The sequence below is a fragment of the Pantoea sp. GM01 genome, assembly GCF_000282675.1.
In the GTDB taxonomy this organism is placed as follows: Bacteria; Pseudomonadota; Gammaproteobacteria; order Enterobacterales; family Enterobacteriaceae; genus Pantoea; species Pantoea nemavictus.
Genome location: NZ_AKIU01000079.1, coordinates 57,672 through 98,389, shown reverse-complemented (window position 1 = coordinate 98,389; position 40,718 = coordinate 57,672). Strand labels below are relative to the sequence as shown.

General features: G+C 55.2%; 41 protein-coding genes (1 of these 41 only partly in view). 13 read left to right on the top strand and 28 right to left on the bottom strand.

Features of this window, described 5'->3' with window-relative positions; translation table 11 throughout:
- Positions 1 to 120 precede the first annotated feature (120 nt).
- The 11 genes from PMI17_RS20190 to pmbA all read right to left on the bottom strand — a co-directional run bounded on the left by PMI17_RS20190 (position 121) and on the right by pmbA (position 9,736).
- Positions 121 to 2,031, bottom strand: a complete 1,911-nt coding sequence (locus PMI17_RS20190) for a transcription antiterminator (RefSeq protein ID WP_007892195.1) — start codon at positions 2,029 to 2,031, stop codon at positions 121 to 123.
- A 23-nt stretch (positions 2,032 to 2,054) separates the two neighbouring features.
- Complete coding sequence (locus PMI17_RS20185; protein WP_007892194.1) at positions 2,055 to 2,792, bottom strand: KDGP aldolase family protein; 738 nt, start codon at positions 2,790 to 2,792, stop codon at positions 2,055 to 2,057.
- Positions 2,789 to 3,910, bottom strand: a complete 1,122-nt coding sequence (locus PMI17_RS20180) for a DgaE family pyridoxal phosphate-dependent ammonia lyase (protein ID WP_007892193.1) — start codon at positions 3,908 to 3,910, stop codon at positions 2,789 to 2,791. Before PMI17_RS20180 ends, PMI17_RS20185 begins: the two co-directional genes overlap by 4 nt.
- Positions 3,894 to 5,027: an amidohydrolase/deacetylase family metallohydrolase gene (locus tag PMI17_RS20175; protein WP_007892192.1), complete on the bottom strand. Its 1,134-nt coding sequence runs from the start codon at positions 5,025 to 5,027 to the stop codon at positions 3,894 to 3,896. The genes PMI17_RS20180 and PMI17_RS20175 overlap by 17 nt, the downstream gene beginning before the upstream one ends.
- A gap of 98 nt (positions 5,028 to 5,125) precedes the next feature.
- On the bottom strand, positions 5,126 to 5,773 hold the full coding sequence (locus PMI17_RS20170; RefSeq protein WP_007892191.1) for a DUF4310 family protein: 648 nt from the start codon (positions 5,771 to 5,773) through the stop codon (positions 5,126 to 5,128).
- 12 nt (positions 5,774 to 5,785) lie between these two features.
- Positions 5,786 to 6,562, bottom strand: coding sequence for a DUF4311 domain-containing protein (locus PMI17_RS20165; RefSeq protein ID WP_007892190.1), 777 nt, complete (start codon positions 6,560 to 6,562; stop codon positions 5,786 to 5,788).
- A gap of 56 nt (positions 6,563 to 6,618) precedes the next feature.
- Positions 6,619 to 6,915: a DUF4312 family protein gene (locus PMI17_RS20160; protein ID WP_007892189.1), complete on the bottom strand. Its 297-nt coding sequence runs from the start codon at positions 6,913 to 6,915 to the stop codon at positions 6,619 to 6,621.
- A gap of 2 nt (positions 6,916 to 6,917) precedes the next feature.
- Entirely contained in the window at positions 6,918 to 7,280 is a 363-nt protein-coding gene (locus PMI17_RS20155) for an SFCGS family glycine-rich protein (protein WP_085982498.1), read from the bottom strand.
- 51 nt (positions 7,281 to 7,331) lie between these two features.
- Positions 7,332 to 7,670 carry a glycine dehydrogenase gene (locus PMI17_RS20150; RefSeq protein ID WP_007892186.1) on the bottom strand — a complete coding sequence of 113 codons (339 nt, stop codon included), beginning with the start codon at positions 7,668 to 7,670 and terminating at the stop codon, positions 7,332 to 7,334.
- A gap of 263 nt (positions 7,671 to 7,933) precedes the next feature.
- Positions 7,934 to 8,323, bottom strand: coding sequence for a cytochrome b562 (gene cybC / locus PMI17_RS20145; protein WP_007892184.1), 390 nt, complete (start codon positions 8,321 to 8,323; stop codon positions 7,934 to 7,936).
- A gap of 72 nt (positions 8,324 to 8,395) precedes the next feature.
- A complete protein-coding gene (gene pmbA, locus PMI17_RS20140; protein ID WP_007892182.1) occupies positions 8,396 to 9,736 on the bottom strand; it encodes a metalloprotease PmbA in 1,341 nt (446 codons plus the stop codon).
- 116 nt (positions 9,737 to 9,852) lie between these two features.
- Here pmbA and yjgA point away from each other — a divergent pair, with 116 nt between their 5' ends.
- Positions 9,853 to 10,395, top strand: coding sequence for a ribosome biogenesis factor YjgA (yjgA, locus tag PMI17_RS20135; RefSeq protein WP_007892180.1), 543 nt, complete (start codon positions 9,853 to 9,855; stop codon positions 10,393 to 10,395).
- 146 nt (positions 10,396 to 10,541) lie between these two features.
- Here the strand turns inward: yjgA and mpl are convergent, their stop codons facing one another.
- A complete protein-coding gene (gene mpl / locus PMI17_RS20130; protein ID WP_007892179.1) occupies positions 10,542 to 11,897 on the bottom strand; it encodes a UDP-N-acetylmuramate:L-alanyl-gamma-D-glutamyl-meso-diaminopimelate ligase in 1,356 nt (451 codons plus the stop codon).
- Between the two features lie 166 nt (positions 11,898 to 12,063).
- Here mpl and fbp point away from each other — a divergent pair, with 166 nt between their 5' ends.
- Positions 12,064 to 13,071, top strand: coding sequence for a class 1 fructose-bisphosphatase (gene fbp / locus PMI17_RS20125; RefSeq protein ID WP_007892178.1), 1,008 nt, complete (start codon positions 12,064 to 12,066; stop codon positions 13,069 to 13,071).
- A 28-nt stretch (positions 13,072 to 13,099) separates the two neighbouring features.
- On the opposite strand, the gene PMI17_RS20120 is transcribed toward fbp, so the two are convergent.
- Positions 13,100 to 13,378, bottom strand: a complete 279-nt coding sequence (locus PMI17_RS20120) for a helix-turn-helix transcriptional regulator (protein WP_007892176.1) — start codon at positions 13,376 to 13,378, stop codon at positions 13,100 to 13,102.
- A 91-nt stretch (positions 13,379 to 13,469) separates the two neighbouring features.
- Here PMI17_RS20120 and PMI17_RS20115 point away from each other — a divergent pair, with 91 nt between their 5' ends.
- Positions 13,470 to 13,745 (top strand): helix-turn-helix domain-containing protein, encoded by a 276-nt coding sequence (locus tag PMI17_RS20115; RefSeq protein WP_007892175.1) that lies wholly within the window; start codon positions 13,470 to 13,472, stop codon positions 13,743 to 13,745.
- A gap of 83 nt (positions 13,746 to 13,828) precedes the next feature.
- Here the strand turns inward: PMI17_RS20115 and PMI17_RS20110 are convergent, their stop codons facing one another.
- Complete coding sequence (locus tag PMI17_RS20110; protein ID WP_036621948.1) at positions 13,829 to 15,388, bottom strand: methyl-accepting chemotaxis protein; 1,560 nt, start codon at positions 15,386 to 15,388, stop codon at positions 13,829 to 13,831.
- A gap of 172 nt (positions 15,389 to 15,560) precedes the next feature.
- Between PMI17_RS20110 and PMI17_RS20105 the strand changes: the two genes are divergently transcribed.
- The 3 genes from PMI17_RS20105 (at position 15,561) to ppa (ending at position 17,130) form a co-directional block, all read left to right on the top strand.
- Complete coding sequence (locus PMI17_RS20105) at positions 15,561 to 15,977, top strand: lysozyme inhibitor LprI family protein (protein WP_007892170.1); 417 nt, start codon at positions 15,561 to 15,563, stop codon at positions 15,975 to 15,977.
- 72 nt (positions 15,978 to 16,049) lie between these two features.
- Positions 16,050 to 16,499 carry a DUF441 domain-containing protein gene (locus tag PMI17_RS20100; protein WP_007892168.1) on the top strand — a complete coding sequence of 150 codons (450 nt, stop codon included), beginning with the start codon at positions 16,050 to 16,052 and terminating at the stop codon, positions 16,497 to 16,499.
- A gap of 100 nt (positions 16,500 to 16,599) precedes the next feature.
- On the top strand, positions 16,600 to 17,130 hold the full coding sequence (ppa, locus tag PMI17_RS20095) for an inorganic diphosphatase (RefSeq protein ID WP_007892166.1): 531 nt from the start codon (positions 16,600 to 16,602) through the stop codon (positions 17,128 to 17,130).
- 55 nt (positions 17,131 to 17,185) lie between these two features.
- Here ppa and PMI17_RS20090 read toward each other — a convergent pair whose 3' ends face one another.
- The 3 genes from PMI17_RS20090 to PMI17_RS20080 are packed head-to-tail and all read right to left on the bottom strand — an operon-like array spanning position 17,186 to position 23,042.
- Positions 17,186 to 17,533 carry a gamma-glutamylcyclotransferase gene (locus PMI17_RS20090; protein ID WP_007892163.1) on the bottom strand — a complete coding sequence of 116 codons (348 nt, stop codon included), beginning with the start codon at positions 17,531 to 17,533 and terminating at the stop codon, positions 17,186 to 17,188.
- Positions 17,534 to 17,535: 2 nt separating this feature from the next.
- Positions 17,536 to 21,306, bottom strand: coding sequence for a translocation/assembly module TamB domain-containing protein (locus PMI17_RS20085; protein WP_007892155.1), 3,771 nt, complete (start codon positions 21,304 to 21,306; stop codon positions 17,536 to 17,538).
- On the bottom strand, positions 21,303 to 23,042 hold the full coding sequence (locus tag PMI17_RS20080; RefSeq protein WP_007892153.1) for an autotransporter assembly complex family protein: 1,740 nt from the start codon (positions 23,040 to 23,042) through the stop codon (positions 21,303 to 21,305). Before PMI17_RS20080 ends, PMI17_RS20085 begins: the two co-directional genes overlap by 4 nt.
- Positions 23,043 to 23,494: 452 nt before the next feature.
- Here PMI17_RS20080 and PMI17_RS20075 point away from each other — a divergent pair, with 452 nt between their 5' ends.
- Positions 23,495 to 24,832, top strand: a complete 1,338-nt coding sequence (locus tag PMI17_RS20075) for a hemolysin family protein (protein ID WP_007892151.1) — start codon at positions 23,495 to 23,497, stop codon at positions 24,830 to 24,832.
- Positions 24,833 to 24,908: 76 nt separating this feature from the next.
- Here PMI17_RS20075 and PMI17_RS20070 read toward each other — a convergent pair whose 3' ends face one another.
- Positions 24,909 to 25,115, bottom strand: coding sequence for a DUF1107 domain-containing protein (locus PMI17_RS20070; protein ID WP_007892150.1), 207 nt, complete (start codon positions 25,113 to 25,115; stop codon positions 24,909 to 24,911).
- 313 nt (positions 25,116 to 25,428) lie between these two features.
- Here PMI17_RS20070 and PMI17_RS20065 point away from each other — a divergent pair, with 313 nt between their 5' ends.
- A complete protein-coding gene (locus PMI17_RS20065) occupies positions 25,429 to 25,989 on the top strand; it encodes a YtfJ family protein (RefSeq protein WP_007892148.1) in 561 nt (186 codons plus the stop codon).
- Positions 25,990 to 26,072: 83 nt separating this feature from the next.
- Here the strand turns inward: PMI17_RS20065 and cysQ are convergent, their stop codons facing one another.
- Positions 26,073 to 26,819, bottom strand: coding sequence for a 3'(2'),5'-bisphosphate nucleotidase CysQ (gene cysQ / locus PMI17_RS20060; RefSeq protein ID WP_007892146.1), 747 nt, complete (start codon positions 26,817 to 26,819; stop codon positions 26,073 to 26,075).
- Between the two features lie 293 nt (positions 26,820 to 27,112).
- On the opposite strand from cysQ, the gene PMI17_RS20055 reads away from it, so the two are divergent.
- Positions 27,113 to 29,059: a bifunctional 2',3'-cyclic-nucleotide 2'-phosphodiesterase/3'-nucleotidase gene (locus PMI17_RS20055; RefSeq protein ID WP_007892145.1), complete on the top strand. Its 1,947-nt coding sequence runs from the start codon at positions 27,113 to 27,115 to the stop codon at positions 29,057 to 29,059.
- A gap of 33 nt (positions 29,060 to 29,092) precedes the next feature.
- Here PMI17_RS20055 and fklB read toward each other — a convergent pair whose 3' ends face one another.
- Positions 29,093 to 29,713: an FKBP-type peptidyl-prolyl cis-trans isomerase gene (gene fklB / locus PMI17_RS20050; RefSeq protein WP_007892143.1), complete on the bottom strand. Its 621-nt coding sequence runs from the start codon at positions 29,711 to 29,713 to the stop codon at positions 29,093 to 29,095.
- A gap of 216 nt (positions 29,714 to 29,929) precedes the next feature.
- Between fklB and PMI17_RS20045 the strand changes: the two genes are divergently transcribed.
- Positions 29,930 to 30,583, top strand: coding sequence for a LysM-like peptidoglycan-binding domain-containing protein (locus PMI17_RS20045; protein ID WP_157178895.1), 654 nt, complete (start codon positions 29,930 to 29,932; stop codon positions 30,581 to 30,583).
- Positions 30,584 to 30,762: 179 nt separating this feature from the next.
- Here PMI17_RS20045 and rplI read toward each other — a convergent pair whose 3' ends face one another.
- From rplI to rpsF, 4 genes are read right to left on the bottom strand one after another with little or no spacing between them, the layout of a single operon-like run.
- A complete protein-coding gene (gene rplI / locus PMI17_RS20040; RefSeq protein WP_007892139.1) occupies positions 30,763 to 31,212 on the bottom strand; it encodes a 50S ribosomal protein L9 in 450 nt (149 codons plus the stop codon).
- Between the two features lie 39 nt (positions 31,213 to 31,251).
- The gene (gene rpsR / locus PMI17_RS20035) at positions 31,252 to 31,479 is read right to left on the bottom strand and encodes a 30S ribosomal protein S18 (RefSeq protein ID WP_002210155.1); all 228 of its coding nucleotides are present in this window, start codon (positions 31,477 to 31,479) and stop codon (positions 31,252 to 31,254) included.
- 4 nt (positions 31,480 to 31,483) lie between these two features.
- Positions 31,484 to 31,801, bottom strand: a complete 318-nt coding sequence (gene priB, locus PMI17_RS20030) for a primosomal replication protein N (RefSeq protein WP_007892027.1) — start codon at positions 31,799 to 31,801, stop codon at positions 31,484 to 31,486.
- 6 nt (positions 31,802 to 31,807) lie between these two features.
- Positions 31,808 to 32,203 carry a 30S ribosomal protein S6 gene (gene rpsF / locus PMI17_RS20025; protein WP_007892026.1) on the bottom strand — a complete coding sequence of 132 codons (396 nt, stop codon included), beginning with the start codon at positions 32,201 to 32,203 and terminating at the stop codon, positions 31,808 to 31,810.
- Between the two features lie 386 nt (positions 32,204 to 32,589).
- On the opposite strand from rpsF, the gene PMI17_RS20020 reads away from it, so the two are divergent.
- Complete coding sequence (locus PMI17_RS20020; RefSeq protein WP_007892025.1) at positions 32,590 to 32,799, top strand: hypothetical protein; 210 nt, start codon at positions 32,590 to 32,592, stop codon at positions 32,797 to 32,799.
- 42 nt (positions 32,800 to 32,841) lie between these two features.
- On the opposite strand, the gene yjfP is transcribed toward PMI17_RS20020, so the two are convergent.
- Positions 32,842 to 33,591, bottom strand: coding sequence for an esterase (gene yjfP, locus PMI17_RS20015; protein ID WP_007892024.1), 750 nt, complete (start codon positions 33,589 to 33,591; stop codon positions 32,842 to 32,844).
- Between the two features lie 158 nt (positions 33,592 to 33,749).
- On the opposite strand from yjfP, the gene PMI17_RS20010 reads away from it, so the two are divergent.
- Positions 33,750 to 35,681 (top strand): methyl-accepting chemotaxis protein, encoded by a 1,932-nt coding sequence (locus PMI17_RS20010; protein WP_007892023.1) that lies wholly within the window; start codon positions 33,750 to 33,752, stop codon positions 35,679 to 35,681.
- Between the two features lie 54 nt (positions 35,682 to 35,735).
- Positions 35,736 to 36,062, top strand: a complete 327-nt coding sequence (bsmA, locus tag PMI17_RS20005) for a biofilm peroxide resistance protein BsmA (RefSeq protein ID WP_007892022.1) — start codon at positions 35,736 to 35,738, stop codon at positions 36,060 to 36,062.
- Here the strand turns inward: bsmA and PMI17_RS20000 are convergent.
- From PMI17_RS20000 to rnr, 3 genes are all read right to left on the bottom strand, one after another.
- Positions 36,036 to 37,664, bottom strand: coding sequence for an isovaleryl-CoA dehydrogenase (locus tag PMI17_RS20000; protein WP_007892021.1), 1,629 nt, complete (start codon positions 37,662 to 37,664; stop codon positions 36,036 to 36,038). The genes bsmA and PMI17_RS20000 overlap by 27 nt on opposite strands.
- Before the next feature lie 83 nt (positions 37,665 to 37,747).
- Positions 37,748 to 38,482 (bottom strand): 23S rRNA (guanosine(2251)-2'-O)-methyltransferase RlmB, encoded by a 735-nt coding sequence (gene rlmB / locus PMI17_RS19995; protein WP_007892019.1) that lies wholly within the window; start codon positions 38,480 to 38,482, stop codon positions 37,748 to 37,750.
- 123 nt (positions 38,483 to 38,605) lie between these two features.
- A protein-coding gene (gene rnr / locus PMI17_RS19990; protein ID WP_007892017.1) for a ribonuclease R crosses the window boundary here: on the bottom strand, positions 38,606 to 40,718 show its 3' portion. 338 nt of this gene lie beyond the right edge of the window; only the last 2,113 of its 2,451 coding nucleotides appear in the window; its start codon lies beyond the right edge, outside the window; the stop codon is at positions 38,606 to 38,608.

The following is a 40,718-nucleotide window of genomic DNA, read 5'->3' as shown; positions in this document are numbered from 1 at the left end:
CTCCCCCATAAATGGGGGAGGAAGATGCTGCCATATGTCAGTGCTGAAGCTGCATGTGGCAGCGTCGCCTTCCCCCGCTTGCGGGGGAAGGCCGGGATGGGGGACGGCGGGCACAATCCCTCACAACCGGCTCAAACAATCGATCGCCACCGCTTTAAAACTGACAAAATCGGCGCAATCACGCAGACGCGCCATCGCCCTTTCGCGCAGGAAGGTGACGAACAGATCGTAAATCGCCATCGCCTCTTCATATTCGCTCTTGCTGATCGCCAGCAGGAAAATCACCGATGCCGTCTCCTCGCCCCAGCTTACGCCGTGCGGGGCCAGTACCGTATACACCACGGTTTTCTGCGCCAGTAAACCCAACGAGTGCGGCAGCGCAATGCCTTCGCCCAGCAGGGTACTGACGATCGCTTCACGCTCCTCAACCGACGGAAAGAAATCCGCATCGACATAGCCTTCAGCTTGCAGCTGATCGCACAGCAGACGGAACAGATCCGACTGCGCCATCGGCTTATCCAGCACCATAAAGTGCTGCGCGTCGAAGTACTTCTCCAGCATGTAAGGACGCGTACGATCCACCAATACCAGCTTGCCAAGCTGCTCAAGCTGGAATTCAGTGGGGAATGGCGACATCACGGCAATCGGCTTGTTCTTCTCCGTCAGCCGCGCGGTAGAGATCACAAAGTCTTCATCGATATGCTGGCGCAGCTCATAGTCGCGCTGTGATAGCCGCGCTGTCACTACCAGCTGCGGATACTTACGCAACAGTAGCGCTTCAATCATACGCAGCGTCGAGTTGCCGCTGTCGCACACCAGCAGCACCTGCGGATGGCGCTGATAGCCGACGTCATAATGCCGCTCCAGCCCGACGCCGATATGCAGCACCAGGAAACCGATCTCGTTCTCACTGATGGTGTAAGGCGTGTATTTTCCCCAGCTGGTCACTGCTGCCAGCGTCACATCGTAGGCCATCGGATAGTGCTGTTTAATGTTGCTCAGCAGCGGATTGGGAATATGAATCTGATAACGCACCCGGGTGATCATGGTTTTGATATGAGTGAGCAGATCGGCGCGTAGCTGCTCATCGTGCTGCAGCCGATAGTTGTAATGGGTGTTGATGTAATTCAGCAGGTAATCGACCAGCGCATCAGCATCATCGGCGTTGATGGTGCTGGGTGCCAGCGCCTGAATCTGACGCGCGGCGATGTTGACTCGCAGCCAGTTCTCTTCCGCCTGTGAAATCGGCTTGCCGACCAACGGACGCATCAGATTGATCAGATCCTGCGCCGCTTCGCGCACTTCGTCGCCCACATCTTCCGCGCCCGGATCGTTGAGGGGAAATCCTTCGCTGATGCGTCGCACCGCCACCGCGCAGTAGATTTGCAGATAGCGATCGCCCTCATCACTGAGGCGAATGGCATGTTGGGCAAAGCACTGCTGCAGCAACGGCTCAAGCTGGGCCAGAATGCCGCTTTGCAGCGCTTCCACCGTCAGCAACGGACTGTCTGGCGTCTCCTGGTCGATTTGCCACAGCAAATCAGTTAAGCAGGTGCGGATTGCCGCCTCGCTACCAAACAGCTTCATGCCGTAATGCGGTTTAGTTTCAATATTGAGGTGATAGCGGCCCAGCCATTCGCGTACTTCCGCCATGTCGCTTTGCAGCGTGGCGCGGCTGACAAACCACTCTTCCGACAGATCTTCCAGCTTGATGGAATAAGCGGCGGTGAGAAAGCGTGTCAGCAGATAGCGCACCCGCTCCTGTGAAGTGCGCGGCACCCGCAGCGGCGTGGCGCTCTCTTCCTGCAGCCGGCCAAAACGCGCCGCATCGTCAATTTTGAGCTGATATCCCGCGCCGCGCGCCAGCACAAACTGGGCGCCATGCTGCTCCAGCAGCGCGTTTAGCGCGGTGATATCGGTGCGCACCGTGCGCGTTGAAACGGAAAAGCGGCGTGCCAGCTCATCCTGCGGCAGCGTTTCATTTTGCAGCGCAGCGAAAAGCTGGGTCAGACGCTGATTGGGAAATCTCACGGAGCTCACCTGTTACTCATTTGTTACAGCAGTTTCTTGCACGTTGCCAGAAGCTGACGCACATCGTCAATGCGCGTGTCGCCCGTTGCGCTATCGATAATCGAACTGTAGACGTGCGGGATCACTTTGCTGACGCCCGCGTCGAGCGCGATACGCACAATCTCTTCGAAATTAGCGAGGTCGATGCCGCCGGTTGGCTCCAGCCAGAAGTCGTGACGCGCACAGGCTTCCGCCACCGCGCGATACTCATTCACCGCTTTCAGGCCGCCCATCGGGAAGTACTTCACCGAGCTGCCGCCCATGTCCTGCAGCATGGCGATGGCGCTATCAATCGGCACAATCGCGTCGGTGCCCTGCGAGCTGCGCGGACCGGTGGAGATTTTTACCAAGCCCGGCGTGCCGGTAGGTGAAATCAAGCCATTCACCACGGTTTGGCTCTGGCCGAGCAGCGCACGGCTGGTCGCCACGCCGGTGAACACCTGATTAACGTGCTGCGGCTGCAAAACTGCCGAGATTTCACTCACCATCGCCGACTGATTCGGATCGCCCGCGCCTAAGCCCACTGACAGCGCATTGTCGATCAGCGCCGCGTACTCGCGCATGTCGGCAATCGCTTCTTCATTGCTGGCGTAGTTTTTTGACAGCACGCCAACCAACACATGGCCTTCGGCAGCCTGCCAGATTTCATGCGCATTTTGTTTCGAACCGGCCAGCACGTTAAGGCACAGGCGGCCCTGATAGAAATTTGGGTTGAGACTCATGCGCGCGCTCCTCCGTTGATCAACGCCTGGATAGCGCTAAAGATGATGTGTAGCTGATCGGCGCTGACGCTGCGCACATCGGCTTCGATAATGCCTTCATTGGCTTTGTAGCCACGGAAATAGATGGCGATGTCGCCGGTTTTCAGCGCCTGCACCAGTTCGCCGGTTGGCCAACCGGTGACCGCTTCATCGAACTTAATTTCGGCACGCGCGATATCGCGTCCCGCCGCATCCCACACCACGCGTGCGCTTACGCCGTTCAGGGTGTTGAGGTTATCGATAAAGGGCGTCATGTTAGCCACCATCTCGGCACCGGTGGTTTTCGGCTGCACCAGATAGTTTTCAATTGCTTGTGTCAGACCGAGAATGCCCTCTTTGCCGACTTTCATCGCGCGGCCAATGCCGTTGCTTTGACGCTTCACCCACTCAACGTATTGCGTGCGGCCAATCACCAAACCGCTGGTTGGCCCTTCAATCGCCTTGGCACCGCTGTAAATCACCAAGTCAGCGCCCATTTGGTAGTAGCACTGCAAATCTTCCTCAGCTGCCGCATCGACGATCAATGGGATGCCATGTTGGCGCGCCACGACCGCCGCCTGCTCCACGCTGAGATGGCTTTTCTGCACACAGTGGTGCGATTTGATATACATCAGCGCCGCCGTGGTCGGCGTGATCGCTGCCGCCAGTTGCTCTGGCGAACATTCGTTGCTGTAACCGGCTTCGATCAGGCGACCGCCGCCCAGGGCCACCATGGTGCCAACCGGTGCGCCAAAGTTCACGTTGTGCCCTTTTGGCACCACGATATCGTGCGGTACGCTGAGCGGCGCGGCGTGCAGATTTTCCAGCAGCCAGTCGTTGTCCTTAACGATCACCGCCGCCACGCTCTGCGCGATGCCCGCTGAGGCGCACGATACCACCACCGCGTTTTCCACCTCCAGCAGTTTGGCGATGTAAGCGCCGGTCTTGTTGACCAGATCTTTCATCTCAAAGTAGTGATTCAAGCCATAGCTAACGGTATCAACCACATCAGCAGATGGCGTGGAAACGCCGAGAATCGTCATACGGCCAGACGCATTGATGACCTGTTTCAGGTCATATTTTTCATAAATCGAAGACATGATTGGCTTTCCCTTCATCAGTCAAATGCCAGTGACCCGCGATAACCACGGCCAGTGGCAGCACATGTTGCTCACCCAAAACCTGTTCGCCTTCAGCATCGACGAACGGGCGGGTTTCCTCTTTGACGGTAAAAATGGTCAGGTCGGCGTCATAACCTGCGGTTAAGCGCCCTTTGCCCGCCAGGCGCAGGCCCGCGGCAGCATTCGCGGTAACGCACGCGATAATTTGCGGCAGCGTCATGCCAATGCTGAAGAATTTCGACATCACGTGCGCCAGGCTATGCACCGGGCCGTTAATGCGGTTGCGGCAGTAAATGTCGGAGCTGATGGTGTCGGGCAGAATGCCCTGCGCGATCGCCTGACGCGCGACGTCGAAACTGAAGCTGGCTCCGCCGTGGCCGATATCCAGCTTCACGCCGCGCGCCATCGCGTTTTTCACCGCTGCTTTCAGCTCACCCTGCGGTGATAAGATGCGGTTTGGTTTGCCGTTGAAGCAGTGGGTAATGATGTCGCCAGACGTCAGCAGATCGGCGATCTCCTCCAGCACCGGCGGATTGTTGCCGATGTGCACCATCAACGGCAGATTACCTGCCGCCTGCTGAATGGCTTTGGCGCGCACCAGCGGCTGAATACCGTTTTCGCCTACCACGCTACTGCTCATACGCGCTTTCAGGCCGACGATAAAGTCGGGGCGACGTTTCACCGCCTGTACCACCGCATCGCCATCGATCTGCGCCATATCGGCCAGCTCGTTTTGCGTCACAATGCCGGTGCGGGAAATGTTGATCAGCGCGCGTACTTGGGTGGTCGCCGAACGCGTGAGCTGGTAAAAGTCGTCGATGTCATCGGCGCCGGTGCTGCCGGCGTCGACTACGGTGGTAACGCCTTGCGCTACGCCAATGGTATCGGCATCGTCGTGATAAATCGGGGATTTGGGATAACAGTGCACGTGGCTGTCAATCCAGCCAGCGCTGACGTAGTAGCGTCCCGCGAGATCGCGCTCCTGCTGTGCCGCGCCGCTCACTTCGCCGACGGCGGCAATTTTGCCGTGCTGAATGGCGATATCCACCAGCTGTTCGTCGCACAGTCGTGCGCGGCGCAGAATCAGATCAAACATGCTCACTCCTCTCATACAAACGCTCATATCGTAGCGGCGCGATTTATCGCGCAATAAATTGCGCCGCTACAGATGTGTGGGTCGTTAGAATTACGGCATTACAACGAAATCGGGAACATCGCACCCAGCGCCATCGCGCCAAGAATCGCGCCGCCGGTAATTGGCTTATTCCACAAGTAGAACAACAGCGCACCCACCAGCGAACCGAGACCGATGGGGATCGACGCGGCCATTGCGGAGAGGATAATCAATGGCCCAAGGAAGCGACCTGACGCGTTACCCGCGCCCATCATTACGTCCGCGCCGTAGGTTGAATCGCTCTGGTTGATGGTGAACTTACGCGCCAGGATGATCAGATAACCAATCGCTAAACCCACCACCAAACCGGTTGCCAGTGAGGCGGCAAAGTTCGCTACCGGAAACACGATACCGGCACCGAGCAGCAGCGCCGGCACGCCAAGGCCGACGCCGGTCTGGATCGCGCCGCCAATATCGAGAATCCCCACCAGCGAACCTTCGATAATGCGCGCGAACAGGAAGCTGGCGCCAAACGCCGCGACCGCGCCATACACGCCGGTTTCCATACCGGAACGCAGCATCGACACAAACGCCACTTCGTTAAACGCACCGATGCCGTACAGGTAATACATATGCGTACCGGCAAACACACCGGATGAGAGCAGGCCAACAAAAATCGGGAAAGACCAGTCGGCGTACCAGAACCCTTTGTTTTCGTTCTCGTTCATGCTGATGGCTCCTTATTTGCCGCTGACGCTGTTGTGGATCATATCCAGCCAGCCCGGAATACCCAGCTGGAAGGATTGCAGCAGTTTCATGTCGAAACCGCGGAAGAAGCCGCTCAAAGCAAACAGCAGCACGATGGCGAACATCATTACTTTGGTGACTTTGTTCCAGCCGCTCTCTTCCACGCCTTTACCAATCAGGATGCCGAGCACCAAACCTGGCACTGCGTTACCCATGATCAGCTGCGCCAGACCACCAAAAATGGTCGCCCAGAAGCCTGATTTCTTACCGGCATCAATGGCCGCCAGCCAGAAGATGACCGGCATCACGGTGTTCACCAGCAGGTTAGCCGCGGGCACCAGCACTTTGACTGCCGTAACCTGTAGCGCCGCCGGAACCGCTGATGCGGTGCTATTCAGGAAGGCCACCACAATCATGCCGATGATGCCGCAGGCGATTGCCATGCGTTTCGGGTTGTGCAGGGTTTCTGCCACGTTGCGATTTTTCACCATCAATGCCGCCGCGCCCCAGTTCGGCAGAATGCGGTGATCGACGTCCTGCGTGAAGGAGCCTGCTGCTACAGATGATGCCCAGGCGTTAAAGAAGAAGCCGAGACCAAAGGAGAAGTGCGATGCCGGATCGCCTTCACAGGAATTGAGTTCACCCAGGGTACGGAATGCGCCCATACCTTGGGTGGTCGGTGCGTGGAACATGCGCGCTGCGCCCGCTCCTACTCCGACGCCAACCAATCCACCAATGATTAACGACTTAAACAAAATGATTAAAAACATATTGTTGACCCTTTGTTGTCGTTTTTACCCTACACATGCGATGTCGGGCGGTTCTTTTAGGTCGCCGTAAATTCAACCTTCTCGGTGTCGATCACGGTGACGCTAACGGTAATCTCCAGCTCAACGCTGTAATTCCGTCGCTCGCGCGCGAGGAAGAAGAACAGAAACTTCTCCTTTCGCACGCTCTCCTGCGCGCGCAGCACCCGCACATCCATGGGTTCAATGCGCAACAGAATCTTTTGGCTGGTGCGCAGCACCTGCTGCTGCACCTTACTCAGCGCATCGGCAAAGGCTTTTGCTTTACTGTCGCCTTTGCCCTGCACCGTTACCTGGGTCTCGTATTGCTGTTTCATACTTAGCTGCCGTATTTTTTGTTCCAGGCCAGCACCAGACGCTCACCCAGCTCTTCTTTATCCATAAAGCCGAAGCCCAGCACGGTGGCACCTTCGTTGATGGCGGTGACGCCTTCGTCAATCGAACGCATACCGTGTTTGGCTTTGTAGCCATATTTGTTCTGCGCGGTAATCGCACCGGCACCGCCGCTGCCGCAAAAGGAGATGCCGAAATCGGCGTTTTCGGCTTTCATCACGTCACCCAGCTTCATGTCGGCTGCCACGCCTGGGACGACTACCGCACGACCACCGGCTTTTTCGATACCCGCCGCTACTTTCTGACCTTTACCCAGACGATCGCCAATCACTACAGTTACCATGTTCAATTCCTCTCGATTCACGCTTCATTCGCGCGGTAAGCGCGTCATTCGCTTAAATTATGCTTCGTTGGATTTCGCCACTTCGATATGGACCGATAACAGCCAGGCTTCCTCTTTTGGCAGATTGCCAAACAGATCAACGACCTGCTGCGCCAGCGCCATGGTTTCCGGCGAGATATCTTCAAACAGTTCAGCTTCCACCTCTGGCAGCGCTTCTCCCGTCAGGGAGCGCGATGCCATCGCACGGACATGTGAAGCCAGCATCTGCTGTTGTACGGCGTTGGCTTCGATATGGTGCGCGGCGTAGATTGCTGCAATTTGGCTTAACACCTTATCCGCCAGCGCCTGAATCGCTTCCGGCGTGCTCTGTTTCAGCGGGACAGCTTCACTCCTCACCTTGTTACTCCTGTTTACAGCGGACAATTACAGATAATTCGCGTTGAAAAGAAATTACGCTTTCCACTACAGGCTGTTGAGACGCATCTTTTCCACCTCAAAGTGGAAATCCCACGGGCGAGTGTGCGCCAGATCTCAGGACGCACAGAGTGTGCGAGATCGGTCACAAAATGCGGGAAGTGAGGGATTTATAGCGACTAAAGCGGTGAAACGGACAGGGACGGTGGGAAGAAATAAGGCCAGCCACTGGGCTGGCCGGGTTATCAGCGGAATTTCTTATGGTTGGCGTTGCGAATATCTTCCAGTTTCTTCGCTTCGGTTTTGGCTTCATCCAGCTTGTTAGCTTGCGCCAGCTGATCGACCACATCGATCTGTGCAATCAGCGAATCCAGGCCGGCATGATAATCCTTGATCTCCGCGCTATCGGCAGCCTTTCCTTCCAGTTTCTCTGGCGTAGACTGTTTTGCATCCGTTGCCGCCTGGCGCATTTTGCCCAGCGCGGTATGCATCTCCTGCGCGTCAGAGGTTTTCTTTACCACGCTCAGACCATCCTTAAGCGCGTCCATATCTTTTTCTAAATCGGCCGCAAACACGCTAGCCGAGGAGAACAACAGCGACAAAGACAACATTGCAATCACATGCTTATTACGCATTGGTATTTCCTTTTATTATTGTCGGGCCAAAAAAAAGCAGCCTCATGGGCTGCTTTCAGGAAGCGATGACTCTTATTGTCCGGCGATTTTCATCTCCGGCAGCAGCACCGAACCGCATTGTATATTGCTGCGGGTTTCAATGTCGTTACCGACAGTTACCATATTGAGCCACATATCCCTGAGGTTACCGGCGATTGTGATCTCGCTCACAGGGTATTGAATCTCACCGTTTTCGACCCAGAAGCCTGACGCGCCGCGTGAATAGTCACCGGTCATGCCGTTGATGCTGGAACCCATCATCTCGGTGACCACTAAACCGGTACCCATCTGCTTCAGCATGTCGTCAAAGCTGTGGCCCTGACCGGCAATGCGCCAGTTGTGGATGCCGCCGGCATGACCGGTGCTCTGCAAGCCCAGCTTACGCGCCGAGTAGCTGGTCAGTAGCCAGTTTTGCAGCACGCCATCTTTAATGATGTCACGCGATTGGGTGCGCACACCTTCGCTGTCGAACGGCGTGGAAGCCAATCCTTTCAGCAGATGTGGATGCTCTTCAATCGTCAGCCACTCTGGCAGAATCTGCTTACCGAGTGAATCGAGCAGGAAGGTGGATTTACGATAGACGCTGCTGCCGCTGATCATGCCAACCAGATGGCCAAACAGACCGGTCGCTACTTCCGGCGCGAAAATCACCGGCGCCTTCATGGTGGAGAGCTTGCGCGGTGCCAGACGTGCCAGCACACGACGGGCGCACTCTGCACCGACCCAATCTGCGCTTTTCAGATCGTCAAACGAGCGGCCAATGGTGTACGCGTAATCGCGCTCCATATTGCCGTCCTGCTCAGCAATGACGCAGCTGGAGAGCGAATGGCGGCTCGAGCAGTAGCTCTGCAGCATGCCGTGGCTGTTACCAAAGACTTTGATACCGACGTGGCTGTTGAAGCTGCCGCCTTCGGTATTGGTGATGCGCTTGTCAGCCTGCAGTGAAGCTTGCTCCGCCTGAGCCGCCAGTTCGATCGCGCGATCGGCATCGATCTCCCACGGGTGGTAGAGATCAAGATCCGGCGCGTCAAATGCAAGCAGATCCGGATCGGCCGGTGCGCCGAACGGATCCACCGAGGTGTAGCGCGCAATATCGATCGCCGCCTGCACGGTGCGTTTGATGGCATCCGGGCTGAGGTCGGTTGAGGAGGCGCTGCCTTTACGATTTTGATGGTAGACGGTGATGCCAAGCGCACCATCGCTGTTGAATTCGACGTTTTCCACTTCGCCATAGCGGGTACTGACGCCGATGCCGGTGGTTTTCGTGACCGCCACTTCAGCGCCATCGGTGCTGGCTTTTGCCAATTCCAACGCCTGCGCGACAGCCTGTTCCAACACTTTACGTTGTTCTGCAACCTGAGTAGATACGTTCATCGACCTGCCGTCTAATCTTAAGTATGAATGAATTGAGTCTATCAGACTCAGAGAACAATTTCGCAGTCGCCCGATAAACTGGTAGGATTAGCCTCTTTTTTTTAGGGAGCCATGAGATGACCAAGCAGCCCGAAGACTGGCTCGACGATGTGCCGGATAATAATGACGAAGAAGATGAAGAGATTATCTGGGTCAGCAAAAGCGAAATTAAACGCGATGCCGAAGAGCTAAAACGCCTTGGCGCCGAGCTCGTTGACCTGGGGAAAAACTCGCTCGACAAAATCCCGCTCGACGAACAGCTGCGCGACGCGATTGAACTGGCGCAGCGTATTAAGAAAGAAGGCCGTCGCCGTCAGCTGCAGCTGATCGGTAAGATGCTGCGCTCCCGCGATGAAGATCCAATTCGTCAGGCGCTGGATAAGCTGAAGAACCGTCACAACCAACAGGTTGCGCTGTTCCACAAACTTGAGATATTGCGCGATCGTTTAATCGAGAAGGGTGATGATGCCGTAGCTGAGGTGTTTAACCTCTATCCGCATGCCGATCGTCAGCAGCTGCGCAGCATGATCCGCAACGCGCAGAAAGAGAAAGCCACCAATAAGCCGCCAAAATCCGCCCGCCTGATTTTCCAGTATCTGCGCGAGCTGGCAGAAGCTTAAGTTCTCTGCGCTTTACCCCTCACCCTAACCCTCTCCCGCAAGCGGGCGAGGGAATGTTTAGGTGGAGCTTCATTGTCACATCGGAGCTCGATCGGCCCCTTCTCCCGCAGGCGGGAGAAGGTTGGGATGAGGGGAAACCCGCACAATTACCGCCCTAAACGCTCCAGCAGTTTCTGGTGAATACCACCAAACCCGCCGTTACTCATCACCAGAATCGAATCGCCTGGCTGGGCTTTTTTCGCCACCATCTCGACCAGCGTATCGATATCCGCACTCCACTGCGCCGGTTGGATGCATGCTTCTGCCACATCGGAAACCTGCCACGGAATATGGTGCGGCTGGAACAGGAACACTTCATCTGCACGGCCCAGCGAAGGCGCTAGCTCATTCTTGCTCACACCCATCTTCATGGTATTGGAGCGCGGTTCGAGTACCGCCAGAATGCGCGCCGTGCCGCCCACTTTACTGCGCAGCGCCGCCAGCGTGGCGAGAATCGCGGTTGGATGGTGAGCAAAATCGTCATACACCTTGATGGCATTCACTTCACCACGCAGCTCAAGACGACGCCGGGCATTAATAAAGCTGCTCAGCGCTTCACCGGCATCCACTGGTTTCACACCGACATGACGTGCGGCCGCAATCGCCATCAGCCCGTTATGCATGTTGTGTTCGCCCACCAGCGCCCAGTTCACTTCGCCGACTTTCTCGCCGTCGAGCCAGATTTCCCAATGTGAGGAGTCGGGCGTCAGCTTTTTCGCCTGCCAGTGACCGTTATCGCCAACGGTTTCCTGCTCGCTCCAGCAGCCCATCGCCATCACTTGCTTGAGGTTGTTATCGTGTTCCGGCAGCAGGATTTTTCCCTGGCCCGGCACGATGCGGATCAGGTGATGGAACTGCTTCTGGATCGCACGCAGATCGTCAAAAATATCCGCGTGATCGAATTCGAGGTTGTTGAGGATCAGCGTGCGCGGGCAGTAATGCACAAACTTGGAACGCTTATCAAAGAACGCGCTGTCGTACTCATCCGCTTCGATGACGAAGAATGGACTTTTTCCTAATTTTGCCGAAACGTCGAAGTTTCCTGGCACCCCACCGATGATGAAGCCGGGTTCAAGGCCGCAAGCCTCGAGAATCCACGCTGCCATGCCGGCTGTGGTGGTTTTACCGTGCGTTCCGGCTACCGCCAGCACCCAACGATCGCGCAAGACGAAATCGTGCAGCCACTGCGGGCCAGAGAGGTAAGGAATGTTGCGCTCCAGCACCGCTTCGACACAGGGATTGCCGCGCGTCATCGCGTTACCAATGATCACCAGATCCGGTTGATGGTCAAGCTGGCTGGCATCGTAACCTTCTGTCAATTCAATGCCTTGCTGCTCCAGCAACGTGCTCATCGGCGGATAGACATTGGCGTCTGAGCCGGTCACTTCGTGTCCCAGCGAGCGTGCCAGCATCGCCAGTCCGCCCATGAAAGTGCCACAAATCCCGAGGATGTGAATACGCATAAAGAGATCCATTACTCAAAAGTTCGGCGCACAGTGTAACGCCGAGTTGAAAGGGAAGAAACGGATTAGGACTATGGTTTTTAAAGTTCAATCGGCTAAACTGCGCTCATACGTTGGTAGCTTGTTACAGCTGCTGCCACTCCATCGTAGATGCAGGGAATGTGTTATGAAAACGTTAGGCGAATTTATCGTCGAGAAGCAACACGACTTTCCACACGCCACAGGTGAACTGACGGCGCTGATTTCTTCCATTAAGCTTGGCGCTAAAATTATCCACCGCGACATCAATAAAGCGGGTCTGGTGGATATTCTGGGTGCCAGCGGCGTGGAAAACGTGCAGGGCGAGCAGCAGATGAAGCTCGACCTGTTCGCTAACGAAAAGCTGAAAGCCGCTTTGAAAGCGCGCGGAGTGGTGGCCGGTATCGCGTCTGAAGAAGAAGACGAGTTCGTCATCTTCGAAGGCTCAGAGAATGGCAAATACGTGGTGTTGATGGATCCACTTGATGGCTCTTCGAACATCGACGTTAACGTTTCCGTCGGGACCATTTTCTCCATCTATCACCGTATCAGTGAGCCAGGCACGCCAATCACCGAAGCCGATTTCATGCAGCCAGGCAACAAACAAGTTGCTGCGGGTTACGTGGTTTACGGTTCTTCAACCATGATGGTGTATACCACCGGCGTGGGCGTGCATGCGTTTACCTACGATCCGTCGCTCGGTGTGTTCTGCCTGAGCCACGAGCGTATGACCTTCCCGGAGAAGGGTTACACCTACTCCATCAACGAAGGTAACTACATTCGCTTCCCGCAGGGAGTGAAGAAATACCTGAAGTTCTGTCAGGAAGAAGATATCGCTACTAAGCGCCCATATACCTCGCGCTACATTGGTTCACTGGTGGCCGATTTCCACCGTAACCTGCTGAAAGGCGGCATCTATCTTTACCCAAGCACTGCCAGCCATCCGCAAGGTAAGCTGCGCCTGCTGTATGAATGCAACCCAATGGCATTCCTGGCAGAGCAAGCGGGCGGTAAAGCCAGCGATGGCGCCAATCGCATTCTGGATATTCAGCCAGAAACCCTGCACCAGCGCTGCCCGTTCTTCTGCGGCAACGACTCAATGGTCGGTGACGTTGAACGTTTCATCCGTGAATACCCGGACGATCATTCAGCGTAAGTCATCGTCACGCTGTGCAAAGCCCGCCTTAGTGCGGGCTTTTTGTTTTCATATTTCTGATCTTCGCCTGCCGATTAATAAGCGCGCCGTCCTCCGCATAATATCGACTTGGCCAGATTTCGGCGGGCGGAATACCAATCGCTTCGGCAATTAATAATTCCCCTTTGGGCCACGGCCGCACTAATGCATTGGCAAGTGTGGTGGAGCATAAACCGGATTGTCGTGATACTGCCGCCATTGAAGTTCCTTTCTTTCGCAGGGCAGCAATAATATCGGCGGGGTGCCAGTCTTGTTTTGAATTATTCACGTCACTCTCCTTAGTCCGCTTATCTGTTCAATTAACGATACTACGTTACTCGTAGTATCTGACAAGCAGTAAATCTACGATTCTCGTAGTCATGAAATCGACCTGCCCTCTCAATCAAACCTTCCAGAAACGCCTGAAACAAGCGCGTCTGGCTAAAGGCTTGTCGCAGAAAAGATTGGGGATTGCCGCAGGAATTGATGAGTTTGTTGCCAGTACGCGAATTAATCGTTACGAGAAAGGAATTCATCAGGCTGATTTGGATACAGCGCAGCGATTGGCAGAGGTGCTTGACGTCTCACCCTCCTATTTTTATGAAGAAGATGATGAGCTAGCGGAAAAGATTCGCACGCATCAAAAGAATAAATAAAGGCTTATTAATGTGCCGCGTATTAATATGCGCGGCAATAAGTTGATTATTAGGTCGCTATTTCTAGCGACCTTATTGTTTTATTACGCCGCAACCACACGGAATTGTGCCATTGATTCCTGCAACTGCTGCGACTGCGCTTCCAGTGATTGTGTAGCAGCGCTGGCTTCTTCAACTAACGCGGCGTTCTGCTGCGCAGCCTCATCCATCTGCGTTACCGCCTGATTCACCTGTTCGATGCCACGACTCTGCTCTTCCGACGCGATGGAGATCTCTTTCATCAGCGTGGTGACGCGCATCACTTCACTGGAGATCTCATCCATGGTTTCACCGGCGCGCGTGGCCATGTCGCTGCCCTCTTTCACTCGCGTTTGTGATTCCGCAATCAGCTCACGGATCTCTTTAGCCGCGGTCGCGCTTCGGCCCGCCAGCGTGCGCACTTCATTGGCGACCACGGCAAAACCGCGCCCTTGCTCGCCCGCTCGCGCCGCTTCAACCGAGGCGTTCAGCGCAAGAATATTGGTCTGGAAGGCAATACCGTCAATCACGCTGAGGATGTCACCGATGCGGTTAGAGCTTTGGGTAATCTCCTGCATCTTCTCCATCACGTAGCCGACGACTTCGGCACCGCGATCGGCGCTGTCGGAAACATTGCTGGCGAGTTGATTGGCCTCTTTGGCATTGCTGGCGTTGAGGCGCACGGTGGCGGTCAGTTGCTCCATGCTGGCGGCGGTTTGCTCCAGCGAGGCGGCCGACTCTTCGGTACGCTGTGAAAGATGCACGGTGCCCGCCGCCAGTTCGCGGCTGCCGACATCAATTTGCAAGCTGGCTTCGCGCACCTGGCTCACTGAACTGCTCAGTGCCAGCTGCATGTTGGCCAGCGCCTGATTGAGACGGCCCAACTCGTTCTTTCCGGCGGCAGGCAGCGGCTGCGACAAATCACCCGCGGCAATTTGCTCCAGATGCAGAATCGCGCTATCGAGAGGACGCAGCAGCAGACGACGCAGCAGCTGCCAGGCCAGCGCAATCAGCAGCAATGTCAACGCCACTGAAACACCAATCAGGATCTTCAGCTGCAGTTCATTGTGTGCCGCCTGCGCCAGACGCGCTGCAGAGACTTCATTGGCATAAACGCTGAAATCATTGACGGTTTTAGAGTAGGTGGCTGCCAGCGCCGATTGTTTGCCTTCCAGCACTTGATAGTATTCGTCGGTGTACTGCTTCTTCAGGGCATCAATCATTGGCGTGATGCCCTCTTTCTCATACGCGCCATAGGTTGTGACCACCGCATCGGCCAGCGTTTTTCCATGTGCCGTCACCGTTCCGGCATCGACAAACGCTTTTAAATACTGGTGTGAACTCTCTACCGCCGCCTGAGTTTGTTTGGTGACGACATCACCCTCATCCAGTAAACCAATTTCAATTTTACGCACCGCCAGCGCGGCGTTGGCGCGAGCGCGCATCAGCTCCGAACGGCTTTGATACAAACTGTTGAGCTCAACCCCTTGAATGCGGTTGAGTGCATCCAGTGATTGATTGCCTGAGTTAATCGCAGAGATGCCCATAGCGCTCACCGCCAGCAGCAGCAGCGTCATAAATGCCAGGAGCGTGAGTAATGCAGTACGAATTGATAGCTGTTTAATCATGATTATCCCCGTTTGCAAGAAAAGGCAGAAATCCGCTGGCCCTAAAACGGAGAGATTATCGGCAGTTGATCGCAGAAACTTTATCCATTGTTGATGGTCAATCTGCTGACGATCACTTACGCTTCATTTTTACTGAAGTCCGCTGCCACAAAATTTAAGGATTGAAACGATGAAAACATGGCTTCCGATCGCGTGTTTACTGGTCAGTGGTTTTGCCACGGCACAACAAACCTCCCCCATCGACCAGCAGCTAGACCAGTGTATGAACCGGGAATCCACCACGCTCGCCATGTCGCAATGCTATGACACGGCCAATAAAGCGTGGGATAAGGAGATGAACGCGCAGTACACCCAAGTGATGAAAAAATTAACTGGTGAACCAAAAGACAAATTGCGTAGCGCCCAGCGTGCATGGCTGGCTTATCGCGATAGCTGGCTGGATGCCAGCCGCAGCTATTTCCTCAGCAGCCAGGGCACCATGGCGGCACTTTCCGTCGGCGCGCAGGGCGTCAGCCTTGTACGCAATCAAGCGCTGATGTTGCAATCAATTAACAAAGGCAGTTGCGCCAACCCCGACGATTGTTGATTAATGGGGGCGTTAAAAAAACGCTGAGCGCTGGCACTTGTCAGCGCGCCCATCGATCTTCAGGGAGAAACCATGGCTGCCTATGCCTCCACCATCATTCTTGTTTGCCTCGCCGTCCTCAGCTATTTCGTGCATAACAGCGCCGTTACCATTTCGATACTGATCCTGCTGGCGATCAAGCTCACGCCGTTATCGCAGTTCTTCCCCTATGTGGAGAAGCAGGGCATTCAGATCGGCATTATTATCCTTACCGTCGCCGTGATGGCACCGCTGGCCAGCGGCACGCTGCCGGCCTCTTCGCTGCTGAAATCGTTCGCCAACTGGCAATCCATCGTGGCGATTGTGGTGGGCATTTTTGTTGCCTGGCTGGGCGGTCGCGGTGTGAACTTTATGAGCGTGCAGCCGTCGGTGATTGGTGGACTGCTGATTGGTACGGTGATTGGCGTCGCCTTCTTCCGTGGCGTGCCGGTTGGACCGCTGATTGCTGCCGGCATCGTCTCGCTGTTTGTCACCGCGAAGTAGCGGGTTGGAGCATTCCGAAACGCCAAAAAGGGGGCATACTTTCAGAGTCAGTTGGCTATAATAGCCGTCACTCAACATATGACTAATGAAGGAAAGCCAGATGAGTTTGAACCAGGTGCCTGCAGGTAAAGAGTTGCCAGAAGATATCTACGTTGTCATTGAGATCCCGGCTAACGCCGATCCGATCAAATATGAAGTCGACAAAGAGTCTGGTGCCCTGTTTGTAGACCGTTTCATGTCTACCGCCATGTTCTACCCGTGCAACTACGGCTACATCAACCACACCCTGTCTCTGGACGGTGACCCGGTTGACGTGCTGGTGCCAACCCCGTATCCGCTGGTGCCGGGCTCAGTGATCCGCTGCCGTCCCGTTGGCGTGCTGAAAATGACCGACGAGTCTGGCGAAGATGCCAAACTGGTTGCGGTTCCGCACACCAAGCTGAGCAAAGAGTACGATCACATCAAAGATGTGAACGACCTGCCAGAACTGCTGAAAGCGCAGATCACCCACTTCTTCGAGCACTACAAAGATCTGGAAAAAGGCAAATGGGTGAAAGTTGACGGCTGGGACAATGCAGAAGCGGCAAAAGCTGAAATCATTGCTTCCTACGAGCGCGCCCAGAAGAAATAAGCTTTTTTATGCGTGACAGAAAAAAACACCGTCCTATGGACGGTGTTTTTATTTGTTAACTATCGCCATCGCGCCTCAGCCAGTCGCCGCTCGCGATACGCGTGCGCCCGGTTATCGAACGCTGATAGACATACAGCCAGGCACTGCCGTAAGGCGTCTGAATAAGCTGACGTTTGTATTCGCCATTCTTGGTACGCAGGGCATCAAGCTCGCCGAGCGTGCTGGCGTCAATGCGGTACACCTCGCAATAGACGCTGCCTTCTCCTTCCACCACACCCGGATAGTGACCGAGATTGTAGAGATCAAACCCTACAATCTGGTGGTCGCCGAGCCACTGCGCATTCGTCATCCAATGACTGTTTCCCTGTTTGCGCCGTAAACTGCCATAGACAATTATTCGCATTGCTAAAACTCAAACTGATAGAGCAGATCCAGTGCCTGGTCGAGACCCGACACGGCTTCTAAATAGAGTTTGGGCATCAGGCGATAACGCAAGGTTAACGTCGCCAGTGAATCAAATATGCCAACACCGTATTTTACTTGTAGACCCGGCAACACGTAACCACTCACCTGCACCTGCTGACTATCACCTACGCCAGCGGTATCAACCGCGAGGTTACTGACACCGAATGTCTCGCCGATTTTACCCACAACCTGACCACTTTGCGCAACCCCCAATCCCACAAGCGCGGAAGTTAATGCGTTGCTGTCACCATCGCTGTTGAGTCCCTGACCGCGTAACAGGTAAGAAAGCGCTTCCTGTTGCGACATGGCCGGGTCGGAGAACACTTCCACTTTCGGCTCATCCGCCAATCCGGTGACACGCAATCCGGCGGTAACATCGTCTTCGGTTGCCTCCGGATTACGGATGGCTTCAAGGTTGACGTAAGGCTGATCCGGCGGACCGGCAAATTGCAGCTCACCTTTGCGCACCACCAGATCCTGACCATAAGCGTGGAAACGGCCAGATGGAATGTTGATTTGGCCATTTAGGCCGAGACCATTTTTATCCTGCGCTAGTTTGAGATCGCCATTCAGCTTGGCTTTCAGGCCAAATGCCGAGAGGCGCACGTCGTTGCCGACGTGAATCACCAGATTGCTATTGATCGGGATCGCCGCAGTTTTCGGCGCAATCGGCTTGAGATTTTGATCCAGCATCACTTCATCAGACGAGACGCCGGTCGCGCTTTCCGGCACTTCCTGTACGGTGATGCGCGCCCACGGAATATCCACTTTGCCGTCGAGGTTGAACGCGGCTGGCGTGGCTTCGAACACCAGATCCGGCGAGACATCCATGCGCACCATCGGCGGCACGGTGACGCGTATACGGCTGCCCTGGGCGGCGACGCGCGCACGCCAGTTGTCCAGCTGGCTCCAGTCGGCGTTACCGCTCAGGTTAAGATTGCCTTGCGCCGTTTGAATCATGCCGTTGAGCGTTGAGCTCATGCCATTGAACACCATGTTGAGATTGGCGGCGGTGAGATCGACCGGCATAAAGCTGCCGTCGACATCCACATCGCTCAGCCCCAGCTGGCCAAATACCTGCGGCTGCTGCAGCGAACCGGCCAGACGCAGATTGCTGTTGAGGTTGCCTTTGATCTTCTCACCCTGCATCAGCGCCGGATTGAGCATCGCCAGCGAGATATTGCTGATTCCGATGTTACCCGACAGCTGACGACGGTTCTCAGGATCGGCAATTTGCACGTTGCCGCTGAGCTGGCCGTTGTTAACGATGTGGATCAGCCAATTCAGTTGGGCACGCCCATTTTGCAGCGCCGCATTCAGATTCAGCGTGTCGAAGGCGATTGGCAAGGTGTTGCCCTGCACATCCTGCTCCACTTTTACGCCGTTGCCTTTCAGCGCCACAGTGCCGGTCGGCAGCGCGCCGTCAGCGGTCCAGTTAACGCGTGCATCACCGCTGAACACGCCGTTCAGTTTGGTGGCATCGGTGAGGAACGGTTTGAGCATCGCCAGATCGAAACGATTGAGCACCACATGCGCATGTCCGCTGGCGCCCGCTTCAATCGGTTCCGGCACGCATAGCTGCGCGTTCGGATTCTGCCAGCAGTGCGGTCCAATGGTCGCGGTTTGCTTGCTGTTGAGGTAATCAATCGCCATCGCGCGCGTCAGGCGCCATTCACCCACCGGCGTATCAAAACGGGTATTGTTGAGATTACCCTGCCAGCGCTCGGTTTTGCGATCGAAGCTGCCATTCAGCGCCAGCTGGCCAGAAACCGGTTCACCCTGCACGTCGAGCTTCAGCTGATGCTGCTTTTCGTTGCCGTCAGCGTTCAGCGTCAGCAGGTTCACTTTCAGCGCATCCTGCTGCAGCTGTTCCACCCGCAGTTGTAGCTTACCGGCGATTTGATCGCTGGATTTCACATCGCCCTGCAGCGCCACACGGCGAATTTGCAGCTGCTGCCAGCGTAAACCGGTTGCCGTAAGATCGGCCAGCAGCTGCGGTGCCTGCAAGGTTCCGCGCGCTTTGATGGTTCCTTTGGCGACGCCGCCCAGGCCCGGCAGCGCGTTATCCAGATTGGGGGCATCAATCGTCGCGTCAAGATTGAGCGTATCGCCCAGCTCGCCTTTTACATCCAGATGGTTACGGCCCAGCGCAATGTTGAGGCCGGGAACTTTCCACTGGTTGTAGCTGTTGCCAGTCAACGTGCCCTTCGCGCTCACCGCATTCTGTTTGACGTTACCTTTCAGCTCCAGCTGCGGCACGCTGAGCTGCCAGCTGCCGCCGTACAGGCTGCCGCGCGTGGCGATTTTACCGTCCAGCTTCGCTGGCCAATCCGGATACTGTTTGGCGGTGTTGATGCCCGACAGCGTCAGCTCGCTGCGCCAGCTAATGGCCTTGCTCCAGTCCACCAGCGCCGTGAGATCGATATTGCCCTGCAGCGCCGCGACGCGCAGCTTGTCGAGATTGAACTGCTGCTCGTTGCCTTTGCCGTCCAGCGCAATCGTCGCCGGCGGCACACCTTCGCCTTTTACAGCGGTGCGCAGCGACATCACGTAATCGGTGGCTTTGCCTTTGAACTGGTAATCGAGATTATCCGCCTGATACTGCACCGCTCCGCTAAGCGGCCAGCGCAGCTGTGGGCTGGTCAGCTGCAGCGCCAGCGGTAAGCCGGCAACGGCGGGCTGCGCGGTGGCATCCAGCTGCGCACGTACCGGGCCGGAGAGATTCAGCCCCAGCTTCAGCTCGTCACGCATCGCGCCGCCGAGGTTCATTTTGATTTTCTCGCCCTTGATGGGATCAACATTGAGCGTGCCGTTCAGCGCAAAATTCACCGGCCAGTTATCGGCTAAGGTCGCTTCTCCGCTGGCGTTGAGCTGCCCTTGCGGCGAATCAACATCGAAGGTTTCCAACTGCAGATGGCGATCGGCGGTTTTGGCTTTCAGCAGCAGACGCGTAATCGACACATCGGTATCGCCGGTAATGCGCAGCTGCTCTCCCAGCAACTCCTGCACGGTGATATCCAGCGGTAGCTGGAAGTCTGGCAGTGCCGGAAGCAGCGGCTGGGCGAACATCGCCTGCAGCGTTTCGCCCAGCGGCTTTTCTGCCGGCTGCGGCTGCTGCACTTTGGGCTGCACCACTTGCTCATCAACCACTTTCGCCGCTTTCGGCAGCGCGATCAGCAAGCTTTGGATATGGGTCGGTGTCAGCGTTAGCGCGCGATCTTGCCACTGTAGACCGGTGGTGAAATCCAGCAGGGAAATTGCCGTATCATCCACTTTTACGTTGATGTTATGCAGACCCACTTTACTCAGCGTGATCGGATACGGCGTGCTGAGATTGGTGCTGCCGCTCTCCTCTTCTGGCGGCGGTGCGCTGGCGGGCGCCATTTTTTTGCTATCCACCACCACGCTAACGTCCTGCAGCGCAATGTCGTTAACGCATACCGACGAGTGCAGCAGGCAATTCAGATTCAGCGCCAGATGGAAGCGTCCTGCATCCACGCTTACGCCTGGCATCTCATACTTCACGCCGCTAAGCGTGAGATCGCGCCAGCCGCCATCAACCTGTTTGATCGACAAGCCAGGCACCCAGCGATCGGCGCCTTTCAGCAGCAGATGCAAACCCGGCGTGGTGCCAACCAAAAAGGCGATGCTGCCGACCAGCAGCAGCAAAAAAATACCCATGCCAATCAGGACCTTTTTCCACAGCTTCATAGTTCAGGCCCCAATCCTACGTAAAATTGCAATCCATGCTCCTTGTCATCGCCAATTGGCCGCGCGATATCGAACTTGATCGGCCCTACCGGAGAAGACCAGCGCACGCCAAAGCCGGCGCCGGTTTTCAAGTTACTCTGTTTGATGTCGTTGACCGCTTCACCGGAATCGACAAACACCGCGCCCCACCATTTGCCGGTCACGTTGTATTGATACTCAAGCGAGCCGGTGGCCATTTTTGAGGCGCCGGTCAGCTTGCCGTTGTCATCACGCGGCGACACATCTTTGTATTTGTAGCCGCGAATACTGCGGTCACCACCGGCGAAGAAGCGCAGATCCGGCGGCACTTTGTCGAAATCATTGGTTTCGATCCAACCCACATTACCGCGCGCCACAAAGCGATGCTTATCGGCAAGGGTACGGATCCAGACGTTTTGCGCCTGCAGGATCATGAAATCAACGTCCGATCCCCAGGTGGTATCCGACACATCCACCGAGTAGCGCTGCGAATCGCCCCACGTCGGCATTAAACCGCCGCGCGAGCGAGTGCGGTTCAGGCTGACACCCGGATAGAGCAGCATGGTGGTGTTGGTGACGCTCGCTTGGGTAAAGTGATCGAGGCTCCAGCGCAGGTTAATCGCCTTCTGCCAGCCGCTGCTGCTGTCCCAGTTACGCGACATCGCCAGCGTGGTGGTATCGGCTTTGGTGTCATTGAGATCGGTACGCTTCACGCCGCCGGAGAAGGTGTAGTACTGCTCCAGCGGGCTTTTCAGCAGCGGGACTTTGTAGCTGAGATCGAGCTGCTGCTCCGGCGCCGAGACGTAGGCGCTGGCGGCCAGACTGTGACCGCTGCTGTTAATCCACGGTTTTTTCCATGTGCCTTTCAGGCGCGGACCCACATCAGTAGAGTAACCGACACCGGTTTCAATGGTGTTTTCCACCCGTGGTGAGACAACAGCATTGAGCGGCAATACTTTGGTTTGACGACCTTTATCAAACTCCGGCGCCACCACCACCGAGTTAAACCAGCCGGTCGCTGACAAGCGGCGGTTGAGTTCAGCCAGATCGCGCGAGCTGTAGTGATCGCCTTTTTTGAAGGGCACCAGATTTTGCAGATAGGCTTCGTCGATTTGCGAACCCTGGAAACTGACGTCGCCAAAACGGTAGCGTGGGCCGCTGTCGTAATCGATATCCCAAAACGCTTCACGTCGTTCCACCGACACACCAAGCTGGCTTTGCTTAAAGTCACCGTCGAAGTAACCGTTACGCAGTGCCAGGCTGGAAAAACCATTTTTGAATTTGTCGTAGGCACCGTGATTCAGCTGGGTGCCGACTTTTGGCGTGCCCTGTTTAACCCAGGCTTGATAATCTTTGTCGGTTCTCGCTTCGCCCTGGATGACAATGGTGCTGCCACCAATCTTTACCGGCTCACCGGGTTTTACGTGGGCGATAAGCACCGGACGACCACCTTGTGGCGGTGCCGGGCGCGATTCAAAATTGATCTCAGGCTCGTAATAGCCGAGCGCGCGCAGGCCCTCTTTAATGGCCTCCGCGACGCGCGCCTGGAAACGCCCGTCATTGGACACTTCGTCACTGCCAATCGTCGACAGGCGTGCCCTGACATTCTTCTGCAAATCCCCGGTCAATCCGTCCAGCTGCAAGCGCACTTTGGCCGCCTCAACGGCAGGTGCAGCAAGCAACAGGCTGGCCAGACAATAAATATGAAATCGTGGCACACGTACTCCTGTTAATAATGCCGGCCCCTATTCCGCAGGGGCGTTTATTCTGTAGAAGGGTATCACCACCGCTCGTGTACCCATCAGCATAGCCGCTCTTTTTTGCCGCAACGGCGGAAATACGGCGACTAAGCCAAATAGTGAGCTATTGTCGGTAAATGGGGGAAACGATACAACAGGCATGCGCTTGTTCCGCGCCAGAGAGCAGCTCACTCGGATTAATCCGAGCACACCGCGCGCGCCGCTGGCGGCATGATAAGCGCTGCTGCTATAATCAGCGACCAGCAGGCCTCGCCTGCATCTTTTTCTGCCCCGACGTTAAGCTTATCTTGTCGATATGGCGCAGACATTTTTGGCACGGATAGCCTGTTTGACTGGCAAATACCGGATGTACGCCCACTCCCGCGCTGCCCAGGCCAAAAATGACAAGTGATTAACCCAACGGACCTTTTATGCTCGATAGCTTGCTTGTCATCCTTTTACTGATCGTAATCAGTTCATTTTTTTCTCTTTCGGAGATCTCGCTGGCGGCTGCCCGCAAGATCAAGTTGAAGCTGCTGGCTGACGAAGGCAACATCAACGCACAGCGCGTGCTGAAAATGCAGGAACAACCCGGCATGTTCTTCACCGTGGTGCAGATTGGCCTGAATGCCGTCGCCATTCTCGGCGGTATTGTGGGCGATGCTGCCTTCTCTCCCGCCTTTAATAGCCTGTTCAGCCGCATCGTGGCACCCGAATTAGCGGAGCAGCTCAGCTTTATCTGCTCCTTCACCATTGTTACCAGCCTGTTCATCCTGTTCGCTGACCTGACGCCAAAACGTGTCGGCATGATTGCGCCTGAAGCCGTCGCGCTGCGCATTATCAATCCGATGCGCTTCTGTTTAGTGGTGTTACGCCCGCTGGTGTGGCTGTTTAACGGTCTGGCTAACGTGTTCTTCCGCATGTTCAAACTGCCAATGGTGCGTAAAGACGACATCACTTCCGACGATATCTATGCGGTGGTGGAAGCCGGCGCGTTGGCGGGTGTGCTGCGTAAGCAGGAACATGAGCTGATTGAAAACGTGTTCGAGCTGGAATCACGTACCGTGCCGTCATCCATGACGTCGCGCGAGAACGTGGTGTGGTTCGATTTACACGAAGATGAAACCACCCTCAAAACCAAAATCGCGCAGCATCCGCACTCCAAATTTATCGTGTGTGATGGCGATATCGACCATATCGTCGGTTATGTCGATTCCAAAGAGCTGCTGCTGCGCGTGCTCGGCAATCAGAGCCTGACGCTCAACAGCGGCGTGCAGATTCGCTCCGCACTGATTGTTCCGGACACCTTGACGCTCTCCGAAGCGCTGGAGAGCTTCAAAACCGCCGGTGAAGACTTCGCGGTGATCATGAACGAATATGCGCTGGTGGTGGGTATTATTACGCTGAATGACGTGATGACCACGCTGATGGGCGACCTAGTAGGGCAAGGTCAGGAAGAGCAGATTGTGGCGCGTGATGAGAATTCATGGCTGGTGGAAGGCGGTACGCCTATCGATGACGTGATGCGCGTGCTGGATATCGATGACTTCCCGCAGTCAGGCAACTACGAAACCATCGGCGGCTTCATGATGTATATGCTGCGCAAGATTCCGAAGCGTACCGATTTTGTGAAGTTTTCCGGCTATAAATTCGAGGTGGTGGATATTGATAGCTATCGCATCGACCAGCTGCTGGTGACGCGCATTGATGAACGTCCGCCGGTGCTGAATGTGACGAAGAGTGCGCTGGATGAATCGGAGTCGTCGTAGGGTCGCCATTCATGGCATCTAACATATCAATCGCACAAAAACTGAGGGCGCCATCGGCGCCCTTTCTTATGCTTACTTAGTTGTACTCGGCTTGCAGTCGCAGCACCTGGCGATTAATTTCTGACATCACGCTGAGATGCTGTTTGTCTTTGACGCGTGGCAACATCACTTTGCCTTTATCGAACTCGAACGCGCCCACATCCTTGATGTACAACCTTCCTCTAAATAGCGTTTTTACATATTTCGCAATTTGCAGCGGATTATAGCGCTGGAAGATCTTCATGCTGTTTAACTCCTAAAATGTTTAATACGCTCCGTCGTAACCAAATTTGGTACGAACCCATGAAGCGCAAATGAGGCATAACTATAGAGCATCCTTTCTTACCAATGTTCCGAAAAGGTGAATTTTTTACTGAATTGACACATCATTACAGAATACTCTGTTATCAGCCTCACGAAACCCAGTATAAACCTTCACTCATTATGGAATTGTGGCATAGGTTGCAAACCTGTTAACTCATTGCGACAGACGCATCATCCACGCCTAATATTGCAGGAACATGAACAACTGGTCGGATCACCAAGGAGTTTGAAAAATGCGTTTGGTACACTCTGTGATAGCACTGGCACTCCTCCCTGTCCTGGCATCAGCACAGGCATTCAAATTGGGTGAACGCGTACCCGCCGTTGGCGTTAACGACAGAGGAGAGCTTGTTTATCAACAAGATAAAGATAAGTTTAGCTACAAATCCTGGAATAGCGCGCAGCTGAGTGGAAAAGTTCGCGTCATCTTGCATATTGCTGGCCGATCTTCCGCTAAGGAGCAGAATGCCGCGCTGATTGAAGCCATTAAAGCCGCCCATCTGCCGCACGATCGTTATCAAACCACCACCATCGTTAATACCGACGATGCCATTCCCGGCACCAGCATGTTTGTGCGCAGCAGTATTGAGAGCAACAAGCAGCAGTATCCGTGGTCGCAGTTTATCGTCGATAGCAACGGCAGCGCGCGTCAGGCCTGGCAGCTGGAGAAAGGCGGTTCAGCCATTGTGGTGTTGGATAACACCGCACACGTGCGCTACGTCAAAGATGGTCCGCTCACGCAGGATGAAGTGCAGCAGGCGATGAAGCTGATTCATGAGTTATTGCAGAAGTGAGTGACGTAAAATCGATCAGCTAAGCACCGCATCAAATCATTGCACATTCTGTAGCGGCGCGATTTATCGCGCCGCTACAAATATTAAAACAGCGAAACGCGGAAGCCGGGATTGAGAAACGATTCGCGCGGCGTGTAATCAAGGGTTTTTCCCTGCCAATCGTGCACATGCGCACCGGCCGCAATCGCCACCGCGTGTCCTGCGCCGGTATCCCAAATGTTGGTTGGCCCAAAGCGCGGATAGAGCTGTGCGGCACCTTCGGCTACCAGGCAGAACTTCAGCGAAGAGCCGATCGCGGTAGTTTGATGCTCACCCAGCTGATGCAGATACTCTTGCAGCTCTTTATCACTATCAAAATGCGAGCGACTCACCACCACTAACGGCGGACGCGCTTCACGTGCATGAATCTGCGTTCGCTCACCCTTCTCCTCTTTCCACGCTTTGTTATCTGCAGCGGAATACATGACGCCCAACACCGGCGCATAGACTACGCCCAACACCGGCTTACCGTTGTCGATCAGCGCAATATTCACCGTAAATTCACCGTTGCGTTTGATGAACTCCTTGGTGCCATCCAGCGGATCGACCAGCCAGTATTTCTGCCAATGTTGGCGCACGTCCCAGCTCGGCGGATCCTCTTCAGACAGCACCGGCACATCCGGAGAAAGCGTCGCCAGCCCCTGTAAAATCACGCGATGTGCGGCGAGATCGGCCGCCGTGACTGGCGAATCATCTGACTTGCGGGCCACGTCCACCGGCTCGGCGCCGTTATACACCTGCATAATGGCATCACCCGCTTCGCGCGCCAGCTGACAAATTTTATCTAACATTATTTACCTCTTTTCCGCTGATTCTGCCTGTCAGACACCAACAGCCAATCTGTATTCATTTTAGCAGTTGTGTTTCGACAGCCTGCGACTGCGCGATCTGCTACGGCAATGTATATGATTATCAATATCATAGTTCAAAGGCATCGGCTATGGCGGGATGCTGAATAGGTTTATGCGGAAGATAGTTGGCAAAAATTAGATGAAAGTCCGAGTCCCATCACAAATTGAAATGATAATTCGTCATGGTTTTACATTATTTTGAGAGGCCCATTGGACTGAACAAGGAGCAAGCGATGTTCAAAGCGAGCATGTCGTTATTGGCACTCGGTATTACAGCCGCCACGGTGCAGGCTGCCACGGTAGATCTGCGTATTCTGGAAACGACCGATCTGCACAGCAATATGATGGATTTCGATTATTACAAAGATACGCCAACCGAGAAGTTTGGCCTGGTGCGCACCGCGACCTTGATCCAGCAAGCACGCGCCGAAGCGAAGAACAGCGTGCTGGTCGATAACGGCGATATCATTCAGGGCAGTCCACTGGGTGATTACATGGCGGTGAAAGGGCTAAAACCGGGTGAGGTACATCCGGTTTATAAAGCGATGAATATGCTGGATTACGCGGTTGGTAACCTTGGCAATCACGAATTCAATTATGGTTTACCGTATCTGCAAAGCGCGCTGGCCGGTGCGCGCTTCCCTTACGTCAATGCCAATATTATCGATGAAAAGAGCGGCAAACCGCTGTTTACTCCCTACTTAATTAAGGAAACCACGGTTACCGACCGCGACGGTACGTCGCACCGCTTAAAAATTGGTTACATCGGCTTCGTTCCCCCCCAGATTATGGTGTGGGATCGCAACAATCTGCAGGGAAAAGTGCGGGTTGATGACATCACTGAAACAGCGAAGCGCTATGTGCCGGAAATGCGCGCAAAAGGTGCTGAAATAATCATCGCTATTCCACACTCCGGATTAAGCAGCGAACCCTATCACGCCATGGCGGAGAACTCGGTTTATTACCTCAGCCAGGTTCCAGGCATCAACGCCATTATGTTCGGCCATGCCCATGCCGTGTTTCCGAGCAAAGAGTTCGCCGCCATAAAAGGGGCTGATATTGCACAAGGCACGTTGAATGGGGTTCCCGCCGTCATGCCCGGCATGTGGGGCGATCATCTCGGCGTGGTGGATTTAGTGCTGAATAATGACGGCGGCAAATGGCAGGTGGCGCAGGGCAAAGCTGAAGCGCGTCCGATTTATGACAGCGCGGCGAAAAAATCACTGGCGGCTGAAGATGCCAATCTGGTGAAAGTACTGGCGCAGGATCATCGCGCTACGCGTGAGTTTGTTGCTAAGCCGATCGGCAAATCCGCCGACGTGATGTACAGCTATTTGTCGCTGGTGCAGGACGATCCTACAGTGCAGATCGTTAATAACGCGCAGCGCGCTTACGTAGAGCACTTTATTCAGGGCGATCCCGATCTTGGCCGCCTGCCGGTGCTCTCTGCTGCCGCACCGTTCAAAGCCGGTGGCCGTAAGAACGATCCCGCCAGCTATGTCGAAGTGGAGAAAGGTAATCTCACCTTCCGTAACGCTGCCGATCTCTATCTCTATCCCAATACGTTGGTGGTGATGAAAGTCAGCGGTGCGCAGGTGAAGGAGTGGCTGGAGTGTTCTGCCGCGCAGTTTAATCAGATCGATGCGCACAGCAGCAAGCCGCAATCACTGATCAACTGGGACTTCCGCACCTATAACTTCGATGTGATCGATGGCGTGCAGTACCAAATCGATGTGACGCAACCGGCACGCTACGATGCGGAATGCACGTTAATCAATAAAGAGGCCTCACGTATCAAGGACCTCAGTTGGCAAGGCAAGCCGATTGATCCCAACGCCACCTTCCTGGTCGCCACCAACAACTATCGCGCGTATGGCGGTAAGTTTGCCGGCACCGGCGATAAGTATGTCGCGTTCGCATCACCGGATGAGAACCGCTCGGTGGTTGCCGCCTATATCAGCAGTGAGACCAAAGCGCACGGCGAGGTGAAACCGCAGGCGGATCACAACTGGCGCCTGGCACCGATTAGCAGCACCACGCCGCTGGATATCCGTTTTGAGACCGCGCCCGGCGCGAAAGCGACGAAATTTATCGAACAGCATGCCGATTACCCGATGAAAGCGGTGGGCAGCGATGAGATAGGTTTTGCGTTGTGGCAGGTAGATTTACAGAAGAAGTGACGATCAAGGGCGGCGAGTGCCGCCCTTAAGTGCTTACAGAATTTCCAGCAGCTCAACTTCAAACACCAGGGTGCTGAATGGCGGGATGGATGCGCCAGCACCGCGCTCGCCGTAAGCGAGGTTGTGTGGAATCGCCAGTTCCCATTTAGAACCAACCGGCATCAGGGTCAGCGCTTCAATCCAGCCCGCGATAACACCGCTCACCGGGAATTCCGCCGGCTCGCCACGTGCAACCGAGCTGTCAAATACGGTGCCATCGATCAGTTTACCGGTGTAATGCACACGGACGCGATCCTGACGTGATGGGATCGGGCCATCGCCTTGGGTGATGACGCTGAACTGCAGACCGGTTTCGGTGCTGCTCACGCCTTCGCGCTGCGCATTCTGCTCAAGGAAAGTCTGACCTTCTGCCGCCATCGCTTCTACGCGTTCACGACGCACACCTTCAGCGCGCTCGTGCACTTCACGCAGGGCGCGATGTACCACGTCAACCGGGACGGCCGGTGAGTTCCCTTCCAGCGCGTCGCGCAGGCCGGCGAGCAGTGCTTCCGGCTGCAGACCCTGCAGTCCAGACTCTTGCAGCTGCTGGCCTACCTGTAAACCGATACCGTAACTTGCTTGTGATTCGACGCTGTCGAATGAAGGGGTCGTCATCTTGATTCCTTAATCCCGGAGAAAAATAGAACCGGCAGCATACCAGCGCGGGCGGCTGGCGTAAAATCTCGCGCGCCGCAGATGACATTTCTCAGGGAAAGAGAAACAATACACCGGTCAAATTTTTCAATGCTGCCAGGCACTTCCCGTCTGCATTGCTCATACTATAGCTGTGGCAAGGTTTTCACCTGCCACCGTCGAAACAAGAGAGAATACATGGGCCAGATTGCCCCACGACGTCGCAGGACGCGCGCACCGCGTACTTTATTACCTTGGTTGCAACGTTGGCTGCCGCGCATTACGCGCCAAAATGCCAGCGAGGAGGATTCACGAATGGCTTCCGAACACCCTTCCCGCATTCCCGCCGCACTGCAACGTGTCTGGCATCTGTTGGACAATGTGCGCTGGATGGACCCGCTGCCCGCTCTGCATCGTCGCGGCATTGTGATTGCGCTGCTGGTGCTGCTGCTGGCGTTTCTCTGGCCGAGCAGTACGCCGCAATATCCGGTTGAGCGTCCGGCGGACAATACCGCTAAAGAAGTGCCGATGCAGGCGGAGATTTACGATAATAATCAATCGCAGAACACGCCGCCGAAAACCGATTCGCAGGGCGAATGGCGCACCTACAACGTGGCGTCAGGCCAGACGCTGGCGCAGCTGTTCCGCGATAATAATCTGCCGGTGAACGATGTGTTTGCCATGGCGCGTGTTGAAGGCGATGGGCAGCCGTTGAGCGCGTTGCAGAATGGTCAGCAGGTGAAGATTCGTCAGAATGCGCAAGGCGAGGTGACAGGCTTAACGGTGGATGGCAGTAACGGTCCGGTGCTGTTTACCCGTCAGCCGGATGGCAGTTTTATCCGCGCCCAGTAAAACGCAGAAACAAAAACGCCGGCACAAGGCCGGCGCTTTCGCATTACCGAGTATACTCGTCATAATCCAGGTTACAAATGCGTTGGCTACGCTCATTCACCCCAGTCACTTACCGAAGTAAGCTCAGGGGATTCATTCCCTTGCCGCCTTCCTGCACCTTGAATTATTTAGAGTAACAATTACTCAGCAACTACAGTCACAACCAGTTTAGCGAAGACTTCGCTATGGATCTGGAAGTCAACTTCGTGCTCACCGGTGGTGCGCAGTACGCCTTCTGGAAGACGAACTTCGCTTTTAGCCACTTCAACGCCAGCTGCAGTTACTGCATCAGCGATGTCACGGGTACCGATGGAACCGAACAGTTTACCAGCGTCGCCTGATTTAGACGCGATGGTTACGTTGCCCAGTGCGTTGATTTTCTCTGCACGTGCGTTAGCAGCAGCCAGAACGTCAGCCAGTTTGGCTTCCAGTTCAGCGCGACGTGTTTCGAAGAACTCAACGTTTTTCTTGGTAGCAGGAACAGCTTTACCCTGTGGAACCAGGAAGTTACGAGCGTAGCCCGCTTTAACGTTAACCTGATCACCCAGGCTGCCCAGGTTTGCTACTTTATCAAGCAGAATAACTTGCATTACCTTATCCTCTTAAAGTCGTTAATGGACAACTACCGATTACTGATGACGATCAGTGTACGGAAGCAGGGACAGGTAGCGAGCGCGCTTGATGCAACGAGCGAGCTGGCGCTGGTATTTTGCACGAGTACCGGTAATACGGCTCGGGACAATTTTACCGCTTTCGGTAATGTAGTTTTTCAGTGTAGCGATATCTTTGTAATCAATCTCTACAACGCCTTCCGCGGTGAAACGGCAGAACTTGCGACGACGGAAATAACGTGCCATTTGGCTAGTCTCCAGAATCTATCAAATCAATCTGCTCGGCATGTAACACCATTCTACTCTGACCATTGCGTGCCTGATGGCAGCTAATAAAGCCTTCGAGAGTGAGTTGCGTGCCGACCGTTATATGTTGAGTAATCACCTGATGGGTGCTGCCGCTGATAATCACCGGCATTTGACACCAGGCTTGCCGGTGGAAACCGGCTTCCTCTTGCACAGAACGATGCTCAAGCACGAACTGGCAATGAGGAATCCCTGACGGACTGACTTTTCGAACCGGCGTCTTGCACACAGTACCAGACAGGCGCAGTCGATTTGCCGTCATGTCGGATTACTCTTCAGAATCCCCAGCATCTGAGTCATCAGCCGATTCGTTAGCAAAGTCTTCGCGGCGATCACGACGCTCGTCTTTAGCTTTAACCATCGGAGATGCTTCAGTTACCGCGTGCTTAACGCGCATAACCATGCTGCGGATAACGGCGTCGTTGAAGCGGAAGTTAGTTTCCAGCTCGTCAATCACTTCCTGCGGCGCTTCTACGTTCAGCAGAACATAGTGAGCTTTGTGCAGTTTGTTGATTGGGTAAGCCAGCTGACGGCGGCCCCAGTCTTCCAGACGGTGAATCGTGCCCTGTGCACCGGTGATAGCACCAGTGTAACGCTCGATCATACCTGGAACCTGTTCGCTCTGGTCAGGGTGGACCATAAATACGATTTCGTAATGACGCATCGATAGCTCCTTACGGATTATTCAGCCTCCTGTCAGGGTCAGCTGCGGCCCACGGAAGCAAGGAACGTTATAGGTTGTGGATCATTGAACCAATGAAACACACCTCTGAATGCAGCTGAAAAATTGACGCGTAATCATACTGGCGTCCTTGCGGAAACTCAAGCGCACAATTCATCAAAGGGCGACTATCGTGCCAGTTAATACGGCTTTTTGTGCTTATTGATGTGCTTCAGTAAGTTAGAGAGTGTTTCATCAAATTCTCTGAAGAAAGCGTTCAACAGGACGATCTGGCGGCAAGTTGGTTAAGAACTACACTAGTTACAGGCGCCACGATTTAACTTTTTCGTAACGTCTGAGAGTGTAATCCCTGAAGTGAGGAGTCGATTATGAAAACCATCATTATCGCCACTTTACTGGGTCTCTTCCTGTCTACCTCCGCGCTTGCCAGCTCCGCTGACTTTGCACAGCAGATGAGAAGTCACAGCAGCAACGCGGCGTCAGGCTATGTCTACGTTAATCGGTTGGATGCGCCTGCCAGCAGTAACCCAGTCAGTGCCAATACCAGCGCCGCCGAACGGTTGTCATCACAACTTTAGTACGGCTAAACGGGCTGGCGCCAATCACGCCAACCCGCATTTTTATAAATGATGTTTAAAGAAACTGACCAGCGCGGTCAGGGCCGAAGGCGTGATCTTGTGGCCAATATTTTTTTCAGAAAGTGAGGTCATTTGCTGATCGAGCCCCGCCTCGCGTAACGCTTTCTCCAACCGTACCGTTTCGGTAAACGGCACCACTTCATCCGCTTCCCCGTGCCACAGCAATAATGGCCGGTTCGACAGTTTGTCTAACTGTTCACTGGGATCGTACGGGGCTAGCGGCGCTAAACGCGCGGCAAAGGTCTCTTTCTGCTCAGGCGTACGCGCCACCAGCGGCGGGAACAGCGTATGACTCAGTTGCATGAAATAGCCGGAGCCCATCAAACACGCCACGCTGTGAATCTGCGGATACCGCGCCATCGCCCCCAGCGCAGTCATGCCGCCCATCGATGCACCCGCCACGGCAAAACGCTCATCGGCAACCCAGTCATTCTCACGCAGCGCCGCTTCCAGCAACGCCACTTCATCAATGTTCTTTTTAAGAATGTCCCAGAAGTGCGTCATACGCAGTTCGGTATCACCGTTATAGCGCGCGCCGTGCATATCAGCATCGGGCATGATCACGCGAAAACCCGCCTGCGCCAGCGCCACAGCAAAATAGCTATAAACCTCTTTCGATGAGGTAAACCCGTGATAAAACAACACCGTCGGCAAGCGCGCCTGGCGCTGCCCGGCCGGTGCTGCGTGAATACATTCGATGCCCGCCAGATTCTCCGTCGCCAACTCAATCATATCGCCTCCATTGAGAATGATTATCACTGGAATCAGTGTAAGCGCTGCCGAACAAAATGCGAGCCACTTCACATTAAGTTTGAATAATTTCTGCCCTAAACATTTAGCCCTTTTTGCCGTTGATCTTGTACCCCTTCAATAATCTCAAAAGGTACTTTATGAAGCGTCTTTCTCTCAGCGCCATGGGTCTCGGATTTAAGCTGTCTGTATTGACGCCTTTGAGCGTGGCAATTGTGCTATTTACTCTGACCTTAACCCTGAGCCATAACGCCGCACGTCAGCTGGAACAGTTGGCAATCGACGATATGCAGAATCAGGTGCAAGGCATTAATGAAATGGCCACCATGTTCAACGCCACGTTGTCAGAAGAGGTGGCGAATTACACCAAACTGTTCCAGAGCTTTTTGCCTAAACGCTTTAGTCGCGACGAAAGCGAGCGCATTCAGGTGGGCGAATTCAGTACGCCAACGCTGCGTGCCGGGTTGAAAACCCTCAACCTCGATCAAATCGCGGTTGATGACTTCCTCGATCGCACCGGCGCGGTCTCCACTATCTTCGTGCGCGACGGTGAGGATTATGTACGCATCTCCACCTCGCTGAAAAAAGAGGATGGCAGCCGGGCGATTGGTACCAAACTGGATCGCAGCAGCGCGGCCTGGCGCAGCGTCAATCAGGGCACGGTGTATCGTGGCCTGGCGACGCTGTTTGGCCACCGTTACATCACGCAGTATCAGCCGGTGCAGGATAGCAGCGGCGCGGTGATCGCTATCCTGTTCGTTGGCGTACAGATTGACGCGCAGTACGCGTTGATGCGGGATAAAGTGCTGGCGCGTCACTTAGGCGACAGCGGCACCTTCTCGGTACTCAATGGTGCGCCGGGCAGCAGCCAGGGCCAATATCTGTTTGATCGTCATGCTGAAGGTAAACTGCCGCGCTGGGATCGCGCTACGCAGCAGCAACTGCTCAGCCAGCCGAAAGGTGTGGTGGCGGTTGAACTCGATGGTGAAACCAAACTGCTGGCATGGCAGCAGCTGCCGGGCTGGAACTGGATTATCGCCGGTGAAGTGAGCCGTGCCAGCCTGCTGGCGCCGATCACCCACAGCCGCAACCTGTTTATGGCGATGGGTCTGGCGCTGGTAATTGCCTTTGCCATTGGCTTTATGTGGTACAGCCGCCGCGCCATTACCCGTCCGCTACAGCAGGTGATTCATCTGGCGGAACAGTATGCTGCCGGTAATCTGCAGGCGCATCTCGACTCCTCACGTCGTGATGAAATCGGTCAGCTGGTTAGCGCGATTAATGGCATTGGCGATGGATTGGAGAAAGTCGTCAGCCAGGTGCGCTCGGCCGCGCGCGAGATCAGCAGCGGCACCGACACCATCGCCGCCAGCAGCTCTAGCATCAGCGAACAGATTGGTCGCCAGGCCAGCAGCGTGGAGGAAACCTCGGCCAGCATGGAGCAGTTTGGTGCTACGGTGGCGCAAACCGCAGCCAACGTACGTCAGGCAATGGCGCTGGTGGGTGAAGCAGCCAATACCGTGAATCATGGCGGAAGCACCGTGGCACGTTCGGTGGAAACCATGTCGGAGATTCGCGTGGCGTCGCAGAGTATCGCCGATATCACCCATGTGATTGAGTCGATCGCGTTCCAGACCAACATTCTGGCGCTGAATGCCGCCGTTGAGGCCGCACGCGCCGGTGAACACGGCAAAGGCTTCGCGGTAGTGGCGGCAGAAGTACGTGCGCTGGCGCAGCGCAGTGCAACGGCGGCTAAAGAGATCGATGGCTTGATTGCCAGCTCAATCGATAAAGTGGCGGCCGGGCATACGCTGTCGGAGCAAACGCGCGATGCGATGAGTCATATCGTCAATCATATCGAGCAGGTTAAGACGTTGATGGGTGAGATCAATATCGCTGCGCAGGAACAGGCGGCGGGGATTGGTCAGGTTAATCTGGCGATGAATCACATCAGCCAGGCAACGCATCAAAGCAGCGATATGATTAACCAGTCGGAAACCACGGCTAATCATCTGAGCAAAAAAGGCCATCATCTGACACAGCTGGTAAGCATTTTTCATCTGAAGGACTAAAAGCACAGGGAAGATGGCATACACTTGAGCCATCTTCCTCCTTCAGGAGTTGCTATGCGTACTCTCTTTCTGACGTTGACTCTGCTACTCAGCGGCTGCGCTGCTTTCACCACCACACCACAAGCGCCGCCGCCGCCGGGCAGTCAGGCGCAGGAAATTTCGCGCGCGCAGAGTTCCGGTCTGCCAAAACTGGGCAATATCACCGCCACCACGCGTGGTTCGCCGGATGATGCTCAGCGTGCCATTGCCGCCAAAGCCAATCAGGCGGGCGCGGTCTATTATCAAATTGTGATGCTGGATGAGACCACCATTCCCAGCTTTTGGTACGCTACCGCCATTCTGTATGGTGCGCCATCAGCCAGCACTGGAGCGCAACAGTAAGCGCGCGCAGAGATCGTCAGTTAAGGCGCGTTTGCCGCGCATATCAAGATGCTGCTGACACCAGCCATCAGCCAACGGCGGTTCGGCCACTTTTAGCAGGATCGCAGCACTGGCCAGTAAAAACAGTTCACGCGTGACGTCTCGCGCCTGCTCTTCTCGCACATGGGCGAGCTGCAAACGCAGCTGGCGCCAGCGACGATCGAAATGGCGATTGCTGCCTTTAACCGCATCAAATTCATCATGCAGCATGGCTATCACTTCAGAATGGCGCCCCATCACGCGCAGTACATCAAGGCACATGACGTTGCCAGAGCCTTCCCAGATGCTGTTAACCGGCATTTCACGATACAGCCGCGGCAGTTCGCTCTCTTCGCAGTAGCCGATGCCGCCCAGCGCTTCCATCGCTTCCGCCACAAAGGGCATCCCCGCCTGGCAGACGGCGAACTTAGCGGCGGGTGTGAACAAGCGGGCATATAAGCGTTCATGTTCGCTGGCGGGCGTTGACCAGGCGCGAGCCAGACGCATTAGCAGCGCGGTTTGCCCTTCCAGTTGCAGCGCCTGCTGCGCCAGCACTGCGCGCATCAGCGGCTGATCGATAAGGTTTTTGCCCATTACCTGGCGCTGCTGCGCATGATAGATGGCAATCGATAGCGCCCGGCGCATCTGCCCGTGGCTACCTAACGCGCAGTCGAAGCGCGTCATGCCACCCATTTTCAGGATCAGCCGCACGCCGTCGCCCTCTTCGCCCATCAGCCAACCCACCGCATCCTGAAACTCCACTTCAGCACTGGCGTTGGAGCGATTACCGAGTTTGTCTTTGAGACGTTCAATGCGAATCGCGTTGCGCGTGCCGTCCGGCAGCAGGCGTGGCAGGAAGAAGCAGCTCAGTCCTTGCGGGGTTTGCGCCAAAATCAGATGCGCATCGCTTTGCGGCACGGAGAAAAACCATTTATGACCGGTGATGCGATAGGCTTCGCCTGCTCCACGTGCACCAAGCGGTTCAGCGCGCGTGGTGTTGCTCAACACATCGGTGCCGCCCTGCTTTTCCGTCATGCCCATGCCAATTAATAGGCCGCGTTTCTTCTTGCCCGGCAGATGATGCGCATCGTAGCGATCGCTGAGCAAGGCTTCGCGCCAGTCAGCATAAGGTTCTGGCAGATGATTCTGCAGCAGTGGAATCGCGGCGTGCGTCATGGTCACCGGGCACAGCGAGCCCGCTTCGACCTGGGCATGCAGGATAAATCTGGCGGCACGCGCCACCATCGCCTGCGGCTGTACATCGGGCTGCCAGCTGAGATTGTGCAGCCGGCTGGCACACAGTCCCTGCATCAGCAGATGCCATGCTGGATGAAAACGTACTTCGTCGAGACGCTCCCCGCGGGCGTTGTAGCGCAGCAGCTCCGGCGCTTCGACGTTAGCCAATCGCCCTAATTCAAGGGATTCGGCACTGCCCAGCTGCAGCCCAACGGAAGCCAGCCATTCGCGGTCCCAGCTGGCGCCTTCGCGTACCACTGCCTCGCACAAGGCGCTATCGCGGGTAAACAGGTTGCTGTTGCTGAGCGGCTGGGGCTGATTGAATACGGTGTGGGTGTGCCAATTCATACATCGTCCTCCTCATACTCATTTTTTAAGTATGAAGAGGATGTGCAGTTACGTCTGGTACAAAAACTATTTTGCGGAGGGGATCACGCCTGACGCTGACGAACGGCCTCGAACAGACAAACGCCGGTGGCCACAGATACGTTGAGCGAAGAGACGCTACCTGCCATTGGGATGCTAATTAGCTCATCACAGTGTTCACGCGTCAGACGACGCATACCTTCACCTTCCGCGCCCATCACCAGCGCCATCGGGCCGGTCATTTTACTTTGATAAACGGTGTGATCGGCTTCACCCGCAGTGCCGACCACCCAGACGTTGTATTCCTGCAGCAAACGCAGGGTACGCGCCAGGTTCGTCACACGAATCAACGGTACGTTTTCTGCCGCGCCGCTGGCGACTTTCTTCGCCGTGGCGTTCAGCGGTGCTGCGCGGTCTTTCGGCACGATGACGGCATGCACGCCAGCAGCATCTGCGCTACGCAGGCATGCGCCAAGATTGTGCGGATCGGTAACACCATCCAGCACCAGCAGGAACGGCTTCTCCAGGCTCTGCAGCAGATCCGGCAGATCACCTTCCTGGTACTGCTTGCCCGGTTTCACGCGCGCCACAATCCCCTGATGCACGCCGCCTTCAACCTGGCTATCCAGCCATTGACGATTGGCAACCTGCACCGGAATTCCCTGAGCTTCCAATGCGAGGATCAGCGGCTGCAGGCGACGATCTTCGCGGCCTTTAAGGATAAAGACTTCCTGAAAACGCTGAGGATCGCGTTCCAGCAGCGCCTGCACGCTATGAATACCAAAAATTATTTCGCTCATTACTTTGCTCAAGGTTGGATTTGAATCATAAATACAGAGGCCGTTATTCAGGTGCGCATAAATGCGCACCTTACACAAACACGTCGATGGTCTGTAGGGTCGTCTTTAATGACGACCAAACAATCAGGCTTCGCCAGGTTTCTTCTTCGACCCACGCTTAGCCTTGGTGGCGGCGGCGATTTTACGGGTTTTCTCCGAGACATTTTTGCCTTTTTTCTCGGTTTTGGCCGGTTTTTCAGCCACAGCAGGCTTTTTCTTCTCGCCGCGGAAGGCTGAATCAGGCTCGAAAGTCCCCTTTTTGCCGGCATCGCGACGACGTTTGGCTGGCGGTTTACCGCCACGCTTCTCACGCTCGCGCTCGGTTTTGCCTTCGCCACGTGGAACACGCTTGCTGGAGATCAGCGCGAAGTCGATTTTACGCTCGTCCATATGTACCGCATCAACGCGCACTTCAACCGCATCGCCAAGGCGATAGGTACGGCCGCCAGACTCACCAATCAGGCGCTGGCCCACCGCATCGAAGCGATAATAGTCGTTATCCAGCGACGAAACGTGCACCAAACCATCGATAAACAGATCGTTAAGGCGCACAAAGAAACCAAAGCCAGTCACGCTGGAGATCACGCCGCTGAAGACGTTGCCCACCTGATCCTGCATGAAATCACACTTCAGCCAATCGGCAACATCACGCGTGGCTTCATCAGCACGACGTTCCGTCAGCGAACAGTGTTGGCCCAGCTGCAGCATCTGCTGCATATCATAGTGATAACCGCCAGTTGGTGTAGTGATGCCATCCACTTCGCCCCGCTCTTTCGCCAGCAGATATTTGATGGCGCGATGCAGCAGCAGATCCGGATAGCGACGGATCGGCGAGGTAAAGTGCGCATATGAAGCCAGCGCCAGGCCGAAGTGACCGCGGTTTTCCGGATCGTAGACCGCCTGTTTCATCGAGCGCAGCAGCATGGTCTGCAGCATTTCTGCGTCTGGACGATCGGCAACTTGCTTCAGCAGATCGGCATAATCCGTAGGATGTGGCTTGGCACCGCCCGGCAGGCTTAAGCCCAGCTCATTCAGCACGGTACGGAAGCTCTTGATGCTGTCTTCGCTTGGACGATCGTGATCGCGGAACAGCGCAGGCTCTTCATTTTTCTCAACAAAACGCGCTGAGGCGATGTTGGCGAGAATCATGCACTCTTCAATCAGCTTGTGCGCATCATTGCGTGAGGTGCGCTCGACGCGCTCAATACGACGCTCCGCGTTGAAGATAAACTTGGCTTCGTCGGTCTCAAACGAAATGCCGCCACGCTGCTCACGTGCAGTTTCCAGCACCTGGTACATGTTGTGTAGCTCATGCAGATGGGGAACCTGCGCTGCGTATTGTTCACACAGATCGGCATCACCTTGCAGAATGTTCCACACTTTGTTGTACGTTAGTCGCGCATGCGAATTCATCACCGCTTCATAGTGTTTGAAACCGGTGAGCTTGCCGCTGGAGGAGACGGTCATCTCACACACCATGCACAAACGATCAACCTGCGGATTCAGCGAGCACAAGCCGTTGGAGAGAATCTCCGGCAGCATCGGGATAACCTGCGATGGGAAATACACCGAGGTGCCGCGCTGATGCGCTTCATCATCCAGCGGCGTGCCCGGACGCACGTAATAACTTACATCGGCAATCGCCACCCACAAGCGCCAGCCGCCACCGCGCTTCTTCTCGCAGAAAACGGCGTCATCAAAGTCGCGCGCATCTTCGCCATCAATGGTAACCAGCGGCAGCTTACGTAAATCAACGCGTCCTTTCTTCGCCTCTTCCGGCACGTCTTCTTTCAGCTTAGCGACCTGTTTTTCAACTTCTTCCGGCCAGGTATGCGGAATCTCATGGGTACGCACGGCCATATCCACGGCAAGGCTGGTGCCCATATCATCGCCGAGAAGTTCGGTAATTTTGCCAAGCGCTTTGTTGCGACGCGTGGCACGTTGAGTGATCTCAACCACCACTACCGAGCCCATGCGCGCGTTGAGCGTCTCTTCTTGCGGGATCAGGATGTCGAAGCTCAGACGGCTGTCATCAGGCACCACAAAGCCGGTCCCCGCATCGGTAAAGTAGCGCCCAACGATCTGGCTGTTACGTGGCTCCAGCACGCGTACCACACGCGCCTCGCGACGACCTTTACGATCGGCGCTGCCCGGCTGTGCCAGAATCACATCGCCATGCAGGCAGAACTTCATCTGC

Excerpts from the sequence above, each read along its gene's own strand:
- PMI17_RS20185 (WP_007892194.1), bottom strand. The coding sequence starts at position 2,792 with ATGAGTCTCAACCCAAATTTCTATCAGGGCCGCCTGTGCCTTAACGTG.
- PMI17_RS20180 (WP_007892193.1), bottom strand. The coding sequence starts at position 3,910 with ATGTCTTCGATTTATGAAAAATATGACCTGAAACAGGTCATCAATGCG.
- PMI17_RS20175 (WP_007892192.1), bottom strand. The coding sequence starts at position 5,027 with ATGTTTGATCTGATTCTGCGCCGCGCACGACTGTGCGACGAACAGCTG.
- PMI17_RS20170 (WP_007892191.1), bottom strand. The coding sequence starts at position 5,773 with ATGAACGAGAACGAAAACAAAGGGTTCTGGTACGCCGACTGGTCTTTC.
- PMI17_RS20165 (WP_007892190.1), bottom strand. The coding sequence starts at position 6,562 with ATGTTTTTAATCATTTTGTTTAAGTCGTTAATCATTGGTGGATTGGTT.
- PMI17_RS20160 (WP_007892189.1), bottom strand. The coding sequence starts at position 6,915 with ATGAAACAGCAATACGAGACCCAGGTAACGGTGCAGGGCAAAGGCGAC.
- cybC (WP_007892184.1), bottom strand. The coding sequence starts at position 8,323 with ATGCGTAATAAGCATGTGATTGCAATGTTGTCTTTGTCGCTGTTGTTC.
- pmbA (WP_007892182.1), bottom strand. The coding sequence starts at position 9,736 with ATGAACGTATCTACTCAGGTTGCAGAACAACGTAAAGTGTTGGAACAG.
- yjgA (WP_007892180.1), top strand. The coding sequence starts at position 9,853 with ATGACCAAGCAGCCCGAAGACTGGCTCGACGATGTGCCGGATAATAAT.
- mpl (WP_007892179.1), bottom strand. The coding sequence starts at position 11,897 with ATGCGTATTCACATCCTCGGGATTTGTGGCACTTTCATGGGCGGACTG.
- fbp (WP_007892178.1), top strand. The coding sequence starts at position 12,064 with ATGAAAACGTTAGGCGAATTTATCGTCGAGAAGCAACACGACTTTCCA.
- PMI17_RS20115 (WP_007892175.1), top strand. The coding sequence starts at position 13,470 with ATGAAATCGACCTGCCCTCTCAATCAAACCTTCCAGAAACGCCTGAAA.
- PMI17_RS20105 (WP_007892170.1), top strand. The coding sequence starts at position 15,561 with ATGAAAACATGGCTTCCGATCGCGTGTTTACTGGTCAGTGGTTTTGCC.
- PMI17_RS20100 (WP_007892168.1), top strand. The coding sequence starts at position 16,050 with ATGGCTGCCTATGCCTCCACCATCATTCTTGTTTGCCTCGCCGTCCTC.
- ppa (WP_007892166.1), top strand. The coding sequence starts at position 16,600 with ATGAGTTTGAACCAGGTGCCTGCAGGTAAAGAGTTGCCAGAAGATATC.
- PMI17_RS20090 (WP_007892163.1), bottom strand. The coding sequence starts at position 17,533 with ATGCGAATAATTGTCTATGGCAGTTTACGGCGCAAACAGGGAAACAGT.
- PMI17_RS20085 (WP_007892155.1), bottom strand. The coding sequence starts at position 21,306 with ATGAAGCTGTGGAAAAAGGTCCTGATTGGCATGGGTATTTTTTTGCTG.
- PMI17_RS20075 (WP_007892151.1), top strand. The coding sequence starts at position 23,495 with ATGCTCGATAGCTTGCTTGTCATCCTTTTACTGATCGTAATCAGTTCA.
- PMI17_RS20070 (WP_007892150.1), bottom strand. The coding sequence starts at position 25,115 with ATGAAGATCTTCCAGCGCTATAATCCGCTGCAAATTGCGAAATATGTA.
- PMI17_RS20065 (WP_007892148.1), top strand. The coding sequence starts at position 25,429 with ATGCGTTTGGTACACTCTGTGATAGCACTGGCACTCCTCCCTGTCCTG.
- cysQ (WP_007892146.1), bottom strand. The coding sequence starts at position 26,819 with ATGTTAGATAAAATTTGTCAGCTGGCGCGCGAAGCGGGTGATGCCATT.
- PMI17_RS20055 (WP_007892145.1), top strand. The coding sequence starts at position 27,113 with ATGTTCAAAGCGAGCATGTCGTTATTGGCACTCGGTATTACAGCCGCC.
- fklB (WP_007892143.1), bottom strand. The coding sequence starts at position 29,713 with ATGACGACCCCTTCATTCGACAGCGTCGAATCACAAGCAAGTTACGGT.
- PMI17_RS20045 (WP_157178895.1), top strand. The coding sequence starts at position 29,930 with ATGGGCCAGATTGCCCCACGACGTCGCAGGACGCGCGCACCGCGTACT.
- rplI (WP_007892139.1), bottom strand. The coding sequence starts at position 31,212 with ATGCAAGTTATTCTGCTTGATAAAGTAGCAAACCTGGGCAGCCTGGGT.
- rpsR (WP_002210155.1), bottom strand. The coding sequence starts at position 31,479 with ATGGCACGTTATTTCCGTCGTCGCAAGTTCTGCCGTTTCACCGCGGAA.
- priB (WP_007892027.1), bottom strand. The coding sequence starts at position 31,801 with ATGACGGCAAATCGACTGCGCCTGTCTGGTACTGTGTGCAAGACGCCG.
- rpsF (WP_007892026.1), bottom strand. The coding sequence starts at position 32,203 with ATGCGTCATTACGAAATCGTATTTATGGTCCACCCTGACCAGAGCGAA.
- PMI17_RS20020 (WP_007892025.1), top strand. The coding sequence starts at position 32,590 with ATGAAAACCATCATTATCGCCACTTTACTGGGTCTCTTCCTGTCTACC.
- yjfP (WP_007892024.1), bottom strand. The coding sequence starts at position 33,591 with ATGATTGAGTTGGCGACGGAGAATCTGGCGGGCATCGAATGTATTCAC.
- PMI17_RS20010 (WP_007892023.1), top strand. The coding sequence starts at position 33,750 with ATGAAGCGTCTTTCTCTCAGCGCCATGGGTCTCGGATTTAAGCTGTCT.
- bsmA (WP_007892022.1), top strand. The coding sequence starts at position 35,736 with ATGCGTACTCTCTTTCTGACGTTGACTCTGCTACTCAGCGGCTGCGCT.
- PMI17_RS20000 (WP_007892021.1), bottom strand. The coding sequence starts at position 37,664 with ATGAATTGGCACACCCACACCGTATTCAATCAGCCCCAGCCGCTCAGC.
- rlmB (WP_007892019.1), bottom strand. The coding sequence starts at position 38,482 with ATGAGCGAAATAATTTTTGGTATTCATAGCGTGCAGGCGCTGCTGGAA.